This window comes from Capnocytophaga sp. oral taxon 338 str. F0234, from assembly GCF_000192225.1.
GTDB lineage: Bacteria > Bacteroidota > Bacteroidia > Flavobacteriales > Flavobacteriaceae > Capnocytophaga.
In genome coordinates this window covers 1,090,285-1,147,955 of sequence record NZ_GL872413.1, presented here as the reverse complement: position 1 = coordinate 1,147,955, position 57,671 = coordinate 1,090,285, and the positions used below count along the sequence as shown (strand labels likewise).

At 35.4% G+C, this 57,671-nt stretch carries 47 protein-coding genes (1 of these 47 running past the window's edge); 31 read left to right on the top strand and 16 right to left on the bottom strand.

The window, feature by feature from the left end:
• The 4 genes from HMPREF9071_RS05240 to obgE form a co-directional block, all read right to left on the bottom strand.
• Positions 1-1,012, bottom strand: partial view of a polyribonucleotide nucleotidyltransferase gene (locus HMPREF9071_RS05240; protein WP_009745547.1) — the beginning only. It extends 1,166 nt beyond the left edge of the window; the window shows 1,012 of its 2,178 coding nt (coding positions 1-1,012); the start codon lies at positions 1,010-1,012; its stop codon lies off the left edge, out of view.
• Between the two features lie 136 nt (positions 1,013-1,148).
• Positions 1,149-1,418 carry a 30S ribosomal protein S15 gene (rpsO, locus tag HMPREF9071_RS05235; protein ID WP_009745545.1) on the bottom strand — a complete coding sequence of 90 codons (270 nt, stop codon included), beginning with the start codon at positions 1,416-1,418 and terminating at the stop codon, positions 1,149-1,151.
• Positions 1,419-1,559: 141 nt separating this feature from the next.
• The gene (locus tag HMPREF9071_RS05230; protein WP_009745544.1) at positions 1,560-1,958 is read right to left on the bottom strand and encodes a hypothetical protein; all 399 of its coding nucleotides are present in this window, start codon (positions 1,956-1,958) and stop codon (positions 1,560-1,562) included.
• Positions 1,959-2,113: 155 nt separating this feature from the next.
• Positions 2,114-3,112 carry a GTPase ObgE gene (gene obgE, locus HMPREF9071_RS05225; protein WP_009745543.1) on the bottom strand — a complete coding sequence of 333 codons (999 nt, stop codon included), beginning with the start codon at positions 3,110-3,112 and terminating at the stop codon, positions 2,114-2,116.
• Between the two features lie 148 nt (positions 3,113-3,260).
• Here obgE and purE point away from each other — a divergent pair, with 148 nt between their 5' ends.
• Entirely contained in the window at positions 3,261-3,746 is a 486-nt protein-coding gene (gene purE / locus HMPREF9071_RS05220; RefSeq protein WP_009745542.1) for a 5-(carboxyamino)imidazole ribonucleotide mutase, read from the top strand.
• 103 nt (positions 3,747-3,849) lie between these two features.
• Here purE and HMPREF9071_RS05215 read toward each other — a convergent pair whose 3' ends face one another.
• The 5 genes from HMPREF9071_RS05215 to HMPREF9071_RS05195 all read right to left on the bottom strand — a co-directional run bounded on the left by HMPREF9071_RS05215 (position 3,850) and on the right by HMPREF9071_RS05195 (position 9,108).
• Complete coding sequence (locus HMPREF9071_RS05215; protein WP_040358331.1) at positions 3,850-4,212, bottom strand: diacylglycerol kinase; 363 nt, start codon at positions 4,210-4,212, stop codon at positions 3,850-3,852.
• A 144-nt stretch (positions 4,213-4,356) separates the two neighbouring features.
• Entirely contained in the window at positions 4,357-4,677 is a 321-nt protein-coding gene (locus tag HMPREF9071_RS05210) for a translation initiation factor (RefSeq protein WP_009745540.1), read from the bottom strand.
• 1 nt (position 4,678) lies between these two features.
• Positions 4,679-5,632, bottom strand: a complete 954-nt coding sequence (locus HMPREF9071_RS05205; RefSeq protein ID WP_009745539.1) for a transketolase family protein — start codon at positions 5,630-5,632, stop codon at positions 4,679-4,681.
• Positions 5,632-6,459 (bottom strand): hypothetical protein, encoded by an 828-nt coding sequence (locus tag HMPREF9071_RS05200; RefSeq protein WP_009745538.1) that lies wholly within the window; start codon positions 6,457-6,459, stop codon positions 5,632-5,634. The genes HMPREF9071_RS05205 and HMPREF9071_RS05200 overlap by 1 nt, the downstream gene beginning before the upstream one ends.
• Positions 6,460-6,570: 111 nt before the next feature.
• The gene (locus tag HMPREF9071_RS05195) at positions 6,571-9,108 is read right to left on the bottom strand and encodes a TonB-dependent receptor domain-containing protein (protein WP_009745537.1); all 2,538 of its coding nucleotides are present in this window, start codon (positions 9,106-9,108) and stop codon (positions 6,571-6,573) included.
• A 291-nt stretch (positions 9,109-9,399) separates the two neighbouring features.
• Between HMPREF9071_RS05195 and HMPREF9071_RS05190 the strand changes: the two genes are divergently transcribed.
• Both HMPREF9071_RS05190 and HMPREF9071_RS05185 read left to right on the top strand, forming a co-directional pair.
• Positions 9,400-10,656, top strand: a complete 1,257-nt coding sequence (locus tag HMPREF9071_RS05190) for a dihydroorotase family protein (protein WP_040358035.1) — start codon at positions 9,400-9,402, stop codon at positions 10,654-10,656.
• A gap of 127 nt (positions 10,657-10,783) precedes the next feature.
• Entirely contained in the window at positions 10,784-11,434 is a 651-nt protein-coding gene (locus HMPREF9071_RS05185; RefSeq protein WP_009745535.1) for an alpha/beta hydrolase, read from the top strand.
• On the opposite strand, the gene HMPREF9071_RS05180 is transcribed toward HMPREF9071_RS05185, so the two are convergent.
• Positions 11,435-12,139, bottom strand: coding sequence for a phosphoadenylyl-sulfate reductase (locus HMPREF9071_RS05180; RefSeq protein WP_009745534.1), 705 nt, complete (start codon positions 12,137-12,139; stop codon positions 11,435-11,437).
• Between the two features lie 105 nt (positions 12,140-12,244).
• Here HMPREF9071_RS05180 and HMPREF9071_RS05175 point away from each other — a divergent pair, with 105 nt between their 5' ends.
• From HMPREF9071_RS05175 to HMPREF9071_RS05090, 18 genes are all read left to right on the top strand, one after another.
• Positions 12,245-12,520, top strand: coding sequence for a twin-arginine translocase TatA/TatE family subunit (locus HMPREF9071_RS05175; RefSeq protein WP_009745532.1), 276 nt, complete (start codon positions 12,245-12,247; stop codon positions 12,518-12,520).
• Between the two features lie 105 nt (positions 12,521-12,625).
• Complete coding sequence (mutS, locus tag HMPREF9071_RS05170; protein WP_009745531.1) at positions 12,626-15,220, top strand: DNA mismatch repair protein MutS; 2,595 nt, start codon at positions 12,626-12,628, stop codon at positions 15,218-15,220.
• Positions 15,221-15,301: 81 nt separating this feature from the next.
• Entirely contained in the window at positions 15,302-16,111 is an 810-nt protein-coding gene (locus HMPREF9071_RS05165; RefSeq protein WP_009745530.1) for an enoyl-ACP reductase, read from the top strand.
• A gap of 93 nt (positions 16,112-16,204) precedes the next feature.
• A complete protein-coding gene (locus tag HMPREF9071_RS05160; RefSeq protein WP_009745529.1) occupies positions 16,205-20,215 on the top strand; it encodes an AAA domain-containing protein in 4,011 nt (1,336 codons plus the stop codon).
• Entirely contained in the window at positions 20,215-20,889 is a 675-nt protein-coding gene (mnmD, locus tag HMPREF9071_RS05155) for a tRNA (5-methylaminomethyl-2-thiouridine)(34)-methyltransferase MnmD (RefSeq protein WP_009745528.1), read from the top strand. Before HMPREF9071_RS05160 ends, mnmD begins: the two co-directional genes overlap by 1 nt.
• A gap of 124 nt (positions 20,890-21,013) precedes the next feature.
• Positions 21,014-21,478, top strand: coding sequence for a ribosome assembly cofactor RimP (gene rimP, locus HMPREF9071_RS05150; RefSeq protein WP_009745527.1), 465 nt, complete (start codon positions 21,014-21,016; stop codon positions 21,476-21,478).
• 7 nt (positions 21,479-21,485) lie between these two features.
• A complete protein-coding gene (gene nusA / locus HMPREF9071_RS05145) occupies positions 21,486-22,721 on the top strand; it encodes a transcription termination factor NusA (protein ID WP_009745526.1) in 1,236 nt (411 codons plus the stop codon).
• A gap of 65 nt (positions 22,722-22,786) precedes the next feature.
• Positions 22,787-25,630, top strand: coding sequence for a translation initiation factor IF-2 (gene infB, locus HMPREF9071_RS05140; RefSeq protein ID WP_009745525.1), 2,844 nt, complete (start codon positions 22,787-22,789; stop codon positions 25,628-25,630).
• A 4-nt stretch (positions 25,631-25,634) separates the two neighbouring features.
• On the top strand, positions 25,635-26,273 hold the full coding sequence (gene pyrE / locus HMPREF9071_RS05135) for an orotate phosphoribosyltransferase (protein ID WP_009745524.1): 639 nt from the start codon (positions 25,635-25,637) through the stop codon (positions 26,271-26,273).
• 1 nt (position 26,274) lies between these two features.
• The gene (locus HMPREF9071_RS05130) at positions 26,275-26,667 is read left to right on the top strand and encodes a hypothetical protein (RefSeq protein WP_009745523.1); all 393 of its coding nucleotides are present in this window, start codon (positions 26,275-26,277) and stop codon (positions 26,665-26,667) included.
• Entirely contained in the window at positions 26,664-27,173 is a 510-nt protein-coding gene (locus HMPREF9071_RS05125) for a DUF4199 domain-containing protein (protein WP_009745522.1), read from the top strand. Before HMPREF9071_RS05130 ends, HMPREF9071_RS05125 begins: the two co-directional genes overlap by 4 nt.
• A 14-nt stretch (positions 27,174-27,187) precedes the next feature.
• A complete protein-coding gene (locus tag HMPREF9071_RS05120; RefSeq protein ID WP_009745521.1) occupies positions 27,188-28,132 on the top strand; it encodes a glycosyltransferase family 2 protein in 945 nt (314 codons plus the stop codon).
• A 12-nt stretch (positions 28,133-28,144) separates the two neighbouring features.
• Complete coding sequence (locus HMPREF9071_RS05115) at positions 28,145-28,567, top strand: copper resistance protein NlpE (RefSeq protein WP_009745520.1); 423 nt, start codon at positions 28,145-28,147, stop codon at positions 28,565-28,567.
• A 12-nt stretch (positions 28,568-28,579) separates the two neighbouring features.
• Positions 28,580-29,227: an alpha/beta hydrolase gene (locus HMPREF9071_RS05110; protein WP_009745519.1), complete on the top strand. Its 648-nt coding sequence runs from the start codon at positions 28,580-28,582 to the stop codon at positions 29,225-29,227.
• Positions 29,228-29,323: 96 nt separating this feature from the next.
• Positions 29,324-29,557, top strand: a complete 234-nt coding sequence (locus HMPREF9071_RS05105; protein WP_009745518.1) for a cbb3-type cytochrome oxidase assembly protein — start codon at positions 29,324-29,326, stop codon at positions 29,555-29,557.
• Between the two features lie 11 nt (positions 29,558-29,568).
• Positions 29,569-31,764, top strand: a complete 2,196-nt coding sequence (gene ccoN, locus HMPREF9071_RS05100; RefSeq protein ID WP_040358034.1) for a cytochrome-c oxidase, cbb3-type subunit I — start codon at positions 29,569-29,571, stop codon at positions 31,762-31,764.
• A gap of 9 nt (positions 31,765-31,773) precedes the next feature.
• A complete protein-coding gene (locus HMPREF9071_RS12500; protein WP_009745516.1) occupies positions 31,774-31,965 on the top strand; it encodes a coproporphyrinogen III oxidase in 192 nt (63 codons plus the stop codon).
• A complete protein-coding gene (locus tag HMPREF9071_RS05090) occupies positions 31,962-32,819 on the top strand; it encodes a cbb3-type cytochrome c oxidase N-terminal domain-containing protein (RefSeq protein WP_009745515.1) in 858 nt (285 codons plus the stop codon). The genes HMPREF9071_RS12500 and HMPREF9071_RS05090 overlap by 4 nt, the downstream gene beginning before the upstream one ends.
• A gap of 72 nt (positions 32,820-32,891) precedes the next feature.
• On the opposite strand, the gene HMPREF9071_RS05085 is transcribed toward HMPREF9071_RS05090, so the two are convergent.
• Entirely contained in the window at positions 32,892-35,798 is a 2,907-nt protein-coding gene (locus HMPREF9071_RS05085; protein WP_009745514.1) for a glycoside hydrolase family 3 N-terminal domain-containing protein, read from the bottom strand.
• A 217-nt stretch (positions 35,799-36,015) separates the two neighbouring features.
• Between HMPREF9071_RS05085 and radA the strand changes: the two genes are divergently transcribed.
• The 6 genes from radA (at position 36,016) to HMPREF9071_RS05055 (ending at position 43,072) form a co-directional block, all read left to right on the top strand.
• Positions 36,016-37,389 carry a DNA repair protein RadA gene (gene radA / locus HMPREF9071_RS05080; protein ID WP_009745513.1) on the top strand — a complete coding sequence of 458 codons (1,374 nt, stop codon included), beginning with the start codon at positions 36,016-36,018 and terminating at the stop codon, positions 37,387-37,389.
• 97 nt (positions 37,390-37,486) lie between these two features.
• A complete protein-coding gene (locus tag HMPREF9071_RS05075; protein ID WP_009745512.1) occupies positions 37,487-38,491 on the top strand; it encodes a hypothetical protein in 1,005 nt (334 codons plus the stop codon).
• Between the two features lie 12 nt (positions 38,492-38,503).
• Entirely contained in the window at positions 38,504-39,676 is a 1,173-nt protein-coding gene (locus tag HMPREF9071_RS05070; RefSeq protein WP_009745511.1) for a hypothetical protein, read from the top strand.
• Positions 39,677-39,690: 14 nt separating this feature from the next.
• Positions 39,691-41,019, top strand: a complete 1,329-nt coding sequence (locus HMPREF9071_RS05065) for an ATPase (RefSeq protein WP_009745510.1) — start codon at positions 39,691-39,693, stop codon at positions 41,017-41,019.
• A gap of 13 nt (positions 41,020-41,032) precedes the next feature.
• Positions 41,033-41,872, top strand: coding sequence for a hypothetical protein (locus HMPREF9071_RS05060; RefSeq protein ID WP_009745509.1), 840 nt, complete (start codon positions 41,033-41,035; stop codon positions 41,870-41,872).
• Between the two features lie 12 nt (positions 41,873-41,884).
• A complete protein-coding gene (locus tag HMPREF9071_RS05055) occupies positions 41,885-43,072 on the top strand; it encodes a hypothetical protein (RefSeq protein WP_009745508.1) in 1,188 nt (395 codons plus the stop codon).
• Between the two features lie 25 nt (positions 43,073-43,097).
• On the opposite strand, the gene HMPREF9071_RS05050 is transcribed toward HMPREF9071_RS05055, so the two are convergent.
• Positions 43,098-43,457, bottom strand: a complete 360-nt coding sequence (locus HMPREF9071_RS05050) for a DUF2809 domain-containing protein (protein ID WP_009745507.1) — start codon at positions 43,455-43,457, stop codon at positions 43,098-43,100.
• Positions 43,454-43,969: an NUDIX domain-containing protein gene (locus tag HMPREF9071_RS05045; RefSeq protein WP_009745506.1), complete on the bottom strand. Its 516-nt coding sequence runs from the start codon at positions 43,967-43,969 to the stop codon at positions 43,454-43,456. The genes HMPREF9071_RS05050 and HMPREF9071_RS05045 overlap by 4 nt, the downstream gene beginning before the upstream one ends.
• A 148-nt stretch (positions 43,970-44,117) precedes the next feature.
• Here HMPREF9071_RS05045 and HMPREF9071_RS05040 point away from each other — a divergent pair, with 148 nt between their 5' ends.
• On the top strand, positions 44,118-45,659 hold the full coding sequence (locus HMPREF9071_RS05040; protein WP_009745505.1) for a YifB family Mg chelatase-like AAA ATPase: 1,542 nt from the start codon (positions 44,118-44,120) through the stop codon (positions 45,657-45,659).
• Positions 45,660-45,663: 4 nt separating this feature from the next.
• On the opposite strand, the gene HMPREF9071_RS05035 is transcribed toward HMPREF9071_RS05040, so the two are convergent.
• From HMPREF9071_RS05035 to speB, 3 genes are all read right to left on the bottom strand, one after another.
• Positions 45,664-47,187: a lipase gene (locus tag HMPREF9071_RS05035; RefSeq protein ID WP_040358033.1), complete on the bottom strand. Its 1,524-nt coding sequence runs from the start codon at positions 47,185-47,187 to the stop codon at positions 45,664-45,666.
• Positions 47,188-47,250: 63 nt separating this feature from the next.
• Positions 47,251-49,986, bottom strand: coding sequence for a PD-(D/E)XK nuclease family protein (locus HMPREF9071_RS05030; protein WP_009745503.1), 2,736 nt, complete (start codon positions 49,984-49,986; stop codon positions 47,251-47,253).
• Between the two features lie 12 nt (positions 49,987-49,998).
• Entirely contained in the window at positions 49,999-50,883 is an 885-nt protein-coding gene (gene speB, locus HMPREF9071_RS05025; protein WP_009745502.1) for an agmatinase, read from the bottom strand.
• 364 nt (positions 50,884-51,247) lie between these two features.
• Here speB and HMPREF9071_RS05020 point away from each other — a divergent pair, with 364 nt between their 5' ends.
• The 3 genes from HMPREF9071_RS05020 to HMPREF9071_RS05010 all read left to right on the top strand — a co-directional run bounded on the left by HMPREF9071_RS05020 (position 51,248) and on the right by HMPREF9071_RS05010 (position 57,175).
• Positions 51,248-51,568 carry a DUF6660 family protein gene (locus HMPREF9071_RS05020; protein ID WP_009750737.1) on the top strand — a complete coding sequence of 107 codons (321 nt, stop codon included), beginning with the start codon at positions 51,248-51,250 and terminating at the stop codon, positions 51,566-51,568.
• Positions 51,569-51,653: 85 nt separating this feature from the next.
• Positions 51,654-55,985: a CusA/CzcA family heavy metal efflux RND transporter gene (locus HMPREF9071_RS05015; RefSeq protein WP_009745500.1), complete on the top strand. Its 4,332-nt coding sequence runs from the start codon at positions 51,654-51,656 to the stop codon at positions 55,983-55,985.
• Positions 55,986-55,990: 5 nt separating this feature from the next.
• Positions 55,991-57,175, top strand: coding sequence for an efflux RND transporter periplasmic adaptor subunit (locus HMPREF9071_RS05010; RefSeq protein WP_009411030.1), 1,185 nt, complete (start codon positions 55,991-55,993; stop codon positions 57,173-57,175).
• Positions 57,176-57,671 lie beyond the last annotated feature (496 nt).

Here is a 57,671-nt window from a genome sequence, read left to right as displayed (position 1 = left end):
GAAGGTAGCCTACCTCACACCATATAGGACGTATCTGTTTGGTATTTCTACCATCCAAACGAATATCTTCATTAAGGATAAGGTTACGAACAGCTTCCTTTTGTGCTTTAGAAAAATATTTATTCACTAAAGCGCTATATTCTTCCAATTCTTCTTCAGTAAATAGAGCCTTACACTCTTCCTTTACAGCATCAAACTTGTCATTACGCTCATGCTTGGTAGTATTCTCCTTAGCAATGGCATAGCACTTATCATAGCAAAAATCATATATTTTCTGAGCAACCTCTTTATTCTCCTGAGGTACTTCATAAGCTCGGAGAACCTTCCCTACCTTAGCCTTTAAACGCTCTTGAGCTTCTATCTGTGTTTTGATTGCTTCATGTGCAAAACGAATAGCATCTGCCATATCCTTTTCAGAAACCTCATCCATTTCTCCTTCTACCATAGCGACGAACTCTTTAGAGGCACCTACCATAATATCCATATCAGATTGAGTAAGTTCTTTAGCATTAGGATTTATAACAAATTGTCCATTAATACGTCCTACACGTACTTCAGAGATAGGACCATCAAAAGGAATATCAGAAACTGCCAAACATGCAGAAGCAGCAAGTCCTGCCAAGGCATCAGGCATTACATTTTCATCATGAGACATTAATTGAATCATTACCTGTACTTCACAGTAATATTCTTCAGGAAACAAGGGACGTAGCACTCTATCTACCAAGCGCATGGTAAGTATTTCCTGATCACTAGGACGTGACTCTCTTTTAAAAAATCCACCCGGAAAGCGTCCTGCTGCCGCAAATTTCTCACGGTAATCTACCGTAAGTGGAAGAAAGTCAACTCCTTCTCCAGGTTCTTTATTGGCAACTACGGTTGCCAAGAGCATTGCATTACCCATCCGTACCACTACAGCACCATCTGCCTGCTTAGCCAATTTACCTGTTTCAATGGAAATAGTACGTCCATCGCCAAGTTCAATGATTTCTTTTTTTACTTCTGGAATCATAATTTTTTTTATTAAAATGAAACAAATAGTGTTGTGTTGTATTACGTCTATCCCAATGAAAAACTACTTTTCAAGATTGTAATGGCTTCTTTTCATAAAAAAAGGGGCAAAAAGCCCCTCTTGTTCAATAACAAAACTACTTTCGGATACCTAATTCCTTAATAATAGTACGATATCTTTCAATATCTTTTTCTTTTAGATAATCTAGTAAACGCCTACGCTTACCTACAAGTCTTACTAAAGAGCGCTGTGTATTATAATCCTTACGATTAATACGCATGTGCTCTGTTAAATGATTGATACGGTGCGTAAATAGAGCGATTTGTCCTTCAGCAGATCCTGTATTAGTTTCACTGCCTCCATGCTTTTTAAAAATTTCAGCTTTAATTTCTTTTGTTAGATACATTCCAATATTATTTAAATGATTATTATGTATTTTAAATCGGCGGCAAAGTTAATATATTTTTTTTTTACACACAACATTTATGAGAAAAAAAAAACTATCCACTAATTATGATCAATAATTATCTCTTACTTAATCATCATCCTATTCTTCTTCTTCCTCTTCTAACTCATCATCATAATTATCATTATAGCTATCCTCCTCTTCTTCCTCTTCTATTATAGGAGGAATCATTTTAGAAGCCTCTCTCCTAGGTTTAAAAGTAATTTCATCTTCCTTCGGCATTTCTATAGCTCCCTCTCCATAATACGCATCTTCCTCATCTTCTTCATAATAGCGTTCCATAGAACTAGCCAATCGAGTACTTACCTTCACTAAATAAATAGTATCCTCTGTACGTACTTCAAGAGCCTCTACTGTCTCATTTTTGGCATTTTTAAATTTGATCACATCATGGTCTTGGTAACCCTCAGGATACTTCTCCACTAAGAGAGCTAAAATGTCTTTAGTCAATTTTTTGTAATCAACAATAGCTCTTTTCATTATTTCCTAAATATTTTTATTGTTTTAAGTGGGGCAAAATTAAGCGAAAAAAATGAGTATCAAATAATCTCACAAGTTAAAAAAAAGTTATTTTTACACTTATTATTAACATTTTATAACTATTCAACTTATTTACACCAATCAATTTAACATAATTATTGAAGCATCTGCCATAGCTTATCTTTTAACTGTATAATCCCTTGTTGTGCCACAGATGAAATAAACAAATAAGGAATATTCAAAGAAGATTTCTCAAGTTCTTTCATCATCAGATTTCGAAGTTCCTCATCTAATAAATCAGCTTTTGAGATAGCAAGAATTCGTTGTTTATCTAGAAGTTCCGGATTATATTTTTCTAGTTCAGAAAGTAAAATATAATATTCCTCTACAATATCTTTACTATCAGAGGACACTAAAAATAACAACACTGAATTACGCTCTATATGCCGCAGAAAATAATATCCTAATCCTTTTCCTTGAGAAGCTCCTTCTATAATACCTGGAATATCAGCTATAATAAAAGAATGATAATCACGATATTGAACTATTCCTAAATTAGGTTTCAAGGTAGTGAAAGGATAGTCTGCTATCTTAGGTTTAGAAGAAGTTAATACCGAAAGTAAAGTAGATTTTCCTGCATTAGGGAAACCTACTAAGCCTACATCAGCAAGGACTTTCAATTCTAATAATAACTCTCTTTCCTCACCTTGTAAACCAGGTTGTGCATAACGAGGTGTTTGATTAATAGAGGTGCGAAAATGCCAGTTTCCTAAACCTCCTTTTCCACCCTTTAAAGCTATTTTCTCCTCTTTATCTTCAGTAATCTCAAAAAGAGATTCTCCAGTAAGAGCATCCTTGATAATAGTCCCTAAAGGCACCTCTAAATATACACTCTCTCCATCGGCACCTGTACTGCGATTGGCACCGCCATCACCACCGTGCTCTGCTCTAAAATGCTGTTGAAATTTAAAATGAATAAGTGTCCAAAGATTTTTATTTCCACGAATAACTACATTACCACCTTGTCCACCATCTCCTCCATCAGGTCCCCCTTTTTCTATGAATTTTTCTCTATGCAAATGTGCAGAACCCTTTCCTCCATTGCCTGATCGGACATATACTTTTACATAATCTGTGAAATTTCCTTCTGTCATAGTGATTTGATATTAGTATCATTCTTATAAGAACTCTAACAATAAAAAGAGCTATTAATATTATATTGAGTAATGTTAATTAACCATTAATCATTCACCATTCATTATTATTTTTGTATCTTTGCTTTTTAATTAAAATAGTTCAGTAATGAAAGTAGCTGTAGTTATGGGAAGCCAAAGTGACCTTCCTATTATGCAAGAGGCCATTGATTTCTTAAAAGAGAGACAAATCCCTATTTTAGTAGATATTGTCTCTGCTCACCGTACCCCAGAAAAACTCATTTCTTTTGGGAAAACTGCCCACACAAAAGGGATTGATGTAATTATTGCAGGAGCAGGAGGTGCTGCCCACCTGCCAGGAATGTTAGCTGCTGTTACACCTATTCCTGTAATTGGGGTACCTATCAAAAGTCGAAATTCTATTGATGGTTGGGATTCAGTACTCTCTATCTTACAAATGCCTGCAGGTGTTCCCGTAGCTACTGTTGCTCTCAATGGTGCTAAGAATGCGGGTATCCTCGCTGCCCAAATCTTAGGTGTCGCCCATAAAGAGATCCAAGAGAAAATCATCCTCTACAAAAAATCCTTAGAAGAAGCAGTATTAAAAGGAGCGGAGCAGGTAAATAATAGATAATACGTAAAATATTCTTATCTTTCTAAGATACAATGGATATGCTCTATACTAATACACAATTTTTCCCACATACTCACTGACACAACTTTACTTTTTAATTTTTTTACCTAATCAAATAGGGTATATAAATAAATCCTAATACTGCTACCACAGCAAAAAATATCATGGTAACTGCTCCTGCAGCTACATCTTTTATCTCTCCTATTTTAACATGAAAATCAGGATGAACAAAGTCACATAATTTTTCTAACCCTGTATTAAGCCCCTCTATAGCTAATAGAACTCCAAAAGCTAATAGCTGAAACATCCATTCAGTAAAAGTAATCTTAAAAAATATCCCTAAACCTATAAAAAGCACAAAACCAATACTATGAGTAATAATAGCATCCTCCGTACGAACTAATAACCAAAAACCTTGCAAAGCATAACGAGTGCTTTTCACACGCCCAACTATAAATTTTTTCATTGTTATTCTACTTTGTATTTTCTTATCACTTTCATCCTCTGAAATTAGCAATTGTAAAAACATATTTATATCAAACAATAGCATATATAAACACTCTTAACACTAAGTGCTCTATGATGCTATGAAGCTATCTTATTAAAAAGTCTACCCTCCCACTCGCTTTACCTTAAATCCTTTTTCTTTCAGGAAATCCATTATTTTATCTCGATAATCTCCCTGAATAATAATTTTCTCATCTTTTACAGCCCCTCCCACTCCTAAGCGGACTTTGAGTTCCTTAGCTAATATTTTGAAATCGGCATCGGCACCTGTATAGCCCTCAATAAGGGTAATGGGTTTACCCTTGCGCTTTTCGTATTTACACAAAAGAGGGTTGTCCTGTAGCCAGATATTAGAGGTAGGTTCTCCGGGAAGTATTTCCTCCTTATGGTCAGGGAAGAGTTTTTGGAGTTGTTCTCTTAGCATCTTATTTTCTTTTTAGCACCTTCTCTACTGCTTTGAGGATACCCTCTTTGTCAAGGCCGTACTTTTGCATCAGTTGGGATGGAGTACCACTTTCCCCGAAAGTATCATTGACTGCTACCAACTCTTGTGGTACGGGATAGTGTTGCACCAGTATACGAGCTACGCTCTCACCTAAACCACCATAATAATTATGTTCTTCACAAGTTACAACTGCTTTAGTTTTCTTTACAGAGTTTAGAATAATTTCTTCATCTAATGGCTTAATAGTATGAATATCTATTACTTCTGCTGAGATACCTCTTTGTTCCAAGACCTCACAAGCCAAGAGTGCTTCCCATACTAAATGTCCTGTAGCAATAATAGTTACATCATTCCCTTCATTGAGCAAGATACCCTTTCCTATCTCAAAGGTTTGGTCTGCAGGGGTAAAGTTAGGTACAGCAGGACGTCCAAAACGCAGATACACAGGTCCTACATAGTCCGCAATGGCAAGGGTAGCCGCTTCGGTTTGATTATAATCACAAGGGTTAATAACCACCATATTAGGCAACATCTTCATCAGCCCAATATCTTCTAATATTTGATGAGTAGCACCGTCCTCACCGAGAGTGAGTCCTGCATGGGAGGCACAAATTTTTACATTTTTGTTAGAATAAGCAATAGACTGACGTATTTGGTCATACACACGTCCTGTGGAAAAAGCGGCAAAGGTACCTGTAAAAGGAATTTTTCCTCCTATGGTAAGCCCTGCTGCAATTCCCATCATATTAGCTTCAGCAATGCCTATTTGAAAGAAACGGGTAGGATTTTCTTCAATAAATTTTTCCATTTTCAACGAACCTACTAAGTCCGCACAAAGAGCCACTACATTAGGATTTTTACGTCCCAGCTCGGCAAGTCCCGCCCCAAAACCACTTCGGGTGTCTTTCTTGCCTGTATCGGTATATTTTTTCATCAGATACTATTTTTAATGTTTTTATTTTTCTTCTTAAACCTATCTATAAGCTCTACAAAAAGAAGACTCAATAGCATAAAAGGAACGGTGATCACCCTAAGCAGTGGGCGCACCATTTTTCCTATAAGGGTCTCTTTTACTTTAAACTCCCCATGATACAAGCTATCTCGCCTATAATAGTTGGCAAATCGCCTTGTTTTGAGCAGCTCTGCTATCAAAGGTTTGGCAGGCGTATACTGATGAGTAATGCCTAATGCATCTATAGCATAAGCCACTACAAACAGAGTTTCTTTAAGAGCAAACTCCTTTTGGACAAAGGGCAATAAGGAGTCCAACTGAGAAGGAGGGGTAAGCCAAATGGTCATGGTTTGTATCGTTTCTTTTTGTACATCGGAGATAAAATTGGCTGCTTTTATATACTGCCAACATTCTTGTAATACAATGGGTTCTGCCTCATTCTCCTTTGTAATAGGATAATCTTCTTCCTCTATATCATCCCAATCATAAAAATCGGCCTGCTTGGCTGCTTTTTCATAAGCCTTGAGAAAAGAGTCCAAGCTCCTGAATGTTGGGGCAAACACCGCCTCATCGTGCCTTACGATTACCACTTTGCCTTTTAGGAAACCTGTGGTATAGATAGCCATACAATCACTCTCTTGGTTGGAGAACAGGGGCAGTAGCTCAAAGCCAAGGTCGTACTGTGCTATCCACTGAAGGATTTCCTCACGCTCGTTGTCGTCCATGAGAATAACGCCTCCACGAGGTTTGAAATACTGTAGAGGTTGTGAGTTTATCCCTTTTGTTTCCAGCAAAGTTATCAGTTTCATAGTATTTGCTATCAGAGCGCAAAGATACTATTTTTAATTCTATTAGACAAAAAAACTTTGTCAACCTTGATTTAGGCTGACAAAGTTTATGAAAAATGTGAAAAGGATCAACTACCAAGTAAAGGAAAGTCCTCCTATAATATTTCTTCCTACCCCTGGAATAAAGTTTGTCTTATCATCTGGTACAGGTTTAGGTGTAAGTCTTGCAGGAGGGGGTGTAACCTCAGCCTGGATAAGATAGCTGGAGGCATATACCTTATCGGCTAAGTTGTTACCTTGTAAGAAGAATGTCCATTGTCCTTTCTTATATCCAATACGTGCCCCTACAAGGCTGTAAGGATCTTGATAAAGAGTATTCTTGTGGTCAATTGGGGTCTTTACAGGAAGCGATTCGAGGTTCACTTCGGCAAAGATACCTATTGGATGCTTATAGGTAAGTGCTCCAAAGACGTAATGCGTAGGAATTCCTGCAATTTGGTTGTTCTTAAGCTCGCCACCGTCAAAGAAAAAGTCGCTATAGTTATAATTGACTGAAATAGTAAAAGAATCCTCCTTAGAAGAAAAAATATTTGTCAAAAATATAGATTTCAAACCTGCTTCTACTCCTCTGTGTATAGTTCTATAAGGGGTATTCACTGTATTTCCTCCTACGCCAACACTTCCATCAGCAATGGTGAAAATTTCATCTTTTACCCAAGAGTGATAAGCACTTACATTCCAAACGAGGGCTTGTCCAATATTTCCTTTGGTACCAAGCTCCGCAGTAGATGCTTTTTGTGCCTTTAGGTCAGAGATAGTAATAGTAGTAGGTCCTGAATTCACGTTGGAACTATTGCTATAAACCACAGAAGGTACGGGAGGACGGTTTGGATTAGGCGTTGCACTTCCTGTAAGTCGTACGATCTCTAAGAATGTAGGTGGTTCATAGCTACGAGAGAAATTAGCAAAGACCTGTGCACGATCCGTTAGCTTGTAGATAACCCCTACCTTAGGATTGATAGCATTGTAAGTGAAATCACCTGTGACAGGTGTAACTGCATTGGGATTAGGTAATGCGTGTGCCTGCAAGCCATTAGGTGTTACAAAAAGGAATGGGCGCTTAGCTCCTGTATACTTATCCTCTACCTTACGGGTATCATAGCTTCCTTGTATACTTACATTGGCTAAGAAGGAAGTCGTAATCTTGTAAGTATCAGAAACATAAACTATAGCATGGTTAGCAGTCAGATCTTGTTTGGCAAAGAGTGCTCCGAAATTACCGCGATCGTTGTGGAAGCGAGATTGGTGCATAAGACCTTGACTGTACTGCAATCCAAGAGTAAAATCATTCTTCTCTGTAGTATTAGTGTAAGAGAGACGTACCCCATAGTCATTATTGAAATCCTGACGAATACCATTGGCAATAGGATAAGTGAAAGCATCATCGGCATATTGATAGTAGAGAGTTGCTAATAAAAAGTTATTATCATTTATCTGATAGGCAAATTTGGTTCCAAAACGTGCAATCTTACTACTTCTATTTGGTTTATCTCGAAGCACATTAGGACCAAATGCATAAGGGAATGTTTGCTTAGGGGCTTTATTAATTTGTTTACTATCTGTCTCCATTTGATAGCGAGTAAGGGGTCCCGGTATATCAAAATAGAGATCAGTGAAAGATGCATAAAGGCGTGCCTCAAACTTATCGGTGAACTTGCGACCTACATTGAGCAAGGCATTAAAGCGCTTAGAGCTATTATAGGTACGATAACCATCACTATGGGTATAAGAGGATGCTACGAAGAGATCATTTCTCCCTGATGAAAACCCTGAAGAAATACTACTATTAAAATAATTAAAACTACCTGCTTCCATCTTTACACTCAAAGGAGAAGCATTATAGCCATTTTTAGTTACAAAATTCATAGCACCTCCCAAAGTAGCCCCTCCATGTTCTAAAGCATTGGCACCACGATATATCTCCACTAAATTACTTACTTGGGGTTCCAGTACACCAATGATATAAGAACCATCAGCAAAGTTAATAGGGATTCCATCTTGAGAGAGTGCCACCCCACGAGATTGAGGATTGCTCTGGATACCTGAACCACGGATATTGAGTCGTGGTTGGTCATTCCCACCGAAAAAATCCTGAATAATAATTCCAGGTTCTCTTTGGAGTGCATCCTTGAGCGTTTGGGAACGTTGAGTAGTAAGATCTTTGAGATCAGCTAAGTTAGTCCCTCCTGCTATCTTATCTAATTTCATCTTTGCCAACCCCACGGAGTTAGCTACAAGGCTTGGATTATCAGAGATTATCACAGGTTGCAATTCCACCACCTTTGAAATATCCTCTTGAATATGTTTCAAGATTGTTTCCACATAGGTAACTCTATTCTCATTATTTTGGAGTACTACTGAGAATTCAATAGTAGTATATCCTTCCTTACTTACCTGCAAGGTAGGATATTCTTCTTGCAGTCCTAAAGAGTAATTCCCTCCCTTATCTGTAAATACAGAAGTACCTGTTAAAATATCTTTAACAGAAGCCTCTTTTATAGGAAGTTTGTTTTCATCCAGGACTTTCCCTTTAATCTTGTATGTTTGTGCATACAATGACATTCCACACAAAAATGTAAAAATGAATAATAAATTTCTTTGAAAAATCATATATAATATTTTTATTTAGACTGTTGCAAAATTACAAATGTTTTTCATTATTTTATAGGTTTCAATAATAAATATATTTTTAACTATTCTACTTTACTATTATCATCCATTACACAAAATAAATGAGAGAATAATATTTATTTATATTTGTTATTCATTTATCTTTGTTATAGTTTCTGATATTCTTTTACATATAAAAGATATTCTCGTCATTTTTATACTTAAAAACTTATTTTATGTTTGTGATTATAAAAAAATTGATTACATTTGCTACTTAGATTTTTTCATAAAATGAAAACACTATTAAAATCCGTAACTATCATAGACAGAGATAGTTCCTTTCATAAGAAGACACAAGATATTCTTATAGAGAATGGGGCTATCATCCAGATTGCTCATGAGATTGCTCCTTCAGAGGATTGTGATGTTATTTCTAATTGTTATATATCACAAGGGTGGGCGGATAGTAGTGTGAGTTTTGGAGAACCTGGTTATGAAGAACGGGAAACCTTAGCTCATGGAGTACAGGTTGCCTCTGAGAGTGGTTTTACACAAATAATACTTAATCCTACAACACATCCTATTACTGAAACCCGTAGTCAAATTAACTACTTAAAAACGGCTACAGAAGGAGCTATAACACAAGTTTTCCCTATAGGAGCTCTCACCACAGAGAGTAAAGGAGAATATTTAGCTGAACTTTATAATATGCAAAAGGCTGGAGCTGTTGCCTTTGGAGACTACAAGAGATGTATTCCTCAAGCAAACTTGTTAAAGATAGCCCTACAATACACACAAACTTTTGGAGGAATTGTTATCTCTTTTCCTTGTGATTCTTCCATTATGGGGAAGGGAGTCGTAAATGAACATATAAATTCCACACGATTAGGGCTTAAAGGAATTCCTGCTTTAGCAGAGGAAATTATTGTTGCACGAGATTTATCTATTTTAGAGTATGCAGGAGGAAAGCTTCATATACCTACTATATCTACAGCACAATCGGTAGCCCTTATCGCTCAAGCTAAAGAAAAAGGATTAGATGTAACCTGCAGTGTTGCCCTACATAATCTGCATTTTACAGATAATACACTTGACAACTTCAATACCAATTACAAAGTCCTTCCTCCTTTGCGTGATAAGGCACAGGTAGAGGCCTTACATAAAGGAGTAGAAAATGGAACTATTGATATGGTAACCACAGATCATTATCCGCTTGATATTGAATGTAAAGCTAAAGAATTTGACCTTGCAGATTTTGGCACCATAGGCTTAGAGGCAGCTTTTGGTATCCTTATCCAACACTTTTCTTTAGAAAAAGTAATTGAAATGCTCACTAAAGCAAAAAAAAGATTTTTCCTTCCCTCCTCTCCTATCAAAGTGGGAGCTAAAGCAGATATTACTCTCTTTAATATAGATGGAGAAACTACTTTTTCTACAGAAATGATCCGCTCTTCTTCTAAAAATTGTGCTTTTATTGGTGAAAAATGCAAAGGAAATGTCCTTGGTGTTATCACTGAAAGAGGTAAATGGTTTAAAGGAGAGCAATAAATACAGATAATTGTACTTAAGAATACTTAAAATCCTAACAAAAAACAAACACAAAATACTAATTACCTATATTCAATTAATACAGGCATACAATTAAGTTCTACAATTTTTATTCTCACCTACCAAAATGAAAGGTTTTTCTTTGAACTATTTGGTAAGGCCTGCTATTATAGAGCAGGAAAATGGTAAATCACCTGCCATTTTTATGTTACATGGTTATGGTCAAAATAAAGAGGAATTTTTTTCTATAGCCAACGAACTCCCAGAGGAGTATATTGTTATTTCTATCCAAGCTCCATATGGGTTATCAGAAACACAATTTTTTTGGTATGCCATAGAACTTGCCTCTTCCCAGTGGTGTGACATTGTTCAAGCACAAGCTACTCAAAATAAACTTTTGACTTTTATCAATCAGTCTTGTGAAAGGTTTAATATCGATATGAAGAATATTACACTTTTAGGATTTGACCAAGGAGGAATTTTGAGCCTTTCTATAGCCATTTCTTTCCCTGAAAAGGTTCAGCGTGTAGTGGCTATTAACAGCTTTATAGATAAAAAACTCCTCAACTTTGGTTACCAAAAGAACAATTTCGAAAACCTAAAAATATGTCTACTACATGGTTTTTCCAATGAATTGATTCCTTTAGAGTGGGCTGAAGAAACTATCAATTTTCTCAAGAATTTGCACATTCCATATTCTTATCAAACATTTGCCTCTGGACATGTCTTTTCTGCTGAGATGTTCTATGCAGTTAAGACATGGATAGAAAAAGAATAACTATTTATGTATATGTAACCCACACTCTTTATTGGTTTTGTTCTCCCACCACCAACGACCATCACGAAAATCCTCACCTTCCCTAATAGCACGGGTGCAGGGAGCGCAGCCAATACTAGGATAACCCTTATCATGCAAAGGATTATAGGGTATTCCATTTTTACGAAGAAAAGACAGTACCTGTTCCGTTCTCCAATGTAATAGCAAATGTACTTTTATAATATGGTTTGTTTCATCCCATTCTACCATTTTCATTTGCTCGCGGTTAGCAGATTGCTCTGCCCTGAGCCCTGTAATCCAAACCTTATTCCCTGCTAATGCTCGTTTAAGGGGTTCTACTTTACGGATATGACAGCATGCTTGTCTCAAAGGTACTGAATTATAGAAAGCATTAATACCATTATCCTTTACATATCTCTCTATTGCTTTGGCATCAGGATAATAAGGAGTAATCTCTGTATGATAATATTCATTTGTATTTTCCCACGTCGTATAGGTTTCATAAAATAATCTACCTGTATCTAAGGTAAATATTTCCACAGGGATTTTATTTTTAAGAATAAAGTCAGTAATAACCTGATCCTCCATTCCAAAACTAGTAGAGAAAACCACCTTATGTGGGTATCTCTTTATAAGTAATTCAAGGATCTCTTTCTCTGTAAGTTTCTCTATTTCAGTAAGTAAAGTTGCTATTTCTATTTCCATTCAGTTTCTTTTTGTTAGCAATGGCAAAAGTATAAAAAATAATTTGACAAATTACTTTCATTCCTGCAAAATCTTTGTAAATTTGCAAAAAATTTCATACAATAGATGGTACCTTTATTCATAAGTACTCCCGAATTGTTTTTTGTTCTCTTTGTGGCTGTATTGCTTTTTGGTACAGATAAAATTCCAGAAATAGCTCGTACCTTAGGCAAGGGAATGCGCCAATTAAGAGATGCTACTTCTGAAATTAAGAATGAAATCAATAAAAGTGTAGAGAAAGCAGGGGTAGATACCTCTTTAATTGATGAAGTAAAAGAAGAGGTAGAAAAAGCAAAAGAAGGATTAGAAGACCCCTTTGGAAGCATCAAGCGAAACAAATAAATGTCATTTTATAAGATTTTAAATTAATTAGAAAAAGGGACTTTTAATCAATCCCTTTTTTTAATATCCTTTCCAAAAGATAATAATATCTAAACAATTAGAACTATGGCTAAAACAGACAAAGAGACTCCTCTAATGAAACAGTATAATCAGATAAAGGCTAAATACCCTGATGCTTTATTACTTTTCAGAGTAGGAGATTTCTATGAAACTTTCAAAGAAGATGCTATCAAAACCTCACAAGTATTGGGAATTGTTCTTACCAACCGAAATAATGGAGGAGAACAAACGGAACTAGCAGGATTTCCATATCATTCTCTTAATAGTTATCTCCCTAAATTAGTCAAAGCAGGATTTCGTGTGGCTATTTGTGATCAACTAGAAGATCCTAAACTTACCAAAACTATCGTAAAACGAGGAGTTACAGAATTAGTAACTCCCGGTGTTGCTCTAAATGACGATATCCTTCAAGCTAATAAGAATAATTTTTTAGCATCGGTTTGGTTAGATACTACTAATAATGGTATTTCCTTCTTAGATATCTCCACAGGAGAATACTACCTTGCCGAAGGAGACAATGCCTATATTGATAAACTTCTACAAAACTTCCAGCCTAACGAAATACTTATTGCTAAGAAACAGCGAAAAGAATTTGAGACATGCTTTGGAACTCATTTTCATTGCTTTGGATTAGAAGATTGGGTATATAAGGAAGATTTCGCTTACGACATTCTTACTAAACAATTTAACACCAATTCTCTCAAGGGATTTGCTATAGAAGATATGCATAATGGTATCCTAAGTGCTGGTGCTATTTTACATTATTTATCTGAAACACAACATCATCAATTACAACATATTATCACCATTAAGCGCATTATGAATGGTGAATATGTATGGCTGGACAAATTCACCATTCGAAATCTTGAAATCTATAGTGGACAAAACACAGAATCAGTATCTTTATTAGATATTATTGACAAAACATTATCCCCCATGGGAAGTCGTACTCTAAAACGATGGCTTGCTCTTCCCTTGACCTCTTTATCTCAAATACAAAACAGACATCAAGTAGTAGCTACTTTCGTAGAAAACAATGAGATTCGCCAAAAAGTACGTGATCATCTTAAAAAAGTAAATGATATAGAACGCTTGCTTTCTAAAATAGCAACAGGAAAAATTACTCCACGAGAAGTTATCTATCTTAAAAATTCTCTTACAGCTATCCTTCCTGTCAAAAAACTTGCTATGGAATCCAATAGCTCATACCTAAATTCTTTAGGAAAACAAATTCACAATTTGCAAGACTTATGCGATAGAATAGAAGAAACTTTAAATGAAGAAGCTCCTGTAAATATTTTAAAGGGAAATGTTATTAGAGAGAATTTCTCCACAGAACTGGATGAGTTGAGAAATCTTTCTGTATCGGGGAGGACTTATCTTGACCAGATGCTTGAACGTGAAATAAAAAACACTCATATTTCTTCCTTAAAAATTGATAATAATAATGTATTTGGGTACTATTTTGAGGTACGCAATGTTCACAAGGACAAAGTCCCTGACCATTGGATTCGTAAGCAGACCCTTGTAAACGCTGAACGGTATATTACCGAAGAGCTAAAAGAATATGAAGAAAAAATTACTCATGCTCAGGAGAGAATTACTATTTTAGAACAAGAATATTTTTCTAAACTTATTACTGAGATCATTCGCTATATTTCACCTATTCAGCAAACAGCCTCTATCATAGGTGAAATAGATACTCTTTGTGGATTTTCTACTTTAGCAATAGAAAATCATTATATCTGTCCAAAATTGGACGAATCATTCACTATCAATCTTAAACAGGCTCGCCATCCTGTCATTGAAAAACAACTCCCTCCTACTCAACCCTATATAGCTAATGATATTTATTTGGACAATGATTCACAGCAGATTATGATGATTACAGGACCTAATATGAGTGGTAAGTCTGCTTTATTACGACAAGTAGCTCTCATAGTTCTTATGACACAGATAGGTAGTTTTGTCCCAGCCTCTGAAGCACAAATAGGAATTGTGGATAAGATATTCACCCGAGTGGGAGCTAGTGATAATATCTCTCAAGGAGAATCTACCTTCATGGTGGAGATGAATGAGGCTGCTCTTATCCTAAATAACTTATCACAACGAAGTCTTATTCTTTTAGATGAAATAGGTAGAGGCACCAGTACCTATGATGGTATTTCCATTGCTTGGGCTATTGCTGAATACTTACACGAGCATCCTACTCATGCAAAAACCCTCTTTGCCACTCACTATCATGAGTTAAATGAAATGCAAAATGAATTCTCTCGTATAAAAAATTTCTCTGTTTCGGTAAAAGAGGTCAAAGGAAGCATTCTGTTCCTTCGAAAACTTGTAGAAGGAGGAAGTGAACACAGTTTTGGTATTCATGTAGCCAAAATGGCAGGAATGCCTCAATATGTAATAGAGAAAGCTAATAATGTGCTAAAGAAATTAGAAAATAGTCATCAATTAGAAAGTAATAAAGAACAATTAACCAATAAAGAAGGAATGCAATTAAGTTTTTTTCAGTTAGATGATCCTCTTTTGGAAAACATAAAACAGCAAATAATGAACACCAATCTTGATAATCTCACTCCTATAGAAGCATTGATGAAACTTAGTAATATTAAAAGAATGCTTGAAAAAAAGTAAAATTACTTTTTTTACTATAAAATAGTGGCTGTTTAAAATAAAATTATTACTTTTGTGCGATACAACTTAAATAAATATTATATGTATAATTTACTAAAAGGAAAAAAAGGTATCATCTTTGGTGCTTTAGATGAGAATTCCATAGCATGGAAAACAGCTGAACGTGTACATGAAGAAGGGGGACAATTTGTCCTTACTAATGCCCCTATAGCTATGCGTATGGGAAAAATAAATGAATTAGCAGAAAAAACAGGAGCTCAAGTAATTCCTGCTGACGCTACCTGTATGGATGATTTACAAAATTTGGTAACTAAAGCAGTGGAAATACTTGGAGGGAAACTGGATTTCGTATTACATTCCATAGGAATGTCTGTAAATGTACGTAAGAATATTCCTTACACAGAATCCAATTATGATTTTTATGCTAAAGGTTGGGATGTATCAGCTCTTTCATTCCACAAAGTATGTCAGGCTCTTCATAAGAACGACGCAATGAACGAATGGGGAAGTATTGTTGCTCTTACCTATATCGCTGCACAACGTACTTTCCCTGATTACAATGATATGGCAGATAATAAAGCCTATTTGGAATCTATTGCTCGTAGTTTTGGATATTTTTATGGGAAAGATAAAAATGTGCGCATCAACACTATCTCTCAGTCTCCTACTCCTACCACTGCCGGTCAAGGAGTAAAAGGATTTGATGGTTTTATTACTTACGCTGATATGATGTCTCCACTTGGTAATGCTACTGCTGATGACTGTGCTAATTATACTGTATGCCTTTTCAGTGACCTTACCCGTAAAGTAACAATGCAAAACCTCTATCATGACGGAGGCTTTTCCAAAGTTGGAGTAACTCCTGAAGTGATTGCTTATATTAACAAATAAAAACCTCTTTTCTTTAAAGTAAGAACTATCATTATTTACTGTGCTTATAAATAATGATAGTTTTTTAAATTGTAATCAATTCTTATAAATTCTATGGAACCTTTCAATAAAGAAATTTTTGAACTATTCCAACAAAAATTAAAAGTAGGGAATCGAAGAGGAGTGCACCTAAATGCTATTCCAAATAATTCTCGCTATAAGTTTGACTTGGCTAGACTTTCTGTTATTTTTAAAAGCCTACCAGAGCGTTTCGTTTTAGATTTACTTACTCTAAAGAATCTTAAGTTTACTTTTTCTCTCTATGATACTCCTTCTACTGCTATAGATAATCGTTCTTATACTACAGAAATAATGCAGGATGTTCCTACAGAGGAAAAGTTTAATAGAGCTATAGTTAAAAGAATTGATAATTCTGCAGAGAAAAATAATGAGAGAGAAAGTCTATTGGAAAAATTATCCACAAGTATGGACAATCTCATTTTCCAAGGTGATGCCATTTTTCAGGAAAAAGGTATTAATTCCTTAGGATTTGGCTTCCCTATTTTAGCGAGAAGAGATTTTGCTGATGGACAGATCACAGTGGCTCCGATCCTTATTTGGTCGGTCAGGATACGACCAACTTCACAGATGAATACTTGGGAAATTAGCCGTACTGAGGATGACCCTATTTATATTAATGAAGTACTTATCAACCATCTACAAAATGATTCTGGTATTATTATCAATCCTATTCCTGAAGAGATGCTGGAAGATGGAAAGATAGACAAACCAGAACTGTTCAAAATATGTACTGATCTTCTCAATCAATTAAAGATTACACAAAATATTGATTTTATAGAAAATAATTATACAGAAATTCTTCCTATTAAACCAAAATCTATTTATGAAAAACTACTTTATGAGAAAGGACAAGCAATTATAGAAAAATCAGGACTTTTTTCTATTTTCGAAGTACAGAAACAGAATATCATCAATGATTATGAAACTCTAAAAGATAACTTTAAACCAATAGAAATTAATTCTAAACAAGATTTTCAATCTTATTCTTCAGTTCCCACTGACCCTTCTCAACAGGAGATATTGGAGGGATTACGCACCCAATCACATATCCTTATACAAGGTCCTCCTGGTACAGGAAAAAGCCAGACTCTAACTGCTATTCTTATCAATGCTCTTGAGAATAAACAAAAAACATTAGTAGTATGCGAAAAGCAAACTGCCTTAGAAGTACTCCATAATGCTCTTAAAGAACGGGGGTTAGGAAAATATACCATCCTTATCAAAGATAGTATTACTGATCGGAAATTAGTAGTAGATGCCCTAAGAAATACCCTTGATAGTGCTACTTTTAAAAATGCTATAGAACCATATCCAGAAAATATCAGAAAGGAGCAAACAGAAAGTATAGATTCTTTGAAAAATGCTATCAACCTACATCACTCGACACTCTTTTCTCCTATTCTCTCTCAAGAAAACTGGACAGATATCTCTGGAAAAATCCTTGAATATGAGGCTATAAAAACTCCTATTGACTTATCTGTACTCGCACTCTCCTTCAATGAGAAAGAATATGCATCTTTAAAAAATATATTAGGAAGAGCTCAGGAACTTTACATGCCTTTTACTCCTTACGAAGAAAATTATTTATATAATCCTGAAGAATTAATTCACAAATCATTACAACAAACCTTTCATAATATAGAAGAAGCATTCCTTTTCTATAAAAATGAATGGGGAAAAATATTATCCCTTTATAAGGAATATGAATGTGATTACAAAAGAATGCGCCAAGAAGAATTTGCCCATCAACTAAAATACTTGAACCAATACATCAATGAAATAGAAACGCTTACTACCCTTTTGCCTCTTGATGCAGATGAATATAATAGAAAGAAAACAGGAAGTCTTTTTTATAAAATAAGCACCCTGTTTTCTTCTACTAAGAAGGAAGTGCTTGTCAATCAAAAGCGCCTATTATGGCTCTTTCAAGAAATCAAGAAAATAAGTCTACATTCTAACTTCCCTACTATATCCCTCTCTGACAACTTATATTCAAACAAAGAAAATATTCTATTATATAGGAAAGAAATAGATAATGCAAAGCAAAACTTTGAGAAAAATATTATAAATGATTTTAGAACATTGGACATTTGTACTTTTTTTGAAATAAAATATTCCAATGAAACGCTAAAAAATCTCATTTTTACTATTAAATCCTTAAAAGAAAAAATAAAATTAGATAATTATGTTTCTTATAAAGATTTTGGTAGTACTTTCTTTGAATTTGAAGAAATAATAAAAGCTATTTTTACTCAATATGATCAATATCAAGAGGACAAAAACAATCCTCTTTTAATAGGCTATGAGTGGTTCTCCTTCTACTTCCCTCTAAATAACCTTCAAAAACAATGTATTTCCCTTCTACAAAAGGCAGGAGCCAATCATTGGGAAGCCTCCTTTTTATATGCCTACTATAAAATGTTCTTACTTAAAGAATCAGAAGAGAATATTCCCTTTTCCGCAAAAATCTATGAAGATTTTAAAAAGAAAATACAACACTTCACTCTTTTACAGAAAGATATAATTCAAAGATATTGGGATAATGCTCAGCAAGTTGCTGTTAAAAACTTTGAAACTAATCATAAAGATCTTACTGTAGCCAACTTATATAATAAACGCAAAAGTGAAAAACACAATAGGCTTACTCTTAGACAAATTGCCAAGAAAGATATAGACCTACTCACTACTTTCTTTCCTATTATCCTAACCACTCCTGATGCCTGCTGTAACCTGTTCCAAGGAGAATATTTTTACTTTGACTATGTTATTTTTGATGAAGCTAGTCAATTGAAATTAGAAGATAACCTTCCTGCCATACTTAAAGGAAAAACAGTTATTATTGCAGGAGATGAGCATCAGATGCCTCCAAGTAATTATTTTAGTAAAATTTTTGAAGGAAACTATGAAGATGAAGAGGACATGGAAGACGAGGATGAAGTTCTTGTAAAGAATTCATTACTTTCCATAGAATCCTTACTTGATTTTGCCTTAGAATATAAGTATGACAAGCATTATTTAAACTTTCATTATCGTTCTAAACATCCATATCTGATAGACTTCTCCAATATAGCCTTCTATAAAGGTATGCTCCGCCCCTTACCTTGTTTTGAATCCATCTCCCCTATTGAATTTTACCAAATTAATGGCATTTTTCATGAACACATCAATGAACAAGAGGCACTCAAAGTAATTGACATATTAAGAAATATCCCTCAAAAACCTGATGGCTCTTACCCCTCAATAGGAGTAGCCACTTTCAACATCACACAACGAAATTTTATTCGAAAAAAACTCCTCTCTTTGCGTAATAATCCCAAGGAAGAAGTTTTTGCTCAAAAGCTAAACCTATTGGAACAAGCAGGGCTCTTCATTAAGAATTTAGAAAATATACAAGGAGATGAACGTGATATTATTATTATATCCATCACCTATGGTAGAAAAAAAGATGGTAGATTTATTCAAAGTTTTGGACCTTTGAACCATCAGAAAGGATATAAACTTCTAAATGTAATTATCACTCGTGCTAAGGAAAAAATATATATATGCAACTCAATCCCAGAGGAATTTTTCATGAATTATGCAGACACATTAGCCCAAGAACAATCCAATAACCGTCGTGCCGTTCTCTATGCATATCTTGCTTACACCAAATCTATTAGTGAAAATAATGAACTCGAACGACAAAAAGTATTACAAACTCTTGCACTGTATGGAAATAATCAAAAAGAAGAAACTTCCGTCGGACAACTCCTATTTAAAGAACAGGTATTTCTATTACTAAAAGAAAAATTTCCTTCACTTACCCTTACTAAGGACAAGCCCTTTGGTGGATACACAATAGACATTTTTATAGAAAGGGAAAAAGAAAAATCCATCGCTATTGAATGTATTAGCAAATCTATCTATCAAAATAAAATGGGATATTTAGAAGATATACACAAAGAACAGATTCTCACCCAAGCCGGACTTTTCTATATGCGTATTCATGCTGATATGCCAATAAAAAACTATCTTACCGCACTTGAAAAATTCTTAAATAACTAATGAAACGAAAAATTATACTTACTCAAGATGGCTCTTCCACCATAGAAATAGAGGAATGGAAAGAACATTACCATTCTACTCATGGGGCTATAGCAGAATCCTATCATGTATTCATCAAAAATGGGTTATCCTTATTCAAGGGAAAAAAAGTACATCTTTTAGAAATAGGATTAGGAACAGGTCTCAATGCCTTTATTACCTTTTTAGAACATAAAGGATTTGAGCAAACTATTCACTATGAAGGAATAGAAGCTTATCCTTTAACAGAAAAAGAGATAAAAAACTTAAATTATACTGACAAACTTAATGCTCCTGATAAAATGTCTGTTTTCAATATGATACATCAATCTCCCTGGGAACAGATTATAGAACTCTCCCCTACTTTTACCTTTAAAAAACGACAACAATTTTTTGAAAATATCTCTGATAAAAGCAAGTTTGACATAATCTACTTTGATGCTTTTAGTGCACGTGTACAGCCTGACCTATGGACAATACCCATTTTTGAGAAAATGTATCAAGCTCTAAAAAATGAGGGGATATTAGTTACTTACTCCTCTAAAGGAAGCGCGCGAAGAGCTATGATAGAGGTAGGATTCCAAGTAGAGAAACTTCCCGGTGCGATGGGAAAAAGAGAGATGCTTAGAGCTTATAAGAATGAAAAACATAAATGATTTTTCTTACATAAAAATTTTTCCTTACAAATATTTGTTTTTTAAATAAATAGTTGTACTTTTGCACTCGGAATTGGTAATTAAAGAGGTAGAGGGCAGTTAAGTCCTCTTTTTTTATAATAACATGAACTTAAAAGAACGAGTTAAATATTTGATAGATAAGGCGTTGAAAGAGAACCCTTCTTTATTTCTTATTGAATATTCAATAGGAAAAGGTAACCTTATCAAAGTAATCATTGATGGTGATAATGGTGTTAATATTGATGATTGTGTGATACTAAGTCGTGCCATTGAGCATAATTTAGACAGAGAAGAGGAGGATTTCTCTCTGGAAGTAAGTTCTTGTGGTATTTTTGCTCCTTTAACCCAAGAAAGACAATATATAAAAAATATAGGACGTGAAGTAGAAATAGAAACTACAGAAACAAAATATATAGGGGTTATCAAAGAAGTTCATGAAGGGAAAGTTTCCTTAGAAGTAACCTCTCGCCAACCTAAAGCTAATGGAAAAGGGAAAACAACTATTACTGAAACCATAGTGCTACCTATTAATAATATTAAAGAAACAAAATTAAAATTAAAATTTTAAATACTTTATGGAAAATAATCTAGACTTGATTGAATCCTTTTCAGAATTTAGAGACGATAAACTTATTGACAGAGAGGCACTCATGTCAATATTAGATGAAGTATTCAAAACTGCTTTAAAAAAGAAATATGGTTCCGATGAGAACTTTGATATCATCATCAATCCTGACAAGGGAGATATAGAAATATGGCGCAACCGTATTATTGTAGATGATGGGATGGTAGAGAATCCTAATGCTGAAATTCCTTTAAGTGAGGCTCTTAAAATTGAATCAGATTTCGAAGTAGGGGAAGAAGTTTCTGAAGAAGTAAAAATCAGTCAATTAGGTCGTCGTGCTATTTTAGCTTTACGACAAAATCTGATTTCAAAAGTACATGAATATGATAATAATACTATCTATAAAAAATTCAAGGAACTCATTGGAGGTATTTATACTGCCGAAATCCATCATATAAAAGGAAAAACTGTTATTCTTCTAGATGATGATGGAAATGAAATTCTTTTACCCAGAGATAGACAAATACCTTCTGACTTTTTTAAGAAAGGAGAAACAATTAAAGGAATCATTGAATCTGTAGATTTTAAAGGTAACAAACCTGCAATTATTCTCTCTCGTACTTCTCCTCTATTCTTAGAGCGCCTTTTCGAACAAGAGATACCAGAAATTGCAGATGGACTCATTACAATACAAAAAGTAGCTCGTATTCCCGGAGAAAAAGCTAAGATCGCAGTAGATTCCTATGATGACCGTATAGATCCTGTAGGAGCATGCGTGGGAGTGAATGGAGCACGTATTCGTAGTATTGTCAGAGAATTAGGCAATGAGAACATTGATGTTATAAATTTCTCTAACAATATTAGCTTATTTATTAGCAAAGCATTAGCTCCTGCGAAGATTACCTCTATTACTGTAAATGAAGAAACTAAGCGTGCAGAGGTACTCTTAGCTTCTGAGGAAGTTTCCAAAGCCATTGGTAAAGGAGGAAGCAATATTCGTTTGGCGAGCATGCTCACTGGTTATGAAATAGATGTATTCAGAGAAGGAGCAGAGGAAGATATAGAACTCTCTGAATTTGAAGATGAAATAGAACCATGGATAATTGAAGAATTTCGCCGCATAGGTCTTGATACTGCAAAAAGTGTATTAGAATATAGTGCCGAAGAGTTAGAAAAACGAGTAGACTTAGAATTAGAAACTATTCAAGATGTATTACGCATTCTTAAAGAAGAATTCGAAAACTAAGTATACAATAAAACTAAATATATATAACACCACAATCAGAAAATTAAAAAACGAGCTTAGAATTTATGGCTGAGGATAAAAGACTAAATAAAGCAGCAAAAGAATACAATATCTCTACAGATAGAGTTGTTGAGTTTCTTAAATCAAAAGGGCATACCATTGAATCTAAACCAAATACAAAAATTCCGGCAGAACTCATTATTTTGCTAGATAAAGAATTTGGTTCAGATAAGAGCCGTCGTATGGCTTCTCAAGAGATAAGTGAGGAACAACGTAAAGAAAAAGAAGCCATCCGCCAAGAGTTATTGGAAAAAGAAAAGCAAGAGAAACAAAAAGAGCAAGAAATTATTCGTGCTAAAGCATCTATTGCAGGAACTAAAATTATTGGAAAAATTGATTTGGAAGAACCTAAAAAAGTAGAATCTAAAAAAATAGAACCTACTAAGGAGGAAACTCCAGCTGCTGAAAAATCTACAGAAAACAATACTATTACTCAAACTGTAACTCAAGAGGATTTTCTACCTCAAGAAAAGGGAGAAGTAAAAAAGGAAAATAAGCACAAACATAAGGATAAAGAAGAAAAAAACACTCTTTCCAAACAAGAAAAAGACTTTAAGAATAAGAGTAGAGAACTTCTATCCGGAAAAACTGTGCCTCCTAAAGAAACTGCTAAAAAAGAAGAAAAAAAGATACAGCCCGAACCTGAAATAGGTATTATTGAAACCAAATATACTAAACTTACAGGGCCTAAACTCGTGGGTGAAAAAATTGACTTATCTCAATTTGAACGTCCTAAAAAGAAAAAGAACGGAAAAGAAAAAGATAAAAATACTTCTATCACAACTGAAGGAAAACAGAGTAAACGCAAACGTAAGCGTATTTCTTCTGAAAAAGAAAATGCAGTTACTCCTCCTATTCAGAAGAACAATCCTCATAATAAGGATAGAGATAAAAGCAATAAAAAACAGAAAAAAGATAATAAACCCTTTATAAAAGTAGAGCCTACAGAGGAAGAAGTACAAAAACAAGTAAGAGAAACTCTAGAAAAATTACAAGGAAAATCAATCAAATCTAAAGGGGCAAAGTATCGTAAAGAAAAACGTGACACTCACCGACATAAAAATGAGGAGGAAATAGCACTACAAGAAAAGGAAAGTACTATCTTACGTGTAACAGAATTTGTTACCGTGAATGAACTCTCTACAATGATGGATGTTCCTGTAAATAAGGTTATTGGAGCATGTATGTCATTGGGAATCTTTGTAACTATGAACCAGCGTTTGGATGCTGAAACCCTTTCTATTGTGGCAGATGAATTTGGATATCAAATAGAATTCTCTACTGCTGATATTGATGAAGCAATCCCTATAGAAGAAGATAATCCAGAGGATTTAGTACCTCGTGCTCCTATTGTTACTGTAATGGGACATGTTGACCATGGTAAAACTTCCTTACTTGATCACATTCGTAATGAAAATGTAATTGCTGGAGAAAGTGGAGGAATCACTCAGCATATTGGAGCCTATTCTGTAACTCTTAAACGAAGCAAACAACGTATTACATTCTTAGATACTCCAGGACACGAAGCTTTTACTGCAATGCGTGCTCGTGGAGCTCAGATCACAGATATTGCTATCATTGTAATTGCTGCTGATGATGACATCATGCCACAAACTAAGGAAGCTATTAGCCACGCTCAAGCGGCAGGAGTACCTATTATCTTTGCTATTAATAAAATAGATAAACCTACGGCTAATCCTGATAAAATAAAAGAACATTTAGCTAATATGAATCTTTTAGTAGAAGAATGGGGTGGTAAGATACAATCTCAAGATATTTCTGCTAAAAAGGGAATCGGTGTAAGTGACTTGCTCGATAAGGTTCTTTTAGAAGCTGAAATACTAGAACTAAAAGCAAACCCCAACAAACATGCTGTAGGAACCATAGTAGAAGCCGCTCTTGACAAAGGTCGTGGATATGTTTCTACCGTATTAGTACAAGAAGGAACACTTAGAATAGGGGATTATGTATTAGCAGGAACCCATTCTGGAAAAATTCGCGCTATGCAGGATGAGCGAGGGAGAAATGTAGAAGAGGCTATTCCTTCAACTCCTGTTACCATTTTAGGGCTTGATGGAGCTCCTCAAGCAGGAGATAAGTTCTACGTATTTGAAGATGAGAAAGAAGCAAAACAAATTGCTGCTAAGCGTACTCAACTTCTTCGTGAACAATCTGTACGTACACAACGTCATATCACCTTAGACGAAATTGGTCGTCGTATTGCTCTTGGCGACTTTAAAGAACTTAACATCATCCTTAAAGGAGATGTAGATGGTTCCGTAGAAGCTCTTACAGATTCTTTCCAGAAACTTTCTACTGAAGAAATTCAAGTATCTATTATTCATAAGGGAGTGGGTGCTATTACTGAATCTGATGTATTATTAGCTTCTGCTTCTAATGCAATCATTATCGGCTTTAATGTTCGTCCAATGTCCAATGCACGGGCTTTAGCAGAAAAAGAAGAGATAGATATTCGCACATACTCTATCATCTATGATGCTATCAATGACCTAAAAGCTGCTATGGAAGGAATGCTATCTCCTGAAATGAAAGAAGAAGTTACAGGTACTGTAGAGATACGAGAACTTTTTAAGATTTCAAAGGTAGGCACTATTGCGGGATGTATGGTTACCGATGGAAAAATATATCGTAATTCCAAAATACGCTTATTACGTGAGAATGTTGTTGTCTATACAGGTGAACTTTCTTCCCTTAAGCGTTTTAAGGATGATGTGAAGGAAGTAAGCAAAGGATATGACTGTGGATTACAGATAAAGAATTACAATGATATCAAAGAAGGAGATGTATTAGAAGCCTTCCAAGAAATAGCTGTTAAGAAAAAACTATAAATTTATGGAAATAAGTCCTTCAATAGCTAAAACTATAGCGGGTTTATTATTAGATATTCATGCTATTAAGCTCAGCCCTAAGAAGCCTTTTATATGGGCTTCAGGGTGGAAATCTCCTATCTATTGTGATAATCGTATGTTGCTCTCTTATCCAGAAGCACGAGATAAAGTTGCTATTATTATAAGTGCCTTTATTAAAGAGAAATATCCTGAAGTACAACTTATAGCAGGAGTAGCTACAGGAGCTATTGGCATAGGAATGCTCGTAGCTGATAGGCTTGATCTTCCTTTTGTATATGTTCGTCCTGAACCTAAAAAACATGGTAGACAAAATCAAATAGAAGGAAATTTCACTCAAGGAGAAAAAACAGTAGTAATAGAGGATCTTATCAGCACTGGAATGAGTAGTTTAGGAGCTGTAAAAGCCTTACGTGAAAGTCAATTAAATGTACTAGGTATGGTTGCTATCTTTTCATACCTATTCAAAATTGCTAAACAAAATTTCACCAAAGAAAATATTCCTCTAGACACTCTTAGTCAATATGATGCTTTATTAGAAGAGGTTAAAGATAGAAACTATATCTCTGTTCAAGAAATAGATATTTTAACTAAATGGCGCTTAGCTCCTGATAAATGGGATTAATATGAAAATAACTTCTCCTCCTGTACAAGTTCTTGAAAGAGACACTCTTCTATTTAAAAAGTTAGAAAATGTATCTAACTTTGAGTATCTAATGCCTAATAATTTAGCTCATTTTTCTATTAGAGGTACTCATTCCTTTTCCTTTGCATTAAAAGGAATGCCTGAAATTTTTTTAGAGAAAAAAAAATCAATCCCTTCTATAGAACTTATTTATGGAGCTCCTGAAGATAAATTACCTTTTATTCTATCCATACAACTAAATAGAATAAATGAAGTAGTAACACAAATCATCTATACCTTTGAAGGAAATTTCAATCCTGTGATATCTATGATGGTGAAAGCTCCTATTACTAAGCTCCTAGAAACAATGGCTGAAAAAACAAAATCCTTATGAAAAGTTCCAAACAATTAATGCTTATCTATGGCTTTCTTTCAGGGATTATCAGTATAGGACTTGTCTTATTACAATATTTTACCAATTCTTATAATAGTTCCTCTTTAATAAAATTGTTTTTTGGAATTTTCCCTGTATTTATGCTTTCTTTATTTATTTTTTTAGGAATTTACCAAAGTAAAGAAAGAAGTTTTCGCCAAATGCTCAAGATAGGTTTAGGTATTTCTCTGTTATTCTCTATAATTACAAGTATTTTTTGGGTTATTTTTATCAAGTATATCCATCCTGATCTTTTAAATACTCTCAATACTATTCAGTTAGAAGTGTTCATCACAGAAAATCCCAATGCTACTCCTGAAGAAATTACCCAGTTAAAAGAAAGTATGGAAAAGGGGAAATCACTATGGGCGCAATTCAATTTTTCAGTAGTAAGTAATATGCTTTTTGGGTTTATCATTTCCTTATTAGGAAGTTCCTTTTCAAAAATTGTTCAAAGACAAAGATAACTAAAACTCAAATCATGCAAATATCGGTAGTTATTCCCCTATTCAATGAAGAAGAATCTTTACCTGAACTTTATCAATGGATTACGCAGGTAATGAATCAAAGAAGTTTTTCTTATGAAATACTCTTTGTAGATGATGGATCTAAAGACCTTTCTTGGAAGAAAATACAAGAAATTAGCGCAAAGGATTCTCATATCAAGGCTATTCGTTTTCTAAAGAATTATGGTAAGTCTCAAGCTCTCAATGCTGGATTCGCCAAAATACAAGGGGATGTAGTCATTACTATGGATGCTGACTTACAGGATAGTCCCGAAGAAATACCTGAACTTTATCAAATGATTACTCAAGAAGGATATGACCTTGTTTCTGGATGGAAGAAAAAACGCTATGATCATATACTTACGAAGAATCTCCCTTCCAAACTTTTTAACTGGGCAGCACGAAAAGTATCTGGACTTACCTTACATGATTTCAACTGTGGACTCAAGGCTTACCGAAAGGAAGTCGTCAAAAATATTGATGTAAGAGGAGAAATGCATCGTTATATTCCTGTATTAGCAAAATCTGCTGGCTACGAGAAAATTACAGAGAAAGTAGTGCAACATCAAGCACGAAAATATGGAAAGACAAAATTTGGCGTAGAACGCTTTATCAATGGTTTTCTGGATTTGCTTACTATTGGTTTTCTTTCTAAATTTGGCAAACGTCCTATGCATTTATTTGGAGCTTTAGGGGTTCTGATGTTCTTTATAGGCTTCTGTTTTGCTTTCTATTTAGGAATAGATAAACTCTTTATCAATCCATATAACCGATTAATTACGAACCGCCCAGAATTTTTTATTGCTCTTTCTACCATGATCATAGGTACTCAATTTTTTCTCACAGGCTTCTTAGCTGAACTTATTCTAAGAAGTCGAGACCCAGAACCTAGATACCATATTAAAGAATCTATCAATTAAAAATTTAATTATATGCACCGTCTTTGTATTATTTTCTTAATTCTAATAGCTTGTAATGGATCCTCTCCGAAAGAAAATACATTAGCTACAGAAACACAACAAAGTACCTCCGAAAAAGCACCTGCTACCGAAGGAATACGTTATCAAGGGATTCTCCCCAGTACCAATGGTAAAGGAGTAGACACTACCATCATTTTAAAAGAGAATAATAATTATACAATAACAGAGACCTTCTTAGAAGATGGACGTACCCATACAGAGAAGGGTATTTTTGAGTGGAATGAAAATGATAAAACAATTGCCCTTATAGGGGAGAATAATAAAAAAACTTTCTATAAAGTAGATGCACAGGTACTTATATTCCTCAATGACAATAACCCTAACAAAAAAATGACAGCAGAAGAAGAAGAGCGCTACTCTCTACACCAAAAATAACTCCTTATAAGTATGGCAATTCCTATCTATTGTATGCCTGGTATGGCCGCTAGTTCTCGCATATTTGAGCACTTGAACGTGCCTAAAGAATATGAAATGCATTTTCTGGAATGGGTCGAACCTAATCCAAAAGAATCTCTCAAACAATATGCTAAACGTATAGCCCAACAAATTACTCTTCCCTCACCCATTTTGATAGGAGTTTCCTTAGGAGGAATACTTATGCAGGAGATAGCCTTACTTATCCCTAACTATCGTAATATTATTCTTATTTCCAGTATAAAGTCTGAGAAAGAACTCCCCCATTGGATGCAATGGTGTAAAAGATTGAAACTTCATCACCTCCTACCCTTAAGAAGATTAGCTTCTATACAGTTTTGGAAAAACACAAAACGATATAAAAAACTGTATGTTAAATATATAGGATTACATACCGCTAATTACTTAGCATGGTCAGTACAAGAGTTATTGGATTGGAAAGCACCTAACTCTCTTAAGAAAATTATTCATATACATGGGGACAGAGACCCCATTTTCCCTATTAAAAACATTAAAGAATGTATAGTACTTCCTAAAGGTACACATATTATGATCATCAATCGTTTCCGTTGGCTTAATGAACAATTACCTAAGATACTAATGACTAACGATTTGCAATAAACAAATTAATTATACTTAATAGCATTAATAATTTTTAGAAAAAATATTTTTTAGATATAGTAAAAAATATTATTTTTGCACCAAATTTGTAAGTAGATGAGCGTTATCTATATGTTGATTTCTATTAGCACAATAGTAGTGGGCTTATTCTTATATCTATACATACGTGCCATACACAAAGGCCAGTATGATGATGTGGAAAGTCCTGCCATACGAATGCTTTTTGAAGATGAATTAATAGAAAACTCCTCTTCCACTAAATCAAACCAAGAAAATTCTTCTCACCACAAAAATAAAAATGAAAAGCAAAAACAACTTAAAACTTGCTAAAATCATTTTTTATGGAAATGGAACAATTTTACTACGACAACAAAATTGTTAAAAACTTCATCTATGCAACTCTTTTTTGGGGAGTTGTAGGAATGGGAGTGGGCTTAGTCCTTGCATATCTATTCCTATTTCCTACAATGACTGAAGGTATCTCGTGGTTAAGTTTTGGGCGTCTGCGCCCATTACATACCAATGCAGTAATTTTTGCTTTTGTAGGAAATGCGATCTTCGCAGGAAGCTACTACTCAATACAACGTCTGCTTAAAGCTCGTATGTATAGTAACTTTCTGAGCAAACTAAACTTCTGGGGATGGCAACTTATTATTTTAGGCGCTGCTATTACTTTTCCAATGGGAATAAGTACTTCCAAAGAATATGCAGAGCTTGAATGGCCTTTTGATATCGCTATTGCCATTGTATGGGTAGCATGGGGTGCTAATATGATAGGTACTCTTATCAAAAGAAGACAACGTCATATTTATGTAGCAATTTGGTTTTACTTAGCTACTTTCGTTGCTGTAGCCTTATTACATATCTTCAACAGTTTAGAGTTTCCTATATCCATCACTTCTATGAAAAGTTACTCCGTATATGCTGGAGTGCAGGATGCCCTTGTACAGTGGTGGTATGGACATAACGCAGTAGCTTTCTTTCTTACCACACCTTTTCTTGGATTAATGTACTACTTTGTACCCAAAGCTGCCGAACGCCCGGTGTACTCTTATCGGCTTTCTATCATACACTTTTGGAGTTTAATATTTATCTACATGTGGGCAGGACCTCATCACCTGCTCTATACCGCACTCCCTGAATGGGCACAGAATCTTGGTGTTGTCTTCTCTGTAATGCTTATAGCTCCTTCATGGGGAGGTATGATTAATGGACTACTTACCCTTCGTGGTGCATGGGATAAAGTGCGTACCGAGCCCGTATTAAAGTTTATGGTGGTGGCTATCACTGGTTATGGAATGGCTACCTTCGAAGGACCTACCTTGGCTCTCAAAAATGTAAATGCTATAGCTCATTTTACTGACTGGATTATTGCTCATGTACACGTGGGAGCACTAGCTTGGAATGGATTTCTTACTTTTGGTATGATTTACTACCTCGTTCCTAAGATGTGGAAAACCAATCTGTACTCCGTACGCCTTGCAAACATACACTTCTGGATAGGTACTTTAGGAATTGTTTTCTATACTATTCCCCTTTATATTGCAGGATTTACTCAAGCCTCTATGTGGAAACAATTTACTCCTGACGGTAATTTAGTATATGGTAACTTTCTCAATACTGTGAATGCCATTATGCCTATGTATATTATGCGAGCCATCGGGGGGACTCTTTATATTGTAGGAGCTATCCTCGCTGTAATTAATGTAATACAGACTATCAGATATGGGAAGAGAGTTACAGATGAGCTTGCTCAGGCACCAGCCTTGACTCCTATTAGTAAAAGGAGGGTCGCTGGAGAAACCATCCATCATTGGCTTGAAAGGAAACCCGTACAAATGACTATTTGGGCAACTATTGCAGTAGCTATAGGAGGAGCTGTACAGATTATTCCTACCCTATTAGTAAAAGAAAATATACCTACTATTGCTGAAGTAAAACCTTATACCCCTTTAGAATTGGAAGGAAGAGACCTATATATTCGTGAAGGGTGTGTAGGATGCCATACTCAGATGGTACGCCCATTCCGTAGTGAAGTAGAACGTTATGGAGAATATTCAAAAGCAGGAGAATTTGTATATGATCATCCATTCCTATGGGGAAGCAAGCGTACAGGTCCGGACTTACATCGCTTAGGAGGAAAATATAATGATAATTGGCACTTCAATCACATGCTCGATCCTAGAGAAACTTCTCCCGGAAGTATTATGCCTGCCTATCCTTGGCTTATCCAAAATGAGCTAAATACTGATAGAATTATTCAAAAAATGCGTACCTTAGCAAAACTTGGTGTTCCTTATAATGAAGCAGACTTCCAGTATGCTCAAAAGAATATAGAAGTGCAAGCACGTGCTATTGCCAATAGTCTAAATAATGATCCCAAATTCGTAGCAAGCTATGAAAAATCAAAGAAAAATGCTGAAATTCGTGGTGAAAAATTTCTTCCTATAGAAAAGCGTGAGATTGTTGCCATGATTGCCTACCTACAACGATTAGGTGTAGATATTAAAACAAAGAAAGAAACAACCCAAAAATAATAATTTGTTATGATGAAGTTCATAAAACACCACATGGAAACAATTAGTGGAGTATCTATCTACCCCATCATTTCATTAATTATTTGCTTTACTTTTTTTGTACTTCTTTTTTGGTGGGTCCTTTCCTATAAGAAAAAAGATTTGAATGAGATCAGTAACCTTCCTTTAAACGACGACGAACAAAACAACAACTTTTTATGAGAAATTTATTAGCTTTAATACGTATTCTTATCATTGTAGGGCTTGCTGCCTTATCACTTGAATACATATATGGGACAGAAGAAGCTTCAGCTATTGTTTCTATCCCTGCTATCGATATATTTTTAGGTTTTCTTACCTTAATCCTCATTGCTATTGAGATGGTCAATTATCGAGTAGAGGATATTATAGACCACCTGCTTACCGATGAGCAAAAACGACAAAGAGAGCTCCAACAACAAAATAGCTGGTTAGGGCGCCTTTATCAAAAAATGTTAGATCAGAAACCTCTTGAGAAAGAATCTGAAATTATCCTTGACCATAATTATGATGGTATTCAAGAACTTGATAATAATCTTCCCCCTTGGTGGACTTACCTTTTCTATGCTTGTATAATCTTTGCTATAGTCTACTTACTTAGATATGAAGTGTTTGGAGGAGACAGCCAGATTACAGAATATAACAAAGAAATGAATGAAGCTAAGGTTACCATCGAAGCATTTAAGAAAGCAAATCCCAACTTAATAGATGCAGATAATGTTACTCAACTGACTGATGATGCAGATATCCAAGAAGGGAAAAATATTTTCCAAGCTAACTGTATGATGTGCCATGCCCCAGATGGAGGTGGAGGTATAGGACCTAATCTTACAGATGATCATTGGATATTAGGAGGTGGCATTAAGAATGTTTTTCATACCATTTCAGAAGGAGGACGTGAAGGGAAAGGAATGGTAGCGTGGAAAGCTACTCTATCAGCTAAAGAACGCCAACAGGTAGCCAGTTATGTACTCTCCTTACAAGGGACTACTCCTGCAAGCCCCAAAGCACCTGAGGGAGATGTTTGGAAAGAATAAACTGAGATTGTTGAATAGTTTCTCTCATATTTTTAATAGAAGAGATGATAATTTTTAGAATATCATCTCTTTTTAATTTATAATAGCCTCTTGTATTACTTGCTGTATTTTAGCACGAATATTTTCAGTAATAAGTTTTTTATTATCTGAAGTAGGAAATGTACGATTAGAAAGAAAAACATATATTGTTTGTGTTCGAGGATCTGCCCAAGCAAAGGTTCCTGTAAAGCCAGTATGACCAAAACTCTCAGGGGATACACAGCCACAGGTATACCCTATCTGTCCATCTAATTGAGGTTTATCAAATCCTAATGCCCGACGATTTCGATCTGAAATAAAGTAAGTCTTATTAAAGGCATCAAAAGCATTAGCTGAAAAATAACGAATCCCTCCATAATATCCTTTCTGCAAATAGAGTTGCATCATCTTAGCAACATCATTAGCTGTCCCAAAAAGACCTGCATGTCCTGCAACTCCACCGAGCATAGCTGCTCCTTGATCATGTACATATCCTCGTATGAGTTGTTGTCGAAAATTTTTATCCTCTTCAGTAGGAGCTATTTGTGATTTCAAAAAATGTTGTAATGGTAAATAAGTAAGTTGATAAGCTCCCATACTTCCGTAGAAGTCCTTTTGGATAATCTCATTCAAAGGTTTCCCTTTTTGTAATTCTATATATCGCTGAAAAATATAATAGGCAAGATCACTATAAAGGTATTTTTTTTGTTTAATCAAATCACTTTGTGCTATAGAAGCTAAAATAGTGTCGCGATAATGTTCTTTAATAAAAAGATTATCAGCTACTTGAGTAGGATATTTACTACTCAATGTAGGGCTATATACCTCATTAGAAAGTACCTTTGTTTTGCTATCTATTGTAGCACGATAAAATGGTAACCAAGACTGTAATTGACCATAATGAGAAAGAGCCTCCTTTACCGTAATATTAGCCTTATTGGTTCCTGAAAGTATAGGTAAGAGTGTAGCTAAAGTAGTATCCAACTTAATTTTTTGTTTATCATACAATTCTATAAGTTCAGGAAGAGTTGAAAGAATTTTAGTAAGAGAAGCTAGATCATAAAGAGTATTATTAGTAACTTGATCAGAAGTAATGTCATAAGTACATCTTCCAAAACTTTTATTATAGACAACTACTCCTCTACGAGCCACTAATATTTGGGCAGAAGGGGTCATTTGTTTTTGTATTGCTTCTGTAATAATAGAATCAATCTTATAGAATTTGTTAGAATTCATTCCTGCATTCTCAGCCAAACCATATCCTAACCGTTTAAGGCTCCGAGTGGGTAGGCTTCTCCCAAAGAGAATATCCTTATGTATCGTTACAGGTAATACTCCTTCAAAGGGTAATGCTCCATAAATGAGCTGAGCTGCTTTCTGTTGTGCTATAGAGGCATTTTGATAAGCCATCACTATAGCTCCGATTTGTTTTACATTAGGAATATCTAAAAGAGCATAAGGCTTTACAAAAAAAGTAAGAATAACCTCCTTTTGAGAAGCTATTTTCTGTAATAGAGTGAGTTCTTGAGCATTAAGCTTATATTCAGCCCAAGGATTTGTATTGGAACGATGTACCCCAATAACAATACGATCGTAAGGAGCCATCTCTTTACTAAGAGCTCCCCAAGAGCTACTTTTCAGTTGTACTACATCTTGATAATAACGCAAATTTTTAAAAAACTCCCAACCACTATCGTCTCCAAACTTAATATAGGCAGTTCTTTTTGTAGCCAAATCTTTCAAAGGAAGAATATTTCTATTATTTTGTACCAAAGTAATTGCCTTTTCATAAATTTTCTCAGAGAGAAGTTCATCTTCTTTCATATTAAGATCCTTAGTAAGATTAGTAAGAGGAATAGGTTTATACTTATTAAGTCCTACCCAGTACTTAGCTTTAAGAATTTTTTTAACAGAGTATGCTAAACGATATTCATTAATTACTCCTGTATTATAAGCATTTTTAAGAGCTTCAATCCCTTTAAGAGGGTCTGAGGACATAAGGAGAACATCATTTCCAGCTAGAAAAGCTTGCAAATCCACCTGTGCAGTATCTGCATAATCGGCTACTCCTTTCATTCCTAAAGCATCAGAGAAAATAATTCCTTGAAAATTCATTTGTTGTTTGATGATCCCTGAAACTATTTTATAGGATATAGATGCCGGTTTTCCTTCATCTAAAGCAGGTACATTAAGATGCCCCACCATTAAGGAAGCTACTCCTGTGTGAATAAGTCGCTCAAAAGGATAAAATTCAGTAGTTTCTAATCGTTCTTTAGAAAAAGAAACTGTAGGAAGTGTTTTATGAGAATCCTTTTCTGTATCCCCATGTCCAGGAAAATGTTTAACGCAAGCCAATACTCCCATACTTTGCATGCCTTTAGTGAAAGCGATTCCTTTTTGGGCTACATTAAATTTACTCTCTCCAAAAGAACGATTTCCTATAATAGGATTCTTTGGATTGGTATTAATATCAATATCAGGAGCAAAGTCAATATGAACCCCTAATCGTTTGCAATGTTGGGCGATACGAATACCTGTCTGTTCTACCAAGCCGTTATCTTTAAGAGCTCCTAAAGTCATATTCCAAGGGAAGGCATAAACAGAATCTAAGCGCATTGCTAACCCCCACTCAGCATCCATAGCTATAAATAATGGAATTTTTGACTTCCTTTGAAATTCATTGGTAAGTTTAGCTTGAGCTACAGGAGTCCCTTTTGAAAAAATAATTCCACCTATATAATGTTTCTCTATCAGTTCCTTAATAGGTTTATTTTGTTTAGAAGATTGAGAACTAAAGGATTGCACCATGAATAGTTGTCCTATCTTTTGCTCTAAACTCATTGTTTTATAGATGCTATCTACCCAATGTGTTTGTGCTTGATCATCCTTAGTACGAAGTGGATCTATATTTTGAGAGATTGAAAAAAAAGGTATAAAAAATAATAAAGTAAATGATTTCATTTCGTCTCTTATTTAGAAAGCAAAAATAAAGAAAATAAATTCTCTTGTCAAGATTTTCTTTTCCTCACAAATTCTATTTATTAACGATAAAATTGTTAATTTTTTAGGATGAAATAATTCAGATATAAGATAATTAAATATTTTTTATGGTATTCATTTTTAACTTTTAACTATTCCTTTTTTTGCTTAAATTTGTCTTTTTTAAAAATACATCAGAATGGCAAAGACAAAAACTGCTTTTTTCTGCCAGAACTGTGGGGCACAATACAGCAAATGGCAAGGACAATGTTATGTTTGTAAGGAATGGAATACTATAGTAGAAGAAGTAATCCAAAAAGAAGAAAAACATGAGTGGAAAAAGAATGATAAAGATGATACCCTCCGCTCAAGGAAAACGAACAAATATATCCCCTTACATGAAATCACCACTGAAAAGGAAATGCGCTTGGATAGTGGTGACCAAGAACTGAACAACGTTCTTGGGGGCGGGATTGTACCTGGTTCAGTCGTACTCATAGGAGGCGAACCTGGGATAGGTAAGAGTACGCTGCTGCTACAAATCGCCATGCGTATGCCCTACAAAACCCTATATGTATCGGGCGAGGAAAGCCAAAAACAGATCAAGATGCGAGGGGAGCGTATCACCGATGCTCGTAACAATTGCTATATACTTACTGAAACCAAGACCCAAAACATCTTCCAACAGATAAAAGACCTTGACCCTGAAATCCTTATCATAGATTCCATACAGACACTCCACTCGGACTATATAGAAGCCTCAGCAGGAAGTATTTCTCAGATTCGGGAATGTACGGCGGAGCTCATCAAATATGCCAAGCTCACAGGAGTACCCGTGATTATTGTGGGACATATCACCAAGGATGGCACCATAGCAGGGCCTAAAATATTGGAACACATGGTAGATACAGTCTTACAATTCGAGGGCGACCGCAACCATGTATTCCGTATCCTCAGAGCACTGAAAAATCGCTTTGGCTCTACCTCCGAATTGGGCATCTATGAGATGCTCTCCACAGGTCTTAGGGAAGTGAGCAACCCCTCCGAAGTACTCCTTTCCAAGACTGATGAGAATAGCTCAGGCACAGCCATAGTGGCTACTATAGAAGGTATGCGTCCGCTCATGATTGAGATACAAGCCCTTGTGAGCAGCGCTGTATATGGCACCCCTCAACGCTCCACCACAGGTTTCAATGCCAAGCGCCTGAATATGCTTCTTGCAGTACTGGAAAAGCGTGCCGGTTTCCGCTTAGGCAGCAAGGACGTGTTCCTAAACATCACAGGAGGTATCTCGGTAGATGACCCTTCTACGGACTTGGGTGTGGCTATGGCGATACTCTCCTCCAACGAAGATGTGGCAATCCCAAAGACCTTTTGCTTTGCCGCCGAAGTAGGCTTAGGGGGAGAAATACGACCCGTACAGCGAGTAGAACAACGTATTTCAGAGGCAGAAAAGCTCGGTTTTGATACCATTTTTATCTCCAAATACTGTAAGCTCACCGCTGGTAAAAGCAATATCAATGTCATCACTTATGCCAAAGTAGAAGAGGTCATTGCTCACCTATTTGGCTAACCAAAATATTCTGACAAGGTACTCATAACTAGAAATTCTATAAGAAATCACTACCAAAAATACTCCGTTCTGTAAAATAATTTTAATTTGTGATGCTATGAAAAACTATTTACTCCCCTTTTTATTCTTTTGCTCTATTGTTATATGGGGACAAAACGATCCTTTACCGAGAAAAATTAAAAAAACACATAGGACAATAGGCGATTTTTCTGGAAAAATAAAATCTATAAACTATATTAGCTGTAGTGTTATAGATAATAGAAATACCATAAGAACATTTCGTGAAGTTTATGACAATGAATATCTTTATTTATTTGATGAAAAAGGCAATATAACTCAAACTTATAAATATGATAATTCAAACAAACTCATAGAAGAGAAAAAATTTCTATACTCTTATAATGAAAAGAACTTACTTACAAAAGAATTATATTATAAAAACAATGATCTGATAAGCAGCTATACTTACAAATATGACGAGCACACCAATAAAATAGAAGAAACCTATGAAGATACTCAAAAAAACTACAAATATCTAAGAAAATATAAATATGATGACAAAAACCGTCTCATTTTTGTAAAAGAAAAAAATACTGATAGTGAAGATACACTCAATATTTTCAAAAGAACTTACAAAGATGACTTACTAATAAAAGAATGTTACGCAGAAAAAAGCTATTCATATACCTATACTTATTTCTATGAAAATAAAAAATTAAAAACTAAAAAGGAAGAAAATAGCAGTTTCGCAGGATGCTATACTACAGATGTAGAAAAAATATATAGATACAATGACAAAGAACTTCCTATATCTTGTGATATCTATGTAGGTCATAAATTACAAAATAATATAGCATATGAATATGATGAGAAAGGAAGAGAAATAAAAAATGTCTATACTTTTCCTGATGATAGTCAATATAATTCTTATACTACATACCAATACGATAGAAAGGGAAATTTGATTGAAGAAAGTAATAGCCGTCTTTCTCAAAAAATAATTTATTTTTATGACGAGCATGATAATTGGGTCAAGCAAGAAGTATATTACAATAACAAACTATCCCATATCTACGAAAGAACTTTTACCTTTTACAAATAAAATTTTAATACTATGAAAAACTATTTAGTTCCCTTTTTATTTTTTTGTATCACCGTAGTTGCTCAAAATACAGCTAACAAAAACACTACTTCCTATAAAACAAATGAAAGATATGACCAGTTTTTTCCTAAACCTCTTCGTGGAAAGATAAAAACGATGCATACGGTCGGTTGCTGGATAGAATATCAGGGAGATACTCCTGTTGCTGTATATCATCTTTTCCATAAGAATAAAATTGATCCTTATACCTACACTTATCACTTTGATAAAAGAGGCAATGATATAGCTTTTTATACTTATGATGCGCTGGGAAATCTGATGGATTGGGAGATAAAAACTTTCAATAAAGCAGACAGTCTCACCTACCGAAAAATCTCTTATGTTATAGATAGTATTCGCCACTCTGCGGAAAGGTTCAATCTATATAATGATAAAAACTTACTTGTAGAGAGAAAAGACATAGACCGTTACGGTTCAAAAGTTTCTCTATATTTCTATAATGAAGCAGACAATATAATCAAAGAGGAAGACTATTATAAGGACAAATTATTCTATACTGCTCTCTATACTTATGATGCTAAGGGTAAACTCCTCGAAAAAAAAGAAAAAGAGAAAAATCCTAAAAAACATTCTACTACTATATACGAATATGATACCTTAGGAAATCTTATTTGTGTTACAGAAAAAGAAAAAGGAGAAAAGTCCTATATCCTTACCAATAGAATCTATGAAAATAATACACTTATCAAAGAATATGATGATCATTCCTACTTATTATATACTTATAAAGAAGGTAAACTTATAGAAACAGAAAGTTACTATACAGGAATTGGAATTGACTATATCATAGATAGAAAAGTTATTACCAAATATAACGAAAAAGGTAAAATAATTAAAAAATTAGAATATCAAGGAAATATTTTAGAGCAAGAAACAAACTATTTCTATGATGAAAACGGAAAAGAAATCAAAGGTATTTTATACAAGTATGAAAAAGAAAAATCCAGATGGGAAAATAAGTATTCTCCTGAAGGATACCTTATAGAAAAGGCTTGGAAAAAAGAAAAAGGGAATCCAAAATCACTTTACTATTATGATGCTATAGGAAATTGTATAAAAATAGAAGAATATTATAAAGGAAAATTAACTAATATCTATGAAAGAACATTTACCTACTACAAATAAAATATTTTAGTCTTATGAAACATTTTTTAATCCCCTTTCTATTCTTTTGTATCACCATAGTTGCTCAAAATACAGCTAACAAAATAGAAAAATACAGAATAGATCCCGAATTGACTTATCCTTTTGAGAAACCTCTTTTAGGAAAAGTGAAGAGAGTACATACAGCTCACTATTCTATAGCTGTAACTGTATTGAAAGATACTATCAAACGAGAACATTTTGATGAAAATTATACTTATGGCTTTGATGAAAGAGGAAATGAAATAGAATTTATTAAATACACTAAGGAAAGAAATATTAAGCATAAGGAAGTAAAAAAATATGATGAAAGAGATAGCTTACTCTATTCAAAAAAGAATGTGCTCACTACCAAAAATGGAACTCATATAGAAGAAAATTTTTATTCATATAATGACAAAGGACTTCTCACTGAAAAGAAATCTTATGAAGAAGATCCTAATACAGGCATCACTCATAAAAAAGAATTATACAAATATAATAATGATCAAAGAATTATAGAAAATTCTTATTACTCAAATGATTTCTTGAAGAGGAGAATTCTTTATTGGTATGATAATAAGGGAAATCTTTTAAGAGAACTTACCTATTTTGACAACGAACCAAGTATTGATACAGAATATGAGTATAATCATATTGGAAACCTTATAAAAAAGACTGAAAACTATGTAAATGAATATGTGGAATCCGTAGTAGAACTATACAAATATGATGCAAAAAACAGACTTATCCTAATTACACGAGGAGAAGGTATTTTAAAAGATATTCTTTTTAAAAATGTTTATAAAAACAACCTACTTATAGAAAGTTATGATGATAGAGATGATGAGGAGCTACATATTTTTTATTCCTACAAAAATAAAAAATTGATAAATAAAGTTATTTCTGAAAGTTTCTTTAATGGATGTTATTATGATTATATCAAAGAGAAGATTTTATATGATGAAAAAGGTCGTATAAAGAAATCATTTGATTACAAACAAAATAAAATAGAAAGAACCTACACCTATTATTACGATAATAAGGACAGAGTTATAAAAACAGAGCTATTATATATAGGAGACAAAAAGGAATATTGGATAGATAACTATGATACAGCAGGAAACCTGATAGAAACTATTTATAAAAATGATGATTATAGAGATAAAGATAGCTACACTTATGACAACAACAATAACTTGCTATCAAAAATAACTTACAAAGGAAATAAAGCAATAGAAAAAACATTTTATACTTATGATGAGTACCAAAATATTACAAAAATAGAAAAACAGTATAACGGAACGACCGATATTTACGAAAGAACATTTACCTATTATGAATAAAATATAAAACAGTATGAGAAATATAATTTTAGTTACTAAAATAAGTTTTTTTATTTTTATAGCTTTGTTATGGTCTTGTGAAAACAACAAAGAAATAAAAAATATAAAGAAAACGTATAATATACCCTCTATCATTGAATACGACTTTCCTGATACACTCAAAGGAAAGATAAAATCTATTCATATAATGAAATATGATATAGAAGAAATTAATGGTAAATATGTAAAAGTACCATACGAAAAAAGATATGATATAGCAGACTATAATAATACTACGATACAGTTTGACGAAAGAGGAAATGACATCTATTATTACGAATATGATTCTATAAGAAATATTACCCTTAAGATTGAAAAAACTTTCAATGAAAGAGATAGCTTACTTACAGAGAATCATTTTGATAATGAGTTAAAACCCAGAACGTATCGTATAGTGAATACTTATAATACTGATGGGTTTAAAACAGAAGAATTATTCTACGATCAAGATTCCTTATACGAGAGAAAAGTATATGAGTATAATAAAAACAAACTTACAAAAGCTGTTCTATATAGAAAAGGAAAAGAAATAGCTCACTATGCTTATGACAAAGAAATGGCTACCCCCTCTACAGGCAGTAAGCCTAAAAATGAAGCTACTACTGATCCATACGGAGAAAGTGATGAAATAAATCATCAAGAAATCTATGACTCACAAGGAAATCTCTCCCAATACAAGGCAATATACAAAGGCGGTTTAGAAGAAGAGAAGTACTTTTATTATGACATGAAAGGAAACTGTATCAGAAAAGAATATTTTGAAAATGGAAAGCCTACCTATGTTATAGAACGCAAGATTACTTATTACCAGTAAAAGATTCAAACCATGAAACATTTTATCTTTACCCTACTCCTTAGTTTTTATCCTATATTCATTTTAGCACAAGAAGATGAACCTAATAGATATAGGAAGGAACATCTTAGAAACTTAGGTATTACTCCTCAAGGAAAAGTAAAATCAGTAGAGAAATTTATTTATCACTATGACACTAAAAATGGGAAAGAGGCAAAGATATTCCCTAAAAATGCCAAAGTAGAACGTATGCCCGTACATAGCCGATACATCTTTGATAAAAAGGGAAATATCATAGAATTTTATAACTACTATACCGATGGAAAACTTTTCCAAAAGATATTTTACCAATACAACACGGATAATCTACTTACAAAAGCCGATGAATACAAATACAAAGAGGAAAACAATCCCGAACATATAGAAGAAGAAATTTCCTACGAGGGAAAAGTAATGATCTCTAAAAAATACAAGATTGATGGTATTTTATCTAAAGTAGAAATGTTATTTGATAAAAACAAAAGGAAAGAAGCTATTTTGGAATACAGAAATGATACGCTTATCAATAAAAAAAAGTATTCTTATAATAGTAAAGGGAATATTACACACGAGAAAAACAAATCTACCAGTCTTTTAGGTGATGAAGCTAACGAGACTTGGTATAAATATACTAAAGAAGGCACATTGCTTGCTGAAAAGAAAGAATGTTACTCTATGTTTTGTTTTTATACCACTTACCAATATTTAGCCAATGATGAGGTATATGAGGAAACAACTTATACTACTCCCCTATCCGATGAAAAGGATATCTCTAACAAGAAAACAAAATACTACATCTATGACTCCAAAGGAGCTATAGTAGAAATACAAACATACAAAGGAAAAGAATTTTATTCCTATCACTGCATTGAAAATGACAAGGAAGTAGAAAGTTATAGTTATTTTCTAGAGGGAGAAGTTATAAAGACTCTTTCTTCTTACAACAAGGATAACCAACTCATCAAGGAAGAAAATTTTGATTTACTTACTGGAAATTTTATTTCTGGAACCTATTATACCTATAATAAAAATGGAAATTTGATACAAATAGATGACGGACAGATTCCTTCCCCTAAGAGAACTATTTACCACTATGACAAATTCAACAACTGTACTGAGGAAATCTATTACGAAAACAACAAACGTGCTGCCGTTGTAGAAAGAATATTTACCTATTATTAATGACTAATAACAAGTGACTTACCTTTTACTTATCAAAGATAAATGCTAAAAAGCATCCTGTAGCATAGCAAAGAATATCTTCAAAAGAGAAATAATTTCCTAGCAGAATATACCCAAGGGTACCTTTGCCAAAGCCAAAGAAAGTAGCCAGTTTAAAGTATTGTAGTATCTCCACAAATACGGCAAAGCAGAAAATTCCTATAAGTAATTTTTTGGTGTTCTTGATATGAAAAAAAGCTCTAATAAAACAATAGATCAGTATCACTACCAAAATATCACCTAAGTATGCCCGTACAAAGGGAACACTCTTGAATACAGTGGCTATGGCTAACTCTACCAAAAAGATGATCAGGGCAGCGAAGAAGTATCTGGAATTGAATTTCATTGGTTTAAGTAATATTTTTCAATGACTGTTCTTACAGAGACAAAGCCTATTTTGCCAAGGTCTATTTCAGATATGGGAATCCACTGTAAAGACTTTATTTCATCTTCCGCTCTTACAGAAACCGGAGTATCTAAGGGATATTCGTAGAAAATATCCATGGTACGATAGGGGATATTCTTATATAGATAATGATTGGGTTGGGTTGTGAGGTATTTTAGTTGGTTAGGGACAATCTGCAAGCCCAATTCCTCTTTTACCTCACGACAGACAGCGGCTTCGGCATTCTCATCGGGGTCTACAAAGCCTCCCGGAAGGTCTAACTTGCCCTTATCTGGGTCTATATTACGTACAACAAAAAGAATTTTATCCTCTTTCTTAAAGATAACTGATACTGCTGCAGCTATACTATGGTAATAAACAAAGCCACACTGATGACAGAGAAAGCGTACGAAGTTAGGAAATTCTACATCTCTGCTCCCGCAATGAGGACAATAGGTAAAAATATTTTCCATAAATAATCTTGTTCTTTTATAAGGACAAAAGTAATAAAAAATGAGCATATAATAGTACATAAGGAAAAGAAAAAGATTTTACTTTTCCATTTTCATTATTTTTTGTAAATTTGCTACTGGTAAAAATCCTTTTCCAAAAATAAAAAGCATGTTAGTAAAGATATATGGCAGTGCCGTTTATGGTGTAGAAGCTATCACCATTACTATTGAAGTGAATATAGATAAAGGAGTGGGGTATCATCTTGTAGGCTTACCTGATAATGCCATTAAAGAGAGTAACTTTCGTATAGAGGCAGCCTTACAGAACAATCATTATAAAATCCCTGGTAAAAAAATTACTATCAATATGGCACCTGCTGACATGCGCAAGGAAGGATCCGCTTACGATCTGAGTTTTGCTATAGGCATCTTAGCAGCCAATGGACAAATACAATGTGAAGAGATAGAGCAATATATCATCATGGGGGAACTCTCCTTGGACGGCAGTCTGCAACCGATCAAGGGGGCTCTTCCTATTGCAATCCAAGCCAGAAAGGAAGGGTTTAAAGGCTTTATCCTCCCTATGCAAAATGCTAAGGAAGCAGCTATTGTGAATAACTTAGAGGTGTATGGAGCAGAGAATATCAAACAGGTCATAGACTTCCTCAACGGAGAAAACTCCTTGCAGCGGGTAGAAATCAATACTCGTGAGGAGTTCTTCAAGCATGTGGAGACCCCTGAGTTTGACTTTGCTGATGTGAAAGGTCAAGAGAGCGTGAAACGCTGTATGGAGATTGCTGCTGCAGGCGGGCACAATATTATTCTAATAGGTCCTCCAGGGTCTGGAAAAACGATGCTTGCCAAGCGCTTGCCTGGCATACTTCCTCCGATGACACTACAGGAAGCTCTGGAAACAACTAAGATTCACAGTGTAGTAGGGCGGGTAAAGGACAATGGACTTATCTGCCAGCGTCCTTTTCGCAGTCCACACCATACCATTTCAGATGTTGCCCTTGTAGGGGGTGGTAGCTATCCGCAGCCTGGGGAAATCTCATTAGCGCATAATGGAGTGCTTTTCTTAGATGAACTACCTGAGTTCAAGCGTAGTGTCTTGGAGGTAATGCGCCAACCTTTAGAAGATAGAGAGGTTACCATCTCACGAACCAAGTTCTCTATCACCTATCCTGCTTCATTCATGTTAGTGGCTAGTATGAATCCCTCTCCTAGTGGATATTTCAATGACCCTGATGCTCCTATGGTAAGCTCTCCTGCTGAGATGCAGCGCTACCTCAGTAAAATATCAGGCCCCTTACTTGATCGAATAGATATTCACATAGAAGTCAACCCTGTCCCCTTTGAAAAACTCTCCCAATATGAAAGAGCAGAAAGTAGTAGTAGCATTCGTGAACGTGTAATACAGGCTCGGCAGATACAGACCAACCGCTTTAGTTCCTATGAACATATTCATTATAATGCCCAAATGGGGACACAACAAATCAGAAAATATTGCCAGATAGAGGAACCTTCCTTATCCATGCTCAAGAAAGCCATGGAACGACTAAATCTTTCAGCCCGTGCATACGATCGTATTCTCAAGGTAGCTCGTACTATAGCAGACCTTGATGGGAGTAAGACTATCAAAGAATATCATATAGGAGAAGCAATCCAGTACCGAAGTCTTGACAGAGAAGGATGGTTAGGAAACTTTTAGGCAGTCATTTTCTGTACATCTCTACAGATTGTACTGAGAGTAGATCCTCTACCAAATTCTGAAATAAAAGTTCCGATATGCGTTCTGTACCTTTATCTGAAAAATGTACTAAATCACTGGCAGCCATTCGGTTATCATACCATATTTTCATAGAATTCTTACCTCCCATAGCCTCATACATACTCCAAAAAGCAAAACCATTTTCTGCAGTTTGCTTTTTCATCTCCTCTACTAAAACAGGAATAATATCATAAGTGGTTTTACTACTTCTACGAAGCATATCACTGGGTCCTATAAGAAAGAGTAAGGCTTCGGGATTACGTTTTTGTACCCATTGCATATTGGTGATAATACGCTTAACACTGGATACTACCTTGTCCTTTGTAAGGTAAGGTACAAGATTACCTCCAAACTGAAAAATAATAATATCCGGTCTAAGTTCCCTGCTCATAGCCTCATAGGTACTCTGTAATCGAGTAAAATGGAAACCTGAATCTCCACGTGTAGGGATATTATCAACTTGAACACCTTGATCACTTCCTACTGTTACACCATAAAAATCAGGGCTCTTTCTGCTTGAAAACTGGAGTTTAAGTTTTTTAGGTGTTACATCAAAATGTAACTTATAAGCATGATAGTCCCCATCTGTTATAAGGGAATCTTTACGAATTTCTACATTATTCTCATATACAGTAACCAAAGTAGGTACTGTGCAATTCCCATAATGGAGTGTAATTTGAGAATATTCAGCCAATCGGCTGTAATACGCATAAGAAGGACTTATAGTAAAAGAAGCTGTTTTTAGTCCCGCTGTATCCCCTCCACGAGCAGGAGTAAAGCGACAAACATTAGCATATAATCCGTATTGATTATTAGGTAAAAGATCTTTATTCTTGCGCTGCTCTGCATTAAATAATGCATATCGAAACCAATTCCCTGTTGTTTGGATAATAATACTACGCTGTCCATAAGGTGTCTTTATAGGAAAATAACCTGGACCTGAACCTCCATAGAGAATTTGTAAACCATTACGAAGATAAGAGGTGATGCGATCTCCTTCTATTTTTGAATCACCATAGTGGAGAATACGGCAAGTAGGCTGGCTAAGTTTTTCATTCATTCTCTTTACAAACTCTTGCATGGGTTCTGGATAATAAATCTGTCCTTCTACATTACTAATAAGTTTTGGATTCCCTCCTTCCAAAAAAGCCTCTATAGAATCTCTTAAATGATTTATATCTTTAGGAAAAATAAACTTTCGATTATTGACAAGCTCAGCATTTAGAGTATCCTTCTCTATCTTAGGCTCTTTTCCCTGTATAATTGCCATTGCCTTATCATTCTTAATAGGTTCTCGATGAGAGAAAATATCCCAGAAAGTAGGGTATTTCATTTGAAAACTTCCTATTTTTATTCCATGAATAACTTCCTCATTCTCAACATCTACATATTCACGACTAAGAAAAGTAAGCCATAGGAGGGATAGTAATACGCCTATCATAAAAACGACTATTTTTTTGGGGGTCATTTGCCATTTCATTTTACAGGGTGCAAATATAGGAATAAAAAAATGAGAGTATATTAATTTGAATCACTTCTTTTCAACAAAGGGAATAGATGGGTCATAAATCTCTGTAAGTAAAGCTATAAGTTTCTCTTCAAATTTGGTAAGAATAGCGTTATCTATAGAAACCATTGGTTTCCCTGAAGCTATTTTAAATCCTAAGAAACCAGGTTTCAAGTTTTTGAAAGAGTAATTACCTACATATATAGGAATATCATCCTCCACCTTCCCTGATTTTCGTAATAAATAAGCATACATTAATAACTGAAATGCCTTTGAATACTTAAAATCAATAATAAGTTTCTCCCAATGTTTCTCTGTTAAAGTTATCTGCCTTTGTTCTACTCTACCAGTCTTATAATCCACTATATAAATAGCTCCATTTCTTTTTTCTACACGATCAAGAGTTCCATTATACAATATAGGAAAATCAAATTCTTCATACCTTACCTCTGTTAATATTTTTTTTTCTAAAAAAAGGAGCTCTACTATTTGTTCACTCACATTTTTTTCATCAACAGATAGGAATTTATGAATATATTCTTCTATTGTTTTTAGTATAAATACATTCTTACCCGTAATATCTTCATTCTTTTGATATTCAATAAATATTTTTCTCACCACTAAAGATACTTTTTCTCTCATTTGCTTTATATTTTCCTTAAAAAGTATCTTTCCTATATAAGGAGTATAGAGTATTTGAAGTACCCTATGGATAATATCACCAAAAGATCTATTTTCAACAATCTCCTCTACTTCTTTTTCATCTTTCACATCTAATATTTGTTGTTGATAGAAAATAATAGGATTCATAATATAGCTTGTAAGAGCAGATGAAGAGAAACCTCTTCCATGTTTTTTATCTTTTCCTGTTGCTATATCTTTCAGTTTATTTATAATCTCCCTATTTTTTAGGACTTCAATAGGTTGATGTTCTACTATTTTGACCTCAGGAGATTTAATGGTAGGTTCTATCCTTAACGCAGAGAATAACTGTAGTATAAATCGGCTTTTCTCACTTCCTTTCAGTCCTTCTGTATCTGTATTATAGAATAAAATTGCCTTATTCGTATGCTGCAATATTCTATAAAAATAGTAGGTATATACATAATCTTCCTGTTTATAGGTAGGAAGTTCCAAATTTGTTCTTACATCAAAAGGAATTAGTGAGTTTTTGGAGTTTCCTTTTGGAAAAATACCTTCATTTAAAGAAGTTACCAATACATTCTTAAATTGTATATTCTGTGCTTCTAATATTCCCATAATTTGCAATCCTTGCAATGGTTCTCCTCTAAAATTTAATTTCTGTTTTGCAAGCAAATCATTATACAAATAGTACAATGATTTTATATTTTCAATAAAACCATACTTTCTCTGCAGAAAATCTAATTGATTGAATAATTCATAGAAATTATATAAATATTCCAGATTTAATTTATTACTACTCTCATCCTTTTCTAAAGATTCTCTTATAATAAATAAAAATCTAAGTACATTTTCAATTAATCTACTTACAGAAATATTTTTTGTGTCATCAAAAATCAAATCTATAAGTATCTTATCAGCATCTTTTACATATTTTTCTAAATGCTTTTTGTATATATATATTAGATTATATTCATTTATAAAAGAAATTGTATTCTTTTTATAATCTTCAGAAAACAAATTACTTAAGAAAGGTTGCATGAGGAGAGCTTTTACTTCCTTATGATACCATTTCCCTGAGATATATAATTTAAAGAAAGAAGAAAACAAATCATGTAAGGGAGTTTGTTGTAATGGATATCCCATTGTTATATTAATAGGCAACTTATGAGTGTCAATAGATTGCAACAAAGGCAAAAGCATATCACTATCACTTAGTACAATAGCTGTTTGGTCTAACTCTGTTTCAGGAAGTTTTTCAAGTATATCTGTCAACAGATGTACCTGATTGACTTGTTTAGGAGTCCCATAAATAGCTATATTTCTATTTATAGGAGTATCTTTAATCCATTTTGGTAATCTTCCTTGATAATATCTCCATTCATTGATATATTTCTTTATGAAATACCCCGCACTATGCTCTCCTTCTAAAAGATATTTCTCTATATCCCAATAGATATCTCCTTTCATTTCCTCTAGAATATATTGGATAATATGTTCCTGTGCTTTGGTTAAGGCATTAAATCCTACAAAAATATGCAATTTTTTTTCATTCTTACTTTTGTAAACATCTAATTGCGATACAGCTTCTCTTGCAATAAATCCTTGATATCCTAGTCTTTGTTGCAACATTTCTGATCTCAAATTCTTATAATAAGAACCTAAATTTCTCCAAAAGGTTAAGTATCTTTTTTGTATAGGAGTAAGTTCCTCCCCTACTGACCAATGCTCTGCTTCCTTAATTGCTTCCATATAAGGAAATATATCCTTTTGAGGAATTAAATAATGATCTATATCACTAAAATCATTCCACAGAAGTTGTCCCCATCCTATAAATTTCTCAAAATCATCTCTCTCTGTATCAGTATTCTCTTTATAAATATGGTACAACTCAAAAAGCCCCTGTATATCAGACATCTTTCTAATGCCTGAGATACGTTCCAAAAGATTATCTAAAGTGATAAATTCAGGAGAAATAGTTACTTTATGAAGCTTTTGAGCATAAATCTTTCTCAAGAATAAAGCTGAACGTCTGAAAGGAGTTACAAATATAATATCTTCCGTAGAATAATCTACATAATTCTCTAAAAAATCATCAATAACACGCTCTAAAAACATGATTATCTCTAATTATTTTCTTTTTTTGGTATCCTTTATCCTTCCCTTATATTTAAAATAATAAGCAAGCATCTTGTAATAAAGTTTAGCTGCTAAGAAAGCTGTCGGTTTAGCCTGAGGGCTATCCATAAGTTCTACTATATCAAAAGCAACCACATTACATTTTTTAAACACTTTCTTTAGAAGTTTCAGAGTAGGATACCATTGTAATCCTCCGGGTTCAGGAGTTCCCGTAGAAGGGGTAATAGAAGGGTCAAAAGCATCCAAATCGATAGTTATGTATACATTACCAGATACTTTATCCAAAACATCTTTTATCCAATTTTCATTCTTTGTTATTTGGTGAGCAAAGAAAACCCGCTTATGAGGTAAATATTGCTTTTCTTCTACATCCATAGAACGGATTCCTACCTGCACAAGTTTATGTTTCTGATTAGCTTCAAATACAGCACAAGCATGATTATTTTTTGACCCATGATATTCAGGTCGTAAATCGGTATGAGCATCTAACTGTAATACTGTAAGATTATGATACTCCTCTCCTACTGCTCTTATAGAACCAATGGATACAGAATGTTCTCCTCCTATGAGAGTAAATAATTTTTCTCTGTCTTGGATCAGTTCCCTTGTCTTCCTATAGACAGCATCAACCATTTTCTCCGGAGTATCATTCTCAGATACTTCTCCCGCCCTATACACTCCATGTAAGTAAGGTTCTGAATCTGTTTCTATATCATAAAGTTCCATATTCTCAGAAGCATCTAAAAATAATTCAGGACCCTTATCAGCTCCCTTTCCCCAAGTAGAAGTACCATCATAAGGTACTGTTAATAAGATAACTTTTGAATTTTCATAGGTGGCATTCTCAGTAGGTATTCCTGCGTATGTATTTTCCATTTCTTATATTTTTGAATTAAAATTAGGGGTAAAGTTACAATTTTGTCCCAAAATTGAAACTACTTTTATAATCTATTTTAAATAAAGAAGATACAGGAATTACAAGAAGATTAGGTAATGATTTAGTAATAGCTCTTATTTCATTTGATTATACCTATTTTCTCAGTAACTTCTAGGTGCAAAGGTACAACATCTTGACAATATAACCAAAAAAATTTACCTTTGCACCCGCAAACGTGCGTTGCTGCACGTCTGCGTGGAGCTGGTAATGTGTCAGATGTGTTATTTTTAATTATGTAGTAGAATGCGACAAAATCAAAAAATTTTGTCAGATTGAAAAAAAAAATGTATCTTTGCTCCCAATATGAGATTTTTCACCTTCATACTTAGCTTATATCTGTTGGCACTCACTGGGCTGCCTTGTACGGATATGCTTGAAGGTGAGGAGTCTTCAGCTTCTTATGAATTTGTAACAGCCCCAACTGGGGAACACTCTCATTTTCATTTGGATAGCTGTTCACCTTTCTGCATTTGCACTTGCTGCCAAATGGTAATCAGCACGCCCACTACTTATGAGGCCTTAACCATTGCTCAAGCCACCGCAACCATTCCCTCCTATAGCTATCCCCTGACCGTATGGTCTTCGAACTGCTATGGGAATATCTGGACTCCTCCCAAGATATAGTCTTTTCTTTCTTCATCTCAAGTGATTGTTCATTAGTCATCTCACCCATCATTAGTCATTAACTAATCATTAATTCTTATTAGAAATGTTAGACAAAATCATACTATTTAGCATCAAAAATAAGCTATTTGTAGGATTCATGACCCTTATGCTTATTTTTTGGGGCGTATGGAGTGCTACAAGGCTCCCCATTGATGCCGTTCCAGATATTACTAACAACCAAGTACAAATCATCACCTCTACCCCTACTTTGGCCTCACAAGAGGTAGAGCAACTGGTTACTTTTCCTATTGAACAAGCCATCGCCAATATTCCTGGGCTGGAGGAAACACGCAGTATTTCCCGCTTTGGCCTCTCGGTCATCACAGCCGTCTTTAGCGAGGATATGGACATCTACTTTGCCCGCCAGCTAGTCAATGAAAAGCTCAAGGAGGCACAGGAGCAAATCCCTCAAGGCATAGGCTCGCCCGAACTCTCACCCGTGAGTACCGGACTGGGGGAGGTATATCAGTATATCATTCGCCCTACGGAACAGAGCAAAAACAAATATTCCGCCAAAGACCTCCGCACCATGCAGGATTGGATCGTGGCTCGCCAACTCTATGGTACCAAAGGAATAGCCGAAATCAACAGCTTTGGAGGCGAACTCAAGCAGTATGAGGTGGTTATAGACCCCGATCGCCTCCGTGCCATGGGGGTGAGTGTCAGTGATATTTTCACTGCTTTGGAGCAGAACAACCAAAATACAGGAGGTGCCTATATCGACAAGCGCCCCAATGCCTACTTTATCCGAGGAATAGGCATGGCTCGCTCCCTTGAAGACATAGGCAATATAGCCGTAGGCAAGCACACCCCTCCCCTCTTTATCAAGCATGTAGCCGAGGTACGCTTGGGCAGTGCCCTCCGCTATGGTGCCCTTAGCTATAATGGCGAGGTGGATGCCGTAGGTGGGGTAGTGATGATGCTCAAGGGCGAAAACAGCCACGAGGTAGTCAGTCGTATCAAAGAAAAACTGCCCACCATACAGCAATCCCTACCTGAAGATGTAGTGATAGAGCCATTCTTAGACCGCACGGACTTGGTACAACGCGCCATCCATACAGTAGAGAAAAACCTCTTAGAGGGGGCGCTGATTGTCATCTTCATCTTAGTACTTTTCTTAGGGAACCTGCGTGCCGGACTGATTGTTGCCACGGCCATTCCGCTCTCCTTGCTCTTTGCCTTAGGAATGATGAACCTCTTTGGAGTAAGTGCCAACCTGATGAGCTTGGGAGCGATAGATTTCGGAATTATCGTAGATGGATCGGTTATCGTGGTAGAAGCAGTGATGCACCACTTGGCGATCCGAAAGAACCACCAACGACTTACCCAAGCACAAATGGATGAGGAGGTATTCCATTCCGCTTCCAAAATACGCAGTAGTGCCGCCTTCGGAGAGATTATCATCCTGATGGTGTATATTCCCATTCTTACCTTGGTAGGAGTAGAGGGCAAGATGTTCCGCCCTATGGCACAAACCGTCGTCTTTGCTATTTTGGGTGCCCTGATCCTTTCCCTGACTTATATCCCTGCCATGAGCGCTTTGCTCCTACCTAAAACAGTAAGTGACAAGCGCAGTTTTGCCGAGCGAATGATAAGCTGGCTCTACCGTCACTACCAACCGCTCTTTGTCCGTTCTATCCGCCTTAGGGGATGGATAATAGGCAGTACCGTGGTACTGTTCGTTCTTGCGGTAGGCATTTTCAGCCGTATGGGAGGTGAGTTTATTCCACAACTACAAGAAGGCGATTTTGTTTTTGAATGTATTCTGCCACCGGGTACTTCCCTGAAGCAGAGCTTGGAGACTTCCATGCAGGCCTCTCGCCTGATTCGTGAGTTCGACGAGGTGAAAATGGTGATAGGCAAAACAGGTTCTGCCGAAATACCTACCGACCCTATGCCGCTGGAAGCCTCCGATATTGTGATCGTACTCAAGAGCCAAGACCAATGGAAAAGTGGTCGCTCCTATGAGGAATTAGGAGATGCCATCATTGAGCGGCTCAAGGATATTCCTGGGGTCTTCTTTGAGAAAAGCCAGCCTATACAAATGCATTTCAACGAATTGATGACAGGTGTCAGACAGGATGTAACGATAAAAATCTTTGGAGAAAACATGGATACCCTCGCCCACTACGCCCAAAGAGTAAGCCAACTTATCCAGAAAACAGAAGGTGCTACCGCCCCACAGGTCGAAAAAGTAAGCGGACTTCCGCAAATCAATGTTACTTACGATCGGGTACGCTTGGCCAACTACGGACTTTCGGTGCAAGAGGTCAATGAGGTACTCAGTACCGCCTTTGCTGGTAAGAAGGCTGGGGTTGTCTTCGAGAACGAACGAAGGTTCGACCTTGTGGTACGCCTCGATAGCCTCCATCGTACCGGAATTGACGATGTACAGCATATGATGGTAGCTACCGAAAATGGGCAGGTGCCGATGAGCCAATTGGCCACTATCAAATATGAATTAGGCCCCGCACAAGTAAGCCGTGAAGCAGGCAAGCGCCGTATCGTCATTGGCTTCAACGTGCAAGGGCGCGATGTGCAGAGTGTGGTGAGTGATATAGAACAAAAATTAAAGGGCGTAAAGCTCCCTACGGGCTATTACTTTACCTATGGCGGTCAGTTTGAGAACCTACAACAAGCCACCGACCGACTGCTCATAGCCGTGCCTGTAGCCCTACTTTTAATATTTTTCTTGTTATACCTTGCTTTCCACTCTATAAAACAATCATTGCTCATCTTTAGCGCTATCCCGATGAGTGCCATTGGGGGCGTATTTGCCTTGCTTCTTCGGGGAATGCCTTTTAGTATTAGTGCGGGTATTGGTTTTATCGCGCTCTTTGGGGTAGCAGTGCTCAACGGTATAGTGCTTATTGGCACTTTCAACCAGCTGAAAAAAGAAGGAATGACCAACCTTTTGCATCGCGTGATTACGGGTACCGAAATGCGTTTACGCCCTGTGCTAATGACGGCTATGGTGGCGAGCTTAGGTTTCCTACCTATGGCACTCAGTCAAGGAGCAGGAGCAGAAGTACAACGCCCCTTAGCTACAGTGGTTATTGGGGGGTTAGTATCGGCTACCTTCCTCACCCTCTTCGTGCTTCCGTTGCTTTACATCGCTTTCAATAGTACCTTTTCTTGGCGCCGTCCTTCAGCTAAAGTACTCACGATAGCCCTATTGCTTATCAGTCCTATAGCGCTACACGCTCAGCAGTCTTACTCGCTACAAGAAATAGAGCAAATAGCCCTTAAGAACAATGGAGTGATTAAGGCAGCACAACTCAAGCTACAAGGAGCAAGTGCTAAAGAGCGAACCTCTTTTGAATTGGCTAAAACAGACTTTACAGGGCAATACGGGCAGTACAGCAGTGCTGAAAAAGACCTTTCAGTAGGTGTATCACAATCTATTCCTTTGCCTACAGTATTTGCTGCTCGCAAAAAGCTCTATCAAGCAGAGACACAATTACAACAAGGGCAATTAGCCCTTCAGCAGAATGAACTGAAGCGGCAAGTGCGCAACGCATATCAGCAATTGCAATATTTGACTTTTAAAGAGGAACAGCTCTTGCAGCTTGATAGTCTCTACAATAATTTTATTCGCATTGCTGAAGTACGCTATAAAGCAGGGGATACCAAGAAGATAGATATTAACACTGCCCAAGTGAAGAAAGGAGAAATAAGTTTGTTACTTCAACAGAACAAAACTATACAACAAGCTACCTATCGCAACTTGCGTACGTTAATGCAAACAGAAGAAGCATTTACCATTACCAAGTCGCCCGTGTATGAGCCTTTGTTACTCAGTGAGCCTTCGGATGTACAACTCTCTCAGCACCCTTTGGTACAACTCAGCTATCAAGAAGCAAACATAGCTGAGCACAACAAACGTCTAGAGCGTGCCCAAGCCCTGCCCGACCTTACATTGGGCTATACCAATCAGTCTCTTATAGGAATGCAAACCATTGGAGGGGTAGAGACCTATACTGATAGAAGTAAACGTTTTCACTTTGCCACCATAGGGCTTTCAGTTCCTATTTTTACCGCTACCCGTGCCAAGGTGAAAGCTTATAAATATCAGAAAGAAGCAGCTATAGAAGCAGCTCAACAAACAGAAAAACAGCTTAAAACTCAATGGATAAATCTGCAAGAGGAATACCAACTGAATTTGCAAAAATATCAGTTTTACAAACAAGAAGCGCTACCTGAAGCCGAGCGCATTATCCGAGCCAATCAGTTAGGGTATAGCGCAGGTGAAATAAGCTATGTGGAGTACCTTTACACCCTACAGACAGCCGTAGATACCCGCTTGGCATACCTTGAGAGTATCGAGGCGCTTAATCAAAAAGTAATAGAAATACAATCCCTTTTAAACCAGTAAAACAAATGAAAAAATATGGTATAAAAATCGCTTTTATCCTTATAGGAATTAGTCTATCAGCCTGCAATGGCACTCCTACAACTACCAATAATCAAAAGCTCGAAGAGCGCGAAGAACACCACGAAGAAGGAGGCAACCTCACCACCCTTACCCAAGCTCAAATCCAAACTGTAGATATTCGTTTGGGACATATAGAAGAAAAAGCTCTTGCCGCTACCCTCAAAGCCAATGGAATACTGAGCGTGCCTGCCGACCATCAGGCGAAGGTATCGACTGTATATGCGGGGATTATCAAGAGCGTAAAGGTAGAGATAGGCAGTTATGTGCAAAAAGGGCAAGTAATCGCTACTGTTTCTAACCCAGAATTCTTGCAACAACAACAGCGCTTGCTCACCGTTAATGGTCAGATAGAACTTGCTAAACAAGAACTTGACCGTCAGCAAACCCTCTATGAAGGGAATGCTGGTACTGGTAAGAACCTACAAGCCGCTACTACTCAGCTACGCACTCTCCGTACCGAAAAAGCTTCGCTTGAAGAACAAATACGCCTAATGGGCTTAAACCCTCAAACACTCACCGATAAGGGAATGCAATCTACTTTGGCGATAGTGGCTCCTATTAGTGGGAATATCAGTGCGGTATATACTAACAAAGGGGCTTATATAGATGCCTCCACCCCTATTGTGGAAATCATCGACAACAGTTCGCTACACCTGCACTTGCAAGTGTATGAGCGTGACTTGCCTTACATTAAGGTAGGACAACAAGTGCACTTCAACCCTACCAATAACACCTCTCGCGAATATGATGCCCAAGTGTATAACATTGCGGCTTCGTTTGAAAACGAAAGCAAAAGCATCATTGTACATTGCCACGTAGAGGGTGACAAACAAGGGCTCATCAATGGAATGAATGTAACAGGGGTTATCAGTCTTGACAAACAAACGACCCCTGCTGTACCTAACGAGGCTATCGTAGAGGATGCTGGTAAATCCTACATTTTTCTGGTAACCCAAACTTCGGATAAAGAAACCTCTTTTGAGAAAGTGGAGGTAGTAAAAGGAGCTTCCGAAAGTGGGTATACTGCCATTGCCCCTGTAAAACCTATAGCCCCCGAACAGACTATTGCCACCAAAGGAGCATTCTTTATCAACGCAACCTTAGTAAATGCTGGAAAAGATAGTGATTAGAATTGGTAATGTATCGGATATATTATTAAAATTTTATTACATTAGAAATACAATAAAAATATAAAAGTAAAAAACCACGACTTCGGAGTGTGTTTTAAGCTCCCTGCAAGGGCAAGTGGTTTTGAGGTGCCTACACGCCTAATGCGTGCCTCAAAACACAACTTGCTCTGTTCCGGTGAACAGAAAATTCTCCCTAAAGGTCAAATTTTAATTAACCATAAGAAAAGAAGATAAATACTACAAGCTCATAAAGTGATTTAGGGCATATTAGCAATATATTTAATCACTTACTTACAGAGTTATTTACAATTCTATGTAAAGCTATATGTATATTTGTACATTACTTTGCATTCACGCATCAAAGCAAGCAAGTATGTACGAAGGTAAAAACGTAATTAGGTAGCTACATAGTTTGAAATTTTTATTCGACAATGGGAGGAAAAGCGGTATTCGTTTCAAAAAACAATCTGTAAGAAGCGGCATTTTTCTCATATTT

Bases quoted from the DNA above. Each gene is read 5' to 3' on its own strand.
- HMPREF9071_RS05065 (WP_009745510.1), top strand. From the start codon at position 39,691: ATGAAACATTTTTTAATCCCCTTTCTATTCTTTTGTATCACCATAGTT.
- mutS (WP_009745531.1), top strand. From the start codon at position 12,626: ATGGCTAAAACAGACAAAGAGACTCCTCTAATGAAACAGTATAATCAG.
- HMPREF9071_RS05215 (WP_040358331.1), bottom strand. From the start codon at position 4,212: ATGAAAAAATTTATAGTTGGGCGTGTGAAAAGCACTCGTTATGCTTTG.
- rpsO (WP_009745545.1), bottom strand. From the start codon at position 1,418: ATGTATCTAACAAAAGAAATTAAAGCTGAAATTTTTAAAAAGCATGGA.
- HMPREF9071_RS05165 (WP_009745530.1), top strand. From the start codon at position 15,302: ATGTATAATTTACTAAAAGGAAAAAAAGGTATCATCTTTGGTGCTTTA.
- HMPREF9071_RS05060 (WP_009745509.1), top strand. From the start codon at position 41,033: ATGAGAAATATAATTTTAGTTACTAAAATAAGTTTTTTTATTTTTATA.
- HMPREF9071_RS05190 (WP_040358035.1), top strand. From the start codon at position 9,400: ATGAAAACACTATTAAAATCCGTAACTATCATAGACAGAGATAGTTCC.
- HMPREF9071_RS05070 (WP_009745511.1), top strand. From the start codon at position 38,504: ATGAAAAACTATTTAGTTCCCTTTTTATTTTTTTGTATCACCGTAGTT.
- HMPREF9071_RS05200 (WP_009745538.1), bottom strand. From the start codon at position 6,459: ATGAAACTGATAACTTTGCTGGAAACAAAAGGGATAAACTCACAACCT.
- HMPREF9071_RS05075 (WP_009745512.1), top strand. From the start codon at position 37,487: ATGAAAAACTATTTACTCCCCTTTTTATTCTTTTGCTCTATTGTTATA.
- HMPREF9071_RS05045 (WP_009745506.1), bottom strand. From the start codon at position 43,969: ATGGAAAATATTTTTACCTATTGTCCTCATTGCGGGAGCAGAGATGTA.
- mnmD (WP_009745528.1), top strand. From the start codon at position 20,215: ATGAAACGAAAAATTATACTTACTCAAGATGGCTCTTCCACCATAGAA.
- nusA (WP_009745526.1), top strand. From the start codon at position 21,486: ATGGAAAATAATCTAGACTTGATTGAATCCTTTTCAGAATTTAGAGAC.
- obgE (WP_009745543.1), bottom strand. From the start codon at position 3,112: ATGACAGAAGGAAATTTCACAGATTATGTAAAAGTATATGTCCGATCA.
- HMPREF9071_RS05175 (WP_009745532.1), top strand. From the start codon at position 12,245: ATGGTACCTTTATTCATAAGTACTCCCGAATTGTTTTTTGTTCTCTTT.
- HMPREF9071_RS05120 (WP_009745521.1), top strand. From the start codon at position 27,188: ATGCAAATATCGGTAGTTATTCCCCTATTCAATGAAGAAGAATCTTTA.
- purE (WP_009745542.1), top strand. From the start codon at position 3,261: ATGAAAGTAGCTGTAGTTATGGGAAGCCAAAGTGACCTTCCTATTATG.
- HMPREF9071_RS05085 (WP_009745514.1), bottom strand. From the start codon at position 35,798: ATGAAATCATTTACTTTATTATTTTTTATACCTTTTTTTTCAATCTCT.
- HMPREF9071_RS05030 (WP_009745503.1), bottom strand. From the start codon at position 49,986: ATGTTTTTAGAGCGTGTTATTGATGATTTTTTAGAGAATTATGTAGAT.
- HMPREF9071_RS05015 (WP_009745500.1), top strand. From the start codon at position 51,654: ATGTTAGACAAAATCATACTATTTAGCATCAAAAATAAGCTATTTGTA.
- speB (WP_009745502.1), bottom strand. From the start codon at position 50,883: ATGGAAAATACATACGCAGGAATACCTACTGAGAATGCCACCTATGAA.
- HMPREF9071_RS05040 (WP_009745505.1), top strand. From the start codon at position 44,118: ATGTTAGTAAAGATATATGGCAGTGCCGTTTATGGTGTAGAAGCTATC.
- HMPREF9071_RS05125 (WP_009745522.1), top strand. From the start codon at position 26,664: ATGAAAAGTTCCAAACAATTAATGCTTATCTATGGCTTTCTTTCAGGG.
- HMPREF9071_RS05050 (WP_009745507.1), bottom strand. From the start codon at position 43,457: ATGAAATTCAATTCCAGATACTTCTTCGCTGCCCTGATCATCTTTTTG.
- rimP (WP_009745527.1), top strand. From the start codon at position 21,014: ATGAACTTAAAAGAACGAGTTAAATATTTGATAGATAAGGCGTTGAAA.
- HMPREF9071_RS05020 (WP_009750737.1), top strand. From the start codon at position 51,248: ATGAGATTTTTCACCTTCATACTTAGCTTATATCTGTTGGCACTCACT.
- HMPREF9071_RS05090 (WP_009745515.1), top strand. From the start codon at position 31,962: ATGAGAAATTTATTAGCTTTAATACGTATTCTTATCATTGTAGGGCTT.
- HMPREF9071_RS05130 (WP_009745523.1), top strand. From the start codon at position 26,275: ATGAAAATAACTTCTCCTCCTGTACAAGTTCTTGAAAGAGACACTCTT.
- ccoN (WP_040358034.1), top strand. From the start codon at position 29,569: ATGGAAATGGAACAATTTTACTACGACAACAAAATTGTTAAAAACTTC.
- infB (WP_009745525.1), top strand. From the start codon at position 22,787: ATGGCTGAGGATAAAAGACTAAATAAAGCAGCAAAAGAATACAATATC.
- HMPREF9071_RS05105 (WP_009745518.1), top strand. From the start codon at position 29,324: ATGAGCGTTATCTATATGTTGATTTCTATTAGCACAATAGTAGTGGGC.
- HMPREF9071_RS05230 (WP_009745544.1), bottom strand. From the start codon at position 1,958: ATGAAAAGAGCTATTGTTGATTACAAAAAATTGACTAAAGACATTTTA.
- HMPREF9071_RS05195 (WP_009745537.1), bottom strand. From the start codon at position 9,108: ATGATTTTTCAAAGAAATTTATTATTCATTTTTACATTTTTGTGTGGA.
- HMPREF9071_RS05205 (WP_009745539.1), bottom strand. From the start codon at position 5,632: ATGAAAAAATATACCGATACAGGCAAGAAAGACACCCGAAGTGGTTTT.
- HMPREF9071_RS05115 (WP_009745520.1), top strand. From the start codon at position 28,145: ATGCACCGTCTTTGTATTATTTTCTTAATTCTAATAGCTTGTAATGGA.
- HMPREF9071_RS05160 (WP_009745529.1), top strand. From the start codon at position 16,205: ATGGAACCTTTCAATAAAGAAATTTTTGAACTATTCCAACAAAAATTA.
- HMPREF9071_RS05210 (WP_009745540.1), bottom strand. From the start codon at position 4,677: ATGCTAAGAGAACAACTCCAAAAACTCTTCCCTGACCATAAGGAGGAA.
- HMPREF9071_RS05185 (WP_009745535.1), top strand. From the start codon at position 10,784: ATGAAAGGTTTTTCTTTGAACTATTTGGTAAGGCCTGCTATTATAGAG.
- radA (WP_009745513.1), top strand. From the start codon at position 36,016: ATGGCAAAGACAAAAACTGCTTTTTTCTGCCAGAACTGTGGGGCACAA.
- HMPREF9071_RS05180 (WP_009745534.1), bottom strand. From the start codon at position 12,139: ATGGAAATAGAAATAGCAACTTTACTTACTGAAATAGAGAAACTTACA.
- HMPREF9071_RS05055 (WP_009745508.1), top strand. From the start codon at position 41,885: ATGAAACATTTTATCTTTACCCTACTCCTTAGTTTTTATCCTATATTC.
- HMPREF9071_RS05035 (WP_040358033.1), bottom strand. From the start codon at position 47,187: ATGACCCCCAAAAAAATAGTCGTTTTTATGATAGGCGTATTACTATCC.
- HMPREF9071_RS05010 (WP_009411030.1), top strand. From the start codon at position 55,991: ATGAAAAAATATGGTATAAAAATCGCTTTTATCCTTATAGGAATTAGT.
- HMPREF9071_RS12500 (WP_009745516.1), top strand. From the start codon at position 31,774: ATGATGAAGTTCATAAAACACCACATGGAAACAATTAGTGGAGTATCT.
- pyrE (WP_009745524.1), top strand. From the start codon at position 25,635: ATGGAAATAAGTCCTTCAATAGCTAAAACTATAGCGGGTTTATTATTA.
- HMPREF9071_RS05110 (WP_009745519.1), top strand. From the start codon at position 28,580: ATGGCAATTCCTATCTATTGTATGCCTGGTATGGCCGCTAGTTCTCGC.